Origin of the sequence: Jannaschia halovivens (assembly GCF_046452375.1) — a bacterium.
GTDB lineage: Bacteria > Pseudomonadota > Alphaproteobacteria > Rhodobacterales > Rhodobacteraceae > Jannaschia > Jannaschia halovivens.
On sequence record NZ_JBKFDJ010000001.1, the window covers coordinates 2,323,095 to 2,377,337 of the forward strand.

Sequence of the window (54,243 nt, forward strand, 5' to 3'; positions counted from 1 at the left end):
CGTCGATCCCGGCCTGCACGACCTTGCGTGACTTCTTGCCCTTGATGTCCACGACGAGGCCCACACCACAGGACGCATGTTCGGACTCCTCATGATAGAGACTGGTCTCAGCCGTCTTCGCCCGCCGCGCCAGCTCGTCGCGCTCCCATTCGGTGAACCAATGCGTCATGGGTCGTCTCCTTCGACGAAAAGCGAACGGGCCTCGTATTCGGCGCGCGTCGCGGTTGCATGGTCGCCGGCGAGCCGCGCATAGGCGGGCGCCCGGTCGATATAGATCTCGGAGATCAGCGGGAAATCGGCGGCGGCCGCGAAGACCCCCGGCGCGAACTCGTAATCCGCATCCCCGTCGGTGTCGCGGAACCACAGATGGCTGCCGCAGGTCGGACAGAAGGCCCGCTCGGCAAATTTCGACGAGGCGTAGGTCGCGACGGCTCCGGTCACGGTGACGCCCGCCGGGTCGACGGCGAACCCGCCCTGCACCACGCCGGACCAGCGACGACACATCGCGCAATGGCAGGCACCGACAGCGGCGACATGGGGGCCGTCGACGAGGATCTGCACGCGGCCGCACAGGCACCGACCGTCCAGACGGCCGACCCGGCGATAGGGAGTGACATCGACGCTCATGTCGTCAATTCCCTTGAATAGCGTCTGAAGAACGTCGTCACGCGCTTGGTCCGCCCGAGAACGATCGCCGTGATCACGTTGCTCAAATGGCCCGCAGCCTTGAGGCGTCCGGCCACGTTATGCGCCCGTCCGGGGAGGACGAAGCGGTGCAGCCGTTCGTGCTCCGGCAGCAGGTCGAGATGTGCCATGTCCGCCTCGCAGCCCTTCGCCGCGGCGACGTAGAACTCCGCATCGACCGCGCCCACCAGGTCGGCGGTGGACCGGATCGGCAGCGGCCCGAACGTGGCGGCGACGTCGGGCCAGCGCGTATCCCGCAGGATTCCATGATCCATCGAGACCTGCGGAGAGAACGCGATGGCGCGCCGGACGGGCAGGTCGCGCGTCGCCAGCATGGAACCGAAGCCCCCCATCGAGTTGCCCAGCGTCACCAGCTCGGTCGTCTTCTCGACCGCCGTCACGTCGCTGACCAATCGGACGATCCGGTCCCAAAGGCCCGGCGTGGCGTACCAGCTCTGGCGGCGATCGGTGACGAAGAGGACGTCGTTGGCCCCACCGCCCGACGCGCTGGCCGCGAATTCGTCGAGCTGCGCACCGCCGAACCCCGCGCCGATACCCGTGAACACGACGACGAGACGGCCCGAGATCCCCTTCAGGAACCGGACGCGCAGATCATCGTCGCGCAGGACGTCTTCGATGGGCAGGGTCATGGGCGCGACCTCAGCGCCGACGGCCGGCGATCGGACGACGCCGATTGGGGCTGTCACCGTTCATTCCGCCGCGACCGTGCTCTGGTTCGCCGCCAGCCGGTCGAGGATCGCCTCGGCCGCCTCGCGCCCGTCGCGGATGGCCCAGACCACCAGCGAGGCACCGCGCACGATATCGCCGACGGCATAGACACCGTCGAGCCCGGTCTCGTGGGTGCGGAAATCGGCCTTCACCGTGCCCCAGCGCGTGACCTCGAGCTCCGGGGCACCCCAGAGCGTCGGTAGGTCCTCGGGCTCGAAGCCGAGCGCCTTGATGACGAGATCCGCCTCTTCGAGGTAGTCGGCCCCCTCGATGATCTCGGGACGCTGACGCCCGGTGGCATCGGCCTCGCCCAGCCGCATCTTCTGGACCATGACGCCCTTGATCGGCGCGACCTGGCCCGTCTCGGCGGTGTCGACGACGGGATGCACCTCGAAGCCGCCGGGCGCGGTCAGCCAGACGAATTCGACGCCCTCTTCCTCGGCGTTCTGAACCTCGCGCTGCGAGCCGGGCATGTTGGCCCGATCCCTGCGATAGAGACACTTCACGCTGGTCGCGCCCTGACGGATCGCCGTGCGGACGCAATCCATCGCGGTATCGCCACCACCGATGACGACGACGCGCTTTCCCTTCGCATCCATCTCGCCGCTTTCGAATTCGGGGACGTCGTCGCCGAAATACTTCTTCGACGACACGGTCAGGTAGTCGATGGCGCGCACGACACCCGGCGCATTCGAATTCGCCTCGTCCAGTTCGCGCGATTTGTAGACGCCGGTTGCGACGATGACGGCGTGATGCTCGGCCCGGATTTCCTCGAACCCGATGTCGCGCCCGACCTCGACGCCCAGCTCGAAGGCCACGCCGCCCTCGGCCAACTGATCGTTGCGCCGGGTGACGATCTCCTTCTCCAGCTTGAAGCCGGGAATGCCGTAGCTCAAAAGGCCGCCCGCCCGGTCGTAGCGGTCATAGACCGTGACCTGTACGCCCGCGCGCCGCAGCATGTCCGCCGCCGCCAGCCCGCCGGGCCCGGCGCCGATGATGCCGACGCTCTCGCTCCGTTCGATACGCGGCGCGATGGCGGGCACCCAGCCGTTCTCGAAGGCGGTATCCGTGATGTACTTCTCGACCGCGCCGATGGTGACGGTGCCGTGGCCCGACTGCTCGATGACGCAGTTTCCTTCGCAGAGACGGTCCTGCGGGCAGATGCGGCCGCAGATCTCGGGGAAGGTGTTGGTCGCCTGACTGATCTCGTAGGCCTCTTGGAGCCGCCCTTCGGCGGTCAGGCGGAGCCAGTCGGGGATGTTGTTGTGCAGCGGGCAGTGGGTCTGGCAATAGGGCACGCCGCACTGGCTGCATCGCGCGGCCTGCTCCTCGGCCCGCGCCGTCGCGAACTCGCGGTAGATCTCGCCGAAATCGTCGGTCCGATCCTCGGCGTCGCGCTTTTCGGGCGTCTGCCGGTCGACCGTCACGAAACGGAGCATCTTGTTCGCCATACCACCTCCAGGACCAGACGCCTTCCATACACAAGGCCTCCGTCGATATAAAGTCAGCTTTACTGACCCATTTGTCGGATTTTCTACGCGCATCCGCGGATCTCCGCAAGCATCCGCCGTATATTAGGACCGGGTCGGTCCCATACCTGCGCTTTCCCTGCCTGCACGGGTGATTCACACTGCGCGCAAACAAGGCGAATCGAGCAATGGCCCTCTGGCATCTCTTCCTTCTGGCCGTCCTTCAGGGCGTGACGGAGTTCCTTCCGGTCTCCTCCTCGGGGCATCTCATCCTGCTGCCCGCGCTGACCGGGCTGGCGGATCAGGGACCGGTTCTCGATGTGGCGGTGCATGTCGGCACGCTGGGGGCCGTGATCCTCTACTTCCGGTCCGATGTCGCGCGCGCGCTGGCCGGGATGCTGGGGCTATTGCAGGGGCGGAAGGATGCGGACACGCGGCTCGCCGCCGGACTGGCGATCGCGACGATCCCTGTGATCCTCGCCGGGCTGGCGATCAAGCTGACCGTAGGTGCCGAGGCCATGCGCTCGGTCGCGGTGATCGGGTGGGCCATGCTGGGCTTCGGCCTCCTGCTCTGGTGGTTCGACCGGCGGGGCGCGCAGGTAAAGGGCCTCGTGGACTGGACGCCGCGCGCCGCGCTGACGCTCGGGCTCTGGCAGGCCGTCGCCCTCATCCCCGGCACGTCGCGCTCGGGGATCTGCATCACCGGCGCGCGCGCCATGGGCTACGAGCGGTCCGAGGCGGCGCGGATCGCAATGCTGATGTCGATCCCGACGATCCTCGCCTCCGGTGTCCTGGTGGGGCTCGACGTGGTCGGTGAGGCCGATGGCGCGCTGGGCCGCGATGCCGGCATCGCCGCCGTCCTGTCCTTCGGCGCGGCCCTTGTGGCGCTCCAGCTGATGTTCCGCCTGCTGCGGTCGGTCAGCTTTACGCCCTACGTCATCTATCGCATCGCCCTGGGGCTGTTCCTGTTGGCCTGGGCCTACACCTAACCCGGAACGACGCGGGCGGGTGCCGCGACGCCGACGAACTCCGTCTCCAGAAGGTCCACCGAGCGCGCGGCGACCAGCACGGCCCACCCCCCGAAGAGGTTCGCCACCACCGCCGCTCCGAGGATACCCGGATAGCCGAAGAGCGTGACGCCCAACCACGCGAGCGGCACGTAGATCGCGAGGACCCGCGCCACCGACAGAACCATCGCGTGCCCCGAGCGCGAGATCGCGTTCAGTGCAGCGTTGCCGGTTACCAGCATCCCGAAGCCGAAGATCGACCAGCCGACGACCCGGAGATAGGACGCGGCGGCTTCGGTGCTTTCCTCTCCCGCGCCGAACGCGGTGGCGATGGGTCCGGCGAAGAAGGTCAGGACGAGCGCCACGAGAAGTCCGTAGCCGACAGAGAAGATCAGGCACTGCTTCAGGGCCAGCCGCGCGCGATCATGCGCCTCGGCGCCCCAGTTCTGACCCACCACCGGACCGATCCCCGAAGACAGCGCCAGAAGCGGAACCGACAGGACGCTCTCGACCCGCGTCGCCGCGCCGAAGCCGCCGACCGCGTTGGCACCCACCGTCGCCACCGCCGCCGTCACCAGCGCCATGCCAGCCGGGTTGATCGCGTTCGACGTGGCCGCCGGGCCGCCGACGCCCGCGATGGCCTTGACGTTGGACCAGAGGTTGCGCAGTGGCGCCGTGCAGGGGTTGAGGATGCCGTTGCGCCATGCCAGCCAGAACGCCACGCCCGAACCCGCGACCATCGCCACGAGTGTGCCCAGCGCCGCGCCCGCGATCCCGAGTTCCGGTGCCGGGCCGAGCCCGAGGATGAAGACCGGCGTCGTCGCGACGTTCACGATGGCCGAGGCCACCATCACCATCGCCGAGGTGCCGCCATTGCCATGGGCCCGGAACACCGCGTTGATGAGCATCATCGAGACGAGGAACGGGAAGGCCACGCACCAGAGCGGCGTATAGCGAAGCGCCGCGTCGAGAACCCCGCCATCGGCCCCGAGCATGCCCAGCAGCCAGCGATCCGCCAGCCAGAAGATCAGCGCGGCGAGTGTCGCTAACACGAGGCCGAGGCCCAGCGCGTGGAGCCCGCGCCGGGTGACGTCGTTATCGTCTTCCTTGCGGCCGAGGGCCTGGCTGATGACCGCCCCCGCCCCCGCCGAGAGACCGATGGAAAGCGACGCGATGGCGGTCGTGACGGGATAGATGAACCCCACGGCGGCCAGCGCTTCGGGCGACACCTTGGCCAAGAAATAGGCATCGACCAGCCCGGTCGAGAGGACGGCGGCGATACCCAGCATCATCGGTCCCGACAGGCGGGCAAGGGCGATCCAGACCGGGCCTTCGGTCAGGTCTCTGGTGTTTTGCGCCATCGGGGGTCCTGTCAGCTTGTCTGCGCGGACCTAGTGCGCAACCCGGCGCGGTCAGGTGCGCAGGTTGCGGGCGCTCTCCTTGATCTCGGCATATTGCCCGGACGGCCGGAAGCGCCAAAGGTAATCGGGCAGCACCGCCTCCATCGCGGTGGGCTCGATGCCCAGTTCGGCAAAGCCCGGATGATCGCCGCCCACCACGTTGTCCCGCGCGAGGTTGCGGACCTGGTCGCGGGTCAGCACGCCGTTGCGCAGCGCGCCGAAGGTCACGAACTGCAACCCGTCGAGCAGCGTCGCCATGATGCGGGCCACCCAGAAGGGCACGCCGAGAACCAGCGCGCGCCGTCGGATCGTGCGCAGCATCGTCTGCATCAGCTCGCGGAAGGTATCGACATCCGGCCCGCCCAGTTCGTGGATGCCGGGCGTGGTCTTCCCCGCGAGCGCCAGTTCGGCGGCATGGGCGACGTCATCGACATAGACCGGCTGGAACCGGGTGTTCGGACCGACCACCGGCAGGACCGGACCCAGCCGCGCCATGGACGCGAAGCGGTTGAAGAACTCGTCTTCGGGACCGAACACGATGGACGGGCGCAGGATCACCGCTTCGGGGACATGTCGCAGGACCGCGGCCTCGCCCTCGGCCTTGCTGCGGGCATAGTCGCTGTCGCTCGCGTCGTCGGCGCCGATGGCCGAGATCTGGACGAGCCGCCGGATGCCCGCCGCAGCGGAAAGCCGCGCGACCCGCTCGGCGCCATCGGCCTGCACCGCGTCAAAGGTCTGGCGGCCGCCTTCGGCGAGGATGCCGACGCAGTTCACGGCGGCATCGGCCCCCATCAGCGCGGCGGCGACGCTGGCGTCGTCGCGGATGTTGGCGAAGACCGGCTCGACCTGTCCGACGCGGCCGTACATGCGGACGAAATGCGCCTCGTTCGGGCGGCGAACGGCGACCCGGACCCGCCAGCCCGCCTTGGCCATCCGGCGCGCGATATAGCGTCCGACGAAGCCGGAACCGCCGAAGATGGTGACGAGCTTCTGCATGGGGTCACTCCTGTCCGATGGGCCCGCGATACCCCCGCCCGCCATGCCAGACAAGGGCGGCGAAATATCGCGCGGGGGCGATTGACAGCGCGCAGGCGCAGTTATACCTCGCCTCCACCGTGGATGCCCAGGTGGCGGAATTGGTAGACGCGCTGGCTTCAGGTGCCAGTTCTCGCAAGGGAGTGGAAGTTCGAGTCTTCTCCTGGGCACCACGGTCTACCACACGAAACGCCCAGCCCCCGCGCTGGGCGTTCGCGTTTCCGGGAGGCCGCCATGACCATCGCCCAATCCGACATTACCCTTCACGCGCGCGACCTGCCGGACGGGATGAGCTTCCCCGACGGCGTCGCCATCGATTGCGAGACGATGGGCCTCAACCCCCATCGCGACCGCCTCTGCCTCGTGCAGCTTTCGGGCGGCGACGGGCACGCGCATCTCGTGCAGGTTGAGAAGGGGCAGACCTCGGCGCCGAACCTCGAGGCGCTTCTGAGGGACGAGAGCGTCACCAAGCTCTTCCATTTCGGGCGCTTCGACATCGCCGCGATGTTCCACGCCTTCGGCGCGCTGGCCGAGCCGGTCTGGTGCTCGAAGATCGCGTCGCGGCTGGTGCGGACCTATACCGACCGACACGGACTCAAGGCGCTCCTGTCGGAATGCCTCGGCGTCGATATCTCGAAGTTGCAGCAGACCTCCGACTGGGGCGCCGAGGAGCTGAGCGAGGCGCAGATGGCCTATGCCGCTTCGGACGTGCTGTATCTCCACCGCCTGCGCGAGGTGTTGGACGCCCGCCTCGCGCGCGAAGGCCGGACGGATATCGCGCAGGCCTGCTTCGACTTTCTTCCGACCCGCGCCCGGCTCGACCTGATCGGCTATCTCGAGACGGACATCTTCGCGCATTCCTGACAGAAGGGGCCGCATGGCCACGCCCGATCGCACCCGCGGCACCCATAGCCGCATCGTCCGGATCGCGACGATCGTATTGCCGGTCGGAGCGCTGGCCCTTTTGTCGACGCTGTTCCTCCTGGCGCGCACGGTGGACCCGAACGACGCAATCCCCTTCGCCGAGGTCGACGTCTCGGAGCGCGCGCGCGACCAGCAATTGACCGCGCCGCGCCTGACGGGCCTGGCGGGCGACGGCACCGCCTTCGTGCTGTCGGCGGCGAGCGCGCGGCCCGATCCCGACGATCCCCGCCGCATGACCGCCGAGACGATGCGGCTCGTCCTCGAGGGCGACGCCGGTGGACGCGCCGTCGTCTCGGCCCTGCGCGGGCGCGTCGATTCGGGCGAGCGCGCGGTTGATCTCGCGGGGGCCGTCCGGATCCAGACATCGACCGGGTTCACCCTGCGGACCGAACGCCTTCTGGGGTCGTTGGCCGAACTCGACATCGTCTCGCCGGGCGAGGTGACAGGCGACGGACCGCTCGGCGATCTGCGCGCCGGGGGGATGCGGATCGACGAGGATGAGGCCGGTGCCGCCCGGCTGGTCTTCACCGATGGCGTCGATCTGCTATACGTCCCGCCAACCCGATAGGATCCCTGCCCATGCTGCCGCGTCTGACCGCCCTGTTCTTGATGCTCGCCCTGCCGGTGGCCGCGCAGGACGCCCGCGTGGGCTTCGGCGGCGGCAATCACAACGCCGACGCACCGGTCGAGGTCGCGGCCGACAATCTCGAGGTCGATCAGGCCACGGGGCGCGCGGTCCTGACGGGCAATGTCGTGATCGTGCAGGGCGACTTCCGGCTGGCCGCGAACCGCGTCACCGTCGACTATGCGACCGCGGGCGGGGACCGTCGGATCGAGCGGATGAACGCCACTGGTGACGTGCTGATCGTCGCGGGCGAAGACGCCGCCGAAGGACAGACCGCGACCTACACGCTGGGTTCGTCCGATATCGTGCTGACCGGAGACGTCGTGGTCACGCAGGCCGGCAGCACGCTGGCGGGCGACCGGCTTCTGGTCAATCTCGACAGCGGGGCGGGCACCGTGACCGGTCGCGTGCGCACCACGTTGCAGCCATGACCGCACCCGAGGTGATCGAGGGCGGCGGCGGGTTGAAGATCCGCGCGCTGCGGAAGTCCTACAAGAAGCGACCGGTGATCCGCGACGTGTCGATGGACCTCGCGCGCGGAGAGGTCGTGGCCCTGCTGGGACCGAACGGATCGGGCAAGACGACCAGCTTCTACTGCATCGCGGGCCTCGTGACGCCCGATGGCGGCAAGGTCACGCTGGACGGGCAGGACGTAACATGGCTGCCGATGTATCGCCGCGCCAAGGCCGGGATCGGCTATCTGCCGCAGGAGATGTCGATCTTTCGTGGCCTGACGGTCGAGCAGAACATCATGGCCATCCTCGAAGTGGCCGAACCCAAGCGCCACCGCCGCCGCGAGCGGCTGGAGGAGCTGCTGGGCGAGTTCCATATCGAGCATCTGCGCCGCGCCTCGGCGCTGGCCCTGTCGGGCGGCGAGCGGCGCCGCGTCGAGATCGCGCGCTGTCTCGCCGCGAGCCCTCGCTACCTGCTGCTCGACGAGCCCTTCGCCGGGGTCGATCCGATCGCCGTGGGCGACATTCGCGGCCTCGTGGTCGAGCTGAAATCCCGCGGCATCGGCGTGCTCATCACCGATCACAACGTCCGCGAAACCCTCGAGATCGTGGACCGCGCCTACATCCTGCATGACGGCGGCGTGCTGATGTCCGGCAGCCCCGACGAGGTGGTCGCGAACGACAATGTCCGGCGCGTCTATCTGGGCGAGAGCTTCGCGCGCTAGGCACGATCCCGCCCGGCGTCAAGCATTGACAGACGCTCCGCCAAGGCGCCCAATCGGGGGATGGAGCCCCGCTCTCGACATGGTGCCGCGTGCCGCGCACACCCCGACGAGCCGCCGCGCGCAAGCCCGGCCGGGCGCCCCGTTCCACCACGCGGACGGGTGCGCCCCGTCCTCACCACCCCAGGGAGATTCCATGCGCTACCAGATCACCGGAAAGCAGATCGACATCGGCGACGCCCTCCAGACCCACGTTCAGACCGAGCTGGGCACCGTGATGGAGAAATATGCGGGCCGGCCGACCGATGCGCAGGTGACCTTCTCGAAATCGGCGCATGAATATGTCTGCGAGTCGACCGTTCACCTCTCGACCGGGCTGACCGCGACGGCCAAAGCCAAGGCCACGGAGATCTACGCGGCCTTCGACGGCGCCGCCGAAAAGATGGAAAAACAGCTACGTCGCTACAAGCGCCGCCTGAAGAACCACCACCAGGAGCGATCCCAGCCGGTTGAACTTTCGGGCGCTTCCTCGTATATTCTCGCCTCCGAGGAGGGCGAGGACGAACCTGACTCCCTCGCACCCATGATCGTGGCAGAGATGGAGACGAAGATCCCCTCTCTGTCGGTTGGAGAAGCAGTCATGCAGATGGAGCTGGCCGGGGCCCCCGTGCTTGTCTTCAAGAACGAGAAGGGGGGCGGTGTGAACGTGGTCTACCGGCGCGACGATGGAAACGTCGGCTGGATTGACCCCGCCACCGTCACCTGACAACAGGCGCCCGCGTCCCGCGGGGATCGAAACGAGGACAGTCCGGATGATCCTGACCGAAATCTTGGCCCCTGGGGCTGTTAAGGTGTTGCCGAAAGCCAGCAGCAAGAAGCGCTTGTTCTGCGACCTCGCCGGAATCGCGCGCGACGTGCATGGCATCGACTACGACACCGCCTTTTCCGCCCTGCAGGAGCGCGAGACCCTCGGGACCACCGGCGTCGGACATGGCGTCGCGCTGCCGCATGCCCGCCTGCCCGATCTGGACGAGGTGCACGGCGTGTTCGTCCGCCTGGAGCACCCGCTTGATTTCGACGCGATGGACCGCAAGCCCGTGGATATCGTCTTCGCGCTCTTCGCGCCCGAGGGGGCGGGCGTCGCCCATCTCAAGGCGCTGGCTCTGGTTTCGCGGACGTTGCGCGATCCCGGTCTCTGCGCCAAGCTGAGGGCGAACGCGGATCCGGCCATCCTGTTCACCGTCCTGACGGAGATGCAGGCCTCCGAAGCCGCCTGACGCGGGCGCGGGAACGACCGACCCGCGCGCGTCGTTTCCCCGTCGCACCAGACCGGAGGGCTGTGCCATGAATATCGACGACATTCCGACCGGGGCGCCCGTCTTCGCGCGCGAAGGCGACGTCAATATCGGGGCCGTGCGCGGCCATGATGGCGACGCCCTGCTCATCCATTTCGAGAATCACGGCGAAGTCCGGCTGACGCCCGACCAGATCGCGTCGCATCACGACGGCAAGGTGATGCTGAACCTCGCGATGCTGCCCGCCGACCTCGCCGATGCGATAGGCCATGCCCATGACGGCGAGATGCCGGTGGGCAAGATGCCGCCGCTCTGACGCCCTAGCTGTTCGACCATCGGCGAAAGCCGAATTGCAGGAAATCGCGCCGGTAGGCGTCGATGCAGGCGTCCTCCAGCCGCTCGAGCATGTCGCCACCGGCGATGATCGGACGTGGCAGGTCGATCGCCTGCCGGTCGCAGCCCACCAGATCGGCCAGCCGGTTGAGTTCGGCCTGCGCCTCGTGTTCGCGGATGATGCGCTGGGGGATCACCGCCTGCGCCATTCCCGCCAGAAGTGCGGTCTGCGTAGCCCAGTCCGGCGCCACCGGCAGCGAGGACTGCCCCCCGAGATTCGCCTTCAGGAACCGCAGGAAGCCGAGAAACGCCTCGTCCGGGTCGCCATCCAGATCGACGCCATGCTGGTTGGTCAGGATACGGCGCAGCGTGTTGGCCTTGCCGCCCTTGCCCGCCAGCATGTCGCGAAACGCGTCATGTGCCCTCGCCAGCGGATGCCGCAGCAGCGCAAAGCTCACGAAATCCTTGTGGCGCCGCATCCACGGCTTCAGGTCGCGCTGTTTCATGCCGTCCACCGGCGGCGCCCCGTCGAGTCGGGTCATCCAGTCGCGCAGCGCCGCCTCGGGTCCACCGGGCAGCGGCAGCGCCAGAAGCGGGCTAGTCGCGGCGGCCATCAGGGTCGGGACGGCTGCGCTGCGCGCGGGCTCCAGATGGACGGAACGCCCGAGCGCGAAGGGATCGAGCGTCGCGAGATGGGCGCGCATCACGTCCGGGTTGGTAACCTTGTCCTCGATCTCGCCCGGGTTCTGCTTCTTGAGCTTTCCGGGGATCGCGTCCAGTCGGTCGGCGCAGCCGAGGAACGCGGCCAGCCCGTTCAGGACGTCGAGATCGCCGATCTGGTCGTAGTTCAGCCAAAAGGCACTCTGCCCCGTCACCTGCAAGCGGTGGTGCAGCCTGTCCCGAAAGGCGCGCTGCGCCTCGACCAGCGCATCGAAGGCGGCGGCGTCGAAGGGCACGGCCACCGCCTTGGCCATCTTGGGATTCGTCAGCCGCCATTGCCCGGTCTCGGCCGCAATGGCGAGCGAGACGTAGCTTTCGAGAGGATTGCGCGTCAGCACGACCTTGGCGATGGACGCGTCGTCCAGCACCCGGTCCAGGACGCGCGGATCGTGATCGTGAAAGAAGCGGAACCCCGGCAGGCCCGGCTGCGCCAAGAGCGCGTCGAGAAGCGGCATCGGGTCGGCTTCGCGCGCGGCCATGTCGATCCCAAACAGCTCGGTGCGATTGTGCTGGCCGAGAAAGACCGGGTTGAAGACCTCGCCGAAGCAGGTGACACCGTCGAGCGCCGCCAGCGATTCCTCGACATGGTTCGACCCCGTCCGCATCTCGGCGAAGAGGACGAAGGCCCGCGGCTCAGCCGGCATCGCGCACCTCGCGCGGGCGCGTCGGCAGGGCGCTGAAGTCGCCCATCACCTGAGGCTTCATCCCCTCGTTGCGCAGGCGCTGCAGGAAGGCGGGCAGATCCGAAATGTCGCGCATCTCGGGCAGGCCGGTCAGGCGGCGCGGACCGGGGCCGTTGATCTCGTCGATGACGCCCTGCAGCTTCTCGAGCGGTTGGGCGACGAAATCCGCCAACGTCCAGAGATGGACGCGCGCCGCGACGCCCGGGCCGCGCAGGCCCCGCAGGAACGCCAGTTCGGACCGCTGCAGGCGCGCGGCCTCGGCACGGATGTCGGCGAAGGGCGCGCCCGAGGCCGCGAGCGGCACGATCCACGCACCCGAGACCACCGCGATGGTGGCGTTGGGGTCGCGCGCGATGAAAGGCCCGATCTCGGGCGTGTCGCCGGGCCCGTACATGAAGGTCTGCCGCTCGCCCCGCGTCGACCAGACGAGGTTCGTCAGGAACTGGCTGGGACGGTAGTCGCGCAGCTCGGCATCGTCGGGAAGGCACCCGTTCATGATCGTCTCGCCGCCGGCGAAGCGCGCGCCGTCCGGATGGTAGAGATGGCCGTGGATGCGCCCGCCGATGCGCCGCGACAGCCAGTCGCCGAACCCGTCATACAGATCGTCGAGCCCGCTGAAGACGGTATAGCGCGCCGCCGTCAGCCCCGTCTCGTGGCCGGGACGCGGGAAACGCGCCTGCGAATAGAGCCCCGGCCGCCCCATGCCCCGCCGCTCGTTCGCCTTCGAGAAGACGCGGTCGATCTTGCCGGGATTGGGCTCGGCGCGACGCTCCGAGACGCGGCTCTCGGACAGGAACGTCTCGTAGAGAAGGTCCGCTCGCGGCCAGATCTTGCGCGCCATGAAACAATCCGACCGCTCCAGCAGCGCGAGATGATCGTCGTAGAAGACATGCGGTTTGCCCTGGATGTCGAACTTCGACAGCGTCAGCGACCGGCTCTCGATCCGGGACGAATATCGCCGGGCGAGAGACTGGAAATAGCTTTCGTCCGGAATCCAGACCTTGGCGAAATAGGCATCCATCGCGTCCCGGTCCGGCGCGTCCAAGATCGCGCTCAACGTCTTGCGCGTCAGGCACCACCACTGGCTTCCGAGATGGGGCGACACGGCGTCGGGGACCTTGCGCTTGAGACCCAGCTTGCGCTGAAGTTCCACATAGCCATCGAAGAGCTTGCGGTTCTTCCGCCAGGAGAATGGAAAGCGCATCGTGAACCGCTCGGCCTCGAGCCCGTCGATCGTCCAGGTGACCTCCTCGGTGGTGACGCTTTCGATGAAGTCGGTCTCGGGATGGGCGTCGAGATAGGCCCGCAGTTCGCCCGCGGGCCGCAGCGGCAGACAGGAGCCGGACACCAGATAGACATGCTGGATATCGGGGAAATTCGACAGGAGCCGCGTCGCCGCCAGCTGCGTCGCCTTCACCAGCGACCACGCGCCCCATTCGACGCGCACGCGCTTGGAGAACCGGATCATCGGCTCGTCCTGGAAGCGGTCGCGGAACGCGCGGAAGACCTTGCGGGTGACCTTGCCATCGACATGGATCACCACCGGACAGTCGTGCCCGGCCCAGTAGCGCGCGACCTGTTCGGCCCTGTCGAAGGCCGTGTGGACCAGCATGGCGAAGCCGACGCTCATGCCCAGTTCCCCTTGGAAATCAGCCCGAGGATCTCGAGCTGGCGCCAGTTGACGTAGCGCTCGGACCACTTGCACCAGAGGTTCGCCTTGGGATCGAGCCCGTCGGAATAGGCCTTGTATTCGGCCCCGCCGCGATAGTGCTCGGACCGGTCGGCCTCCTCGCGGGCGCGGGCGACCATCAGGTTGAGGAATTTCGCGTGCAGAAGGACGCCCGTCGTCTTCTCGCCGCCATCGGCATCATAGGTGAGGTTCAGGCCGCGCGGCAGAAGCTGATGGGTAGAGCTGATATAAGCGAAGTCGCGGTGCCACTTGACCAGCGGCGTCTTGTTGAGCGCGGGCGCGGCCTTGGGGCGATCCGCGAAGAACGACCGCGCGCGGACGCCGCCCTGTATCCAGAGATTGCCGAAGCGGCCGTTGCGCTCGAACGTGTAGTTTCCGCTGTCGAACCAGGCCGCGATCTCAAACGGGTCCTGCCCCTCGTCATAGGTCTGCGCCCCGAGCGGGCCCTTGGGATACATGTCCAGCAGCATCGAGCCGAAGCTGCGCACGTTGCTCGCATCCAGCCAGTCGGTCAGCGCGCGCAAGGGCCGCGTGTCGCAGAACGGGTAGACCAGGAACTCGTCGACATCGACGGTCAGGCACCAGTGGCGATGTCCGAACCGTCGCTGCAGCCCGTTGAGCCAATCGACCCCGAATTTCGCGCCCGCATAGCTGGCCTTGGTGGTCCAGACCGAAACGTCTTCCTGGGCCGCGAGATATTCGGCCGTGCCGTCATCGCTGCCGTTATCGACGAAGATGAAATGGTCGATGCCCAGCGCGCGGTAGTATTCGAGGAAGTAGGGCAGCCGGATCCGCTCGTTGCGGATGGTCGTGAAACAGAGGATGTCGCTGCGGGCGATCGTGCTCGTCCGGTCCTGAACGCTCGACAGTTCGCGCCGGTGATACCGGGCACGGGCGTGCCAGTACTTGCGCCTCAGGCGCAGGCGATAGGAGGAGATCACGCCCATCCGGCCAGCTCGTCCCTTCTCTCGCCCCCATGCGGCGTACCGCTCGCGCCCCCTTTTGCGAAGGATGTCGGTGCGTGCGCAATAACGTTCAGACGCAACGCGCTATCATGATTCCATTCCGCAACTGTTTCCAACATCAGCTCCAGCCGCCCGCCGAGATGAGGCCGAGCCCTTCCAGCTGGCGCCAGCCGGCATAGCGGGTCGAGGACTCGCACCACAGAATCGGGTCTTCGATCAATGCGTTATAGTATCCCTCATAGAGGTCCGAATTCTCAAAATGCTCGCGTCGGGCCTTCTCCTCGGCGGATTTGCTCAGGATGTTGGACAGGAACTTGGTGTGCAGAAGCGCCCCGCGCGGCGTGTCGGCGCGGTCGAAGTCAAACCCGAGATTGAGCGCGCGCGGCAACGCGGAATGGGTCGAGGAGACGTAGGCGTATCGGCGATTCCAGCGCACCAGCGGGATTTTCGACAGGGTCGGTGCGCGGCGCGGCTCGGTCGCGAAGAAGGCCCGCGCGCGCGGCCCACCCTGCACCCAGAGGTTCTGGAGCCGGGCCTGCCGGGTCACTACGTAATTACCGGCATCGAAATAGGGCAGCGTCACGAGCGGATCGTCGTCCGGCCCATGCCGCGCCGCCCCCAGCGGTCCCCGTGGATAGAGGTCGAGCATCAGCGCGCCCATCACGCGCCGCCCCCGATCGTCCAGCCAGTCGGTCAGCGCTCGGAGGTCGCGCCGGTCGTGATGGGCGAAGACGAAGAGCTCGTCGGCATCGAGCGTCAGGCACCAATGCCCGTGCCCGTAGCGCGCCAGAAGGACGGTCAGCCAGTCGATCCCGAAGCGCGACGCCTTGTAGCCATGACCCGTCGACCAGAGGGACACGTCGGGCTGCGCCGCGAGCCAGTCGTCCGAACCGTCGTCGCTCCCGTTGTCGACGACGAGGAAATGATCGACGCCCAGCGCGCGGTGATGGGCGATCCAGTGGGGCAGCCGAAGCCGCTCGTTGCGCATGGTCGCGAAGGCAAGGATGGCGCCGGGCGCGATGGCGGCGGTGCGGTCGGCGCGGACGGTCAGCTGGCGACGCTTGGCGAAGGACCGCGCCAGCAGGCGACGTCGGCGCCACCGCAAGGCATAGGCGGTCCAGCCTTCGGCGACGGCGCCCATGCCGGGTCCTACTGCGCCGCGTAGCCGACCGAGGAGAGGTCCGACAGGAAGTCCCGCAGCTCGTCGCGCAGATCGGGCCGGGCCAATCCGAACGCCACCGTGGCCTGCAGGAACCCGCTCTTGGAGCCGCAATCGTAGCGTTGGCCCTGGAAGCGGAATCCGTGGACGCCGTTGCCGTCTTCGATCTCACGGGCGATCGCGTCGGTCAGCTGGATTTCGCCGCCCGCCCCGGACTTTACGGCATTCAGGTGCTTCATGACCTGCGGGCTGAGGATGTAGCGGCCGATCACGGCGAGGTTCGAGGGCGCGCTGCCCGCCTCGGGCTTCTCGACCATGCCCTTGATCGGCACGGACGGGCCCATCGCATCCCCGACCGGGTCGAGGATGCCGTAGGACGAGGTCTTCTCGGCCGGCACTTCCATCGCCGCGACCATGTTGCCCCCGGTCTCGGCATAGGCCTCGACCATCTGCTGCAGGCAGGGCGTGTCGGCGGCGATGACGTCGTCGGGCAGGATGACGGCGAAGGGCTCGTTATGGACCAGCCGCCGCGCGCACCAGACGGCATGGCCGAGGCCGCGCGCCTTGTGCTGGCGGACATAGGCGATCTGGCCGCTATCCATGGTGGTGGCCTTGAGCGTCTCGAGAAGATCTGTCTTGCCCTTGCGCCGCAGCTCCTGTTCCAGAACCGGCGCGTCGTCGAAGTAATCCTCCAGCGCGGACTTGCCCCGCGAGGTGACGAAGATGAATTCCTTGATGCCCGCGGCCCGCGCCTCGTCGATCGCGTATTGGATCAGCGGCCGGTCGACGAGCGTCATGATCTCCTTCGGGACGGATTTCGTTGCCGGAAGGAACCGGGTGCCCAACCCCGCGACCGGGAAGATGGCCTTGGTGACCTTGCGCTTCATGGATGCGTACCTCCGCGACTGCGACCCGGCATATGGGAGAGGTTTATGACCCGAATGGGGCGATCATGCACGGGGAACGAGTGTCACACCCGGCGCATAGGCGAGAAAGTACGGATTCTCGAAGCCGGGCTTGCCGTAGCGCAGGGGCTCGTGGTCGTCGAAACGCACGACCGTTCCACCCGCCCCGGCCAGCACGGCATGCCCGGCCGCGGTGTCCCATTCCATCGTCCGACCGAGCCGCGGGTAGAGATCGGCCTCGCCGGTCGCCACGAGGCAGAACTTCAGCGACGACCCCGCCGAGCGCATGTCGGCCACGGCGTACTTGCCGATATAGTCGTCCGTCGCCTGATCGCGGTGCGATTTCGATGCCACCACAAGAAGCGCGGCATCGTCGGGGGTCGAGACCGCGATTCGTGTCAGCGCCCCCACGGTGTCCGGATCGAACGGCCCCGCCTCCTCGACGGTGCGGCCCTCCGCGTCGGTCCAGAACAGGCGGCCCCGCGCGGGGGCATAGACGATGCCGCGCACCGGCACGCCGTCCTCGACCCAGGCGATGTTCACGGTGAAGTCGCCGCGCCGCTGGACGAACTCCTTGGTGCCGTCCAGCGGATCGACGATGAAGAAGTCGCGCGCGTCGAGGTCGTGGGTCGCCGACTGCTCCTCGGTCACCAGCGCCGCGTCCGGCCAGACCGCCCGCAGCCCCGCAGAGATCAGCGCGTCGGCGGCCTCGTCGGCGGCGGTCACCGGGCTCGCGTCGGCCTTGGCCCGAACGCCCAGATCGCCGCCCTCGTAGATCGCCATGATCGCATCGCCCGCTTCGAGCGCGAGACGCCGTAGCGTCACCATCATCTGGCCGTAATCCATGCCTATCTATCTCCGAATGCGAGACGATCCGCCGCGGGACGCCTCTATGGCTCGATCGAGGCTTATGGTATGCCCCGCCGGCGGGGCAAGCGTTCGAGGAGACGCGCATGTTCAAGGCGGAGAAGAAATTCAGCTATCCCGCCGCCGCCTTCCGGCTGGGCGAGCTGATCTTCCATTCGACCGTGCGCGAGACCCGCAAGGGTCACGGCAACGGCTTCGTCGCGCTCGGCATGAACATCCTGACCACGGTGATCTTCGTCGCGGCCTTCTACATCATGTTCTCGGTGCTGGGCCTGAAGGGCAACGCGATTCGTGGCGATTTCGTGCTGTTCCTGATGTCGGGCATCTTCCTCTTCCTGACCCACACCAAGGCGGTCGGCGCGGTCAGCGGCGCCGAAGGCCCGACCTCGGGCATGATGCTCCATGTGCCGATGAACACCTTCGTCGCGATCACCTCGGCGGCGCTGGCCTGTCTCTATCTCCAGACGCTCTCGATGGTGCTGGTGCTCTTCGTGATCCACGTCGCATGGCACCCGGTCATCATCCACGACCCGAGCCACGCCTTCCTGATGTTCATCCTCGCCTGGTTCACCGGGGTCGCGGTCGGGCTATGCTTTCTGGCGCTCAAGCCGTGGTTCCCGAACTTCACCAATATCGGAAGCTCGATCTACCAGCGGATGAACATGATCGCCTCGGGCAAGATGTTCGTCGCGAACACGCTGCCGGCGACGATGCTGGCCTTCTTCGACTGGAACCCGCTGTTCCACACGATCGACCAGGCGCGGGGCTATACCTTCGTGAACTACAATCCGCATTACACGACCTGGCAATACGCGCTGCTGGTCGGGACGGTCCTTCTGGTGATCGGCTTCATGGGCGAGCACTTCACCCGCCGGAACACCTCCGCCTCGTGGTTCGCGACGCGATGAGATGGGTCGCCGTCATATGGCTCCTGCTTTCGGCGGGCCCAGCCGCGGCGACGCAGGACGCGTGGCCCGCGCTCTTCGACGTGGCGGGCGTGGCGGCGGATGACGTCCTCAATATCCGCGCCGCCCCCCGCGCCGATGCGCCGATCCTCGGGACGCTGGCCCCGGACGCGACGGGCGTGGAGGTCGTGGCCCCCAACGGTCGCGAGACCTGGGGCCAGGTCAATACGGGCGAGGGCACGGGCTGGGTCTCGCTCCGCTTCCTCGCGCGGCAGCCGGGACAGTGGCAGGGCGCGTTCCCGCCGCTCGCGTCCTGCTTCGGGACCGAACCGTTCTGGACCGTGCGCGTCGACGGCGACACCGCGCGCTGGTCGACCCCGGAGGGCGAGATCGAGGGCCTCGTGACCGCGCGGGCCGGATCGCTGTCGCGGCGCGACCGGCACGGCCTGCGGGTCGCGCTCGCCGACGGCTCGCGGATCGACGGCATCATCGGCTGGCGCGCCTGCAACGATGGAATGTCGGACCGCGCCTACGGCCTTTCGTTCGATGCGCTCCATCGCGACGACGTTCTGAGCGGGTGCTGTACGCTTGCCCGTTAGGGCGGCGCATCACGTCACGACCCGCATCGTCAGGTTGATCCGCCCCGGCCCATCCAGAAGCGTCGACGTCCCCGCCGCGATTCGGTCCACCCCGTGATGCCGCAGGCGCGCGTCGCCGCCCATCACCAGCACGTCGCCCGATCGCAGCCAGACGCGTTCCGTCGACCCGCCGCGCTCGACATTGCCAATCCGGAACAGCGCGTCGTCCCCGAGCGAGATCGACACCACCGGCTGATCGAAATCCGCCTCGTCCCGGTCCTGGTGCATCCCCATCCGCGCACCCGGCGCGTACCAGTTCACGAGGCACGATTCCGGCGGCCGCGCGTCCGGAACCACCGCGTCCCAGACGGCACGCACCGATGCGGGAATCTCGGGCCAGGCCGCGCCCGAGGGATGCCGCGGCTCGTAGCGATATCCCTTCCGGTCGGTCACCCAGCCGAAGCGCCCTGCGGCGGTCATCCGTACCGACATCTCGCGTCCGAACCGGGTCACGGGCGTCACGAAGGGCGCGGCCCGCGCGATGGCGCGGATATCGGCGACCATGGCGACCTGCGCGGCCGCATCCAGCAGTCCGTCATGGAGTTTCGCGCCGCGGATCGTCCGGTTGGCGGGGACAGGGTGCAACTCGCTCAATTTGTGCCCCTTCACGTCCTTGCGAGGTCAAAACCCCCTCCTTATATACCCCCCGAACCGCGGGACGGGTCTACCCGATCCGCATTCAACGGGATGAGGACCGGGGTGCCGAAATGGGCCCGGGGCCGAGCAAATCGCCAAGAAGGATACGTCAGACATGGCAAAAGTCATCGGTATCGACCTGGGAACGACCAATTCCTGCGTCGCAATCATGGACGGCTCGCAACCGCGGGTCATCGAGAACGCGGAAGGCGCGCGCACGACGCCTTCCATCGTCGGCTACACCGAAAGCGAGCGGCTGGTCGGCCAGCCCGCCAAGCGGCAGGCCGTCACCAACCCCGAGAACACCGTCTTCGGCGTCAAGCGCCTGATCGGACGCCGGTTCGACGACGAGCATCTCGCCAAGGACAAGAAGAACCTCCCCTTCAACGTGGTCTCCGGCGGCAACGGCGACGCGTGGGTCGAGGTGCGGGGCGAGAAGTTTTCGCCCGCGCAGGTCAGCGCGCTGATCCTCCAGAAGATGAAGGAAACCGCCGAGTCCTACCTGGGCGAGGACGTGACGCAGGCCGTCATCACGGTTCCCGCGTATTTCAACGACGCCCAGCGTCAGGCCACCAAGGACGCGGGCAAGATCGCGGGCCTCGAAGTCCTGCGCATCATCAACGAGCCGACGGCCGCCGCGCTGGCCTACGGGCTCGACAAGAAGGAAACGCGCACGATCGCGGTCTACGACCTCGGCGGCGGCACCTTCGACGTGACCATTCTCGAGATCGACGACGGCCTCTTCGAGGTGAAGTCCACCAACGGCGACACGTTCCTCGGCGGTGAAGATTTCGACATGCGGATCGTCAACTACCTGGCGGACGAGTTCAAGAAAGAGCACGGCACCGACCTGACGCAGGACAAGATGGCGCTCCAGCGCCTCAAGGAGGCGGCGGAGAAGGCCAAGATCGAGCTCAGCTCGGCCAACCAGACCGAGATCAACCAGCCCTTCATCTCAATGGGCGCCAACGGCCAGCCGCTGCATATGGTCATGAAGCTGACCCGCGCCAAGCTGGAAAGCCTCGTAGGCGACCTGATCAAGGCGTCGATCAAGCCCTGCAAGGAGGCCCTGAAGGATGCGGGCCTGACCACGTCGGATATCGACGAGGTCGTGCTGGTCGGCGGCATGACGCGGATGCCGAAGGTCATCGAAGAGGTGACCAAGTTCTTCGGCAAGGAGCCGCACAAGGGCGTGAACCCCGACGAGGTCGTGGCCATGGGCGCCGCGATCCAGGCGGGCGTGCTGCAGGGTGACGTCAAGGACGTGGTCCTGCTCGACGTGACGCCGCTGAGCCTCGGCATCGAGACGCTGGGTGGTGTGTTCACCCGCCTGATCGACCGCAACACGACGATCCCGACCAAGAAGTCCCAGGTCTTCTCGACCGCCGAGGACAACCAGAACGCCGTGACCCTGCGCGTCTTCCAGGGCGAGCGCGAGATGGCGGCCGACAACAAGATGCTCGGCCAGTTCAACCTCGAGGACATCCCGCCGGCCCCCCGCGGCCTGCCGCAGATCGAAGTGACGTTCGACATCGACGCCAACGGCATCGTGTCGGTCGGCGCCAAGGACAAGGGCACCGGCAAGGAGCAGTCGATCACGATCCAGGCGTCGGGTGGTCTCTCGGACGAGGATATCGACCAGATGGTCAAGGACGCCGAGGCGAATGCCGAAGCCGACAAGGGCCGCCGCGAGCTGGTCGAGGCCCGGAACCAGGCGGAAAGCCTGATCCACTCGACCAAGAAGTCGCTAGAGGAGCATGGCGACAAGGTCGACCCGTCCACCGTCGAGGCGATCGAGTTCGCGGTCACCGCGCTCGAGGAATCGATGGACAGTGAGGACGCGGGCAAGATCAAGTCCGGCATCCAGAACGTCACCGAGGCGGCGATGCGGCTGGGCGAGGCGATCTACAAGGCGCAGGCCGAGTCCGAAGAGGGCGAGGCCGCGCCGGAGGCCGCCGATGCCGAGCCCGGTGCGGATGACGAGATCCTCGATGCCGATTTCGAGGACCTCGACGACGACCAGAAGCGGGCCTGATCTTCGGGTCGGATCACAACCGAAGGCCGGCCCTCACCGGGCCGGCCTTTTCGTTGGAGAATGAATGATGGCGAAACGTGACTACTACGAGACGCTGGGCGTCTCGAAGGGCGCCAGCGCCGACGAGATCAAGAAGGCCTATCGCACCAAGGCCAAGGAGCTGCATCCCGACCGCAATTCGGACAATCCGAACGCCGAGGCGCAGTTCAAGGAGGCCAACGAGGCCTACGACATCCTCAAGGATGCCGAGCGGAAGGCAGCCTATGACCGCTTCGGCCACGCGGCCTTCGAGGGCGGCATGGGCGGAGGTGGTCGCCGTCCCGGCGCCGGGCCACAGGGGCAGGGCGATTTCGCCTCGGCCTTCTCAGATGTGTTCGAGGATCTCTTCGGCGATTTCATGGGCGGCCAGCCCGGCGGCGGCCGCGCCGGCGGCAGTCGGCGCGCGGCGCGCGGCTCGGACCTGCGCTATAACATGCGGATCTCGCTGGAAGACGCCTTCGGCGGCCAGCAGAAGACGATCACGGTCCCGACCGCGGTCCAATGCTCCAAATGCGAGGGCAAGGGCACCGAGGGCGCGTCCGAACCCGCGACCTGCCCGACCTGCACCGGCATGGGCAAGGTGCGCGCGCAGCAGGGCTTCTTCACCGTCGAGCGGACCTGTCCGACCTGTTCGGGTGCGGGCCAGATCATCAAGAACCCCTGCGAAGCCTGCGGCGGCGGTGGCCGGGTCGAGAAGGAGCGCCAGCTTTCGGTCAACATCCCCGCGGGGGTCGAGACCGGCACGCGCATCCGCCTTTCGGGTGAAGGCGAGGCAGGTCTGCGCGGCGGGCCGACCGGCGACCTCTACATCTTCATCGAGGTCGAGGATCACCCGATCTTCGAGCGCGACAGCGTGAATCTCTATTGCCGCGTGCCAGTGTCGATGACGACGGCGGCGCTGGGCGGCGAGGTCGAGGTGCCGACGATCGACGGCGGACGCAGCCGGGTGAAGGTGCCCGGCGGCTCGCAGACCGGTCGGCAGATGCGCCTGCGGGGCAAGGGCATGCCCGCACTGCGCGGCGGCGGCGCGGGCGACATGTTCATCGAGCTGGCCATCGAGACGCCGGTGAACCTGACCACCCGCCAGAAAGAGCTGCTGCGCGAGTTCGACAAGATCGACGCCGACAACAACCCGCAGGGCGACAGCTTCTTTCGCAAGGTCAAGGGCTTCTGGGACGGCATGACGCAGTGACGACCAATGGCTCGGCTCAGAAGTCGAACCGAAGCTGATCGTGACGCGGCCCGAGGCTGCGCTGGTGCCCGAGCCTGGCCTCGGCCGCCAGCGCGACCTGGGCCGCGGCGCGCGCATCCTCGCCCGCGTCGTGATGCCGGAAGTCGAGGCCGAGCACACCCTTCAGGTTCGCGAGCCCATGTCCGCCGTTCCCCCGCAGCTCGGGAAAGGCCCGGCGGGCAAGGGTGACGCTGTTGATCCAGGGACAGCGCAGGGGCTGCGCCCCGATGGCCCGGCAGGCGGCATCAAACGCGCGCTCGTCGTAGCGGCTGTGCTGGACGACCGGATAGGCCTCCATCACGGGGCGAAGCGCCGGGAAAAGCGCGCCGAAGACCGGCGCGCCCGCGACATCCGCATCGGTCAGACCGTGGACGCGAGTCGTCCAGCGGGTGATCGGCGCGCGCGGATCGACAAGGCTCGACCACGTCGCGATGTCTCCGTCAAAGCCCACGAAGGCGAGGCCGATCTGGCAGATGCTGCCGATGCCGCGCCCCGCCGTCTCGACATCGAGCGCGAGGAAGCGGAACCGCCCCTTAGGCAGTTCGTCCAAATGGCGGAGGCCCGTCCGGTCGGGCGCGGGGCTGGTGGGGCGATCGGTCATCGGATGCCATGTAGGGTGCCGCAACCGATCCCGCCAAGGACACCGGGACCCAGACGTCGCGGCCACGTGGTGCATGGGGGAGCAGGGATGCGACGGCGCGTGACCAACCGCTGCGCACGTGCTGGCTGCGGTTCGCGCGGTCGACCTGCCGCGTCTTGCATATTTGGGGAGCAAAGACGGGGGGTCAGCCACCCACCCGGCAGGCGGCTAGGAGTGCCATGTTGAGGATATCGCTGGCGGTCGAGCCGGTGGAGGCGATCTGCACCGGGCGGTCGATGCCGGTGAGGATCGGGCCGATCACCGTCGCGCCCGCCATCTCCTGCATCAGCTTGACGGAAATGCTGGCCGAGTGCCGCGCGGGCACGACGAGGACGTTTGCCGGCCCCGTCAGCCGTGAGAAGGGATAGGCCGCCATCGCGTCGGGGTTCAGCGCGACATCGACGGTCATCTCGCCCTCGTACTCGAAATCCGCGCCGCGCGCTTCGAGGACTTGGGGCGCCTCGTGCATCTTGGTCGCCCGCTCCGAGACCGGGTAGCCGAAGGTCGAGAAGCTGACGAAGGCGACGCGCGGCTCCATCCCGAAATTGCGTGCGACCCGTGCGCCGGCCTCGGCGATGGTGGCGAGGTCCTCGGCGTCCGGCCATTCATGCACCAGCGTGTCGCCGATCAGCACGATCCGGCCGCGATGCAGAAGCGCCGTGATCCCGACCGCATCGGCGTTCTTCTGGATGTCGAACACATGATCGAGCAAACGCATCGCGTGTGCTGACTTGCGCGTGGCCCCGGTCACGAGCCCGTCGCCGTGATCATGCGCCAGCATCAGTGCCGCGAAGACGTGGCGGTCGCGGGTGGCCAGGCGATGCACGTCCTGCGCGTCGTAGCCCTGACGTTGGAGGCGCTGGTATAGATGATCCTTGTAGGTCTCGAGATGGCGCGTGTTGGCGGCGTTCACCACCTCCAGTTCGCGCACGGCATCGGCGAGGCCCGCGGCTTCCAGCTTGGCCTTCACGTCCTCCGCCCGTCCGACCACCAGCGCCTTGCCATAGCCGTTGCGCTGATAGGCGACGGCGGCGCGCAGTACACGCGGGTCGTCTCCTTCGGCGAAGATCATCCGCGCCTGGGCCTGTCGCGACCGCGAGGACAGACCCTGCAGGATGCTGGCCGTGGGGTCCATCCGCGCCGCCAGTTGGTGGGTGTAACCCTCCATGTCGACGATGGGCCGCCGGGCGACGCCAGTATCCATGCCGGCCCGCGCCACGGCGGGCGGAATGACGTGGATCAGCCGGGGGTCGAAGGGCGTCGGGATAATGTAGTCGCGCCCGAAGGTCAGCTTGCGCCCGTAGGCCATCGCGACCTCATCGGGCACATCCTCGCGGGCCAGCGCGGCGAGCGCCTCGGCGCAGGCGATCTTCATCTCGTCGTTGATGGCGCGCGCGTGGATGTCGAGCGCGCCGCGGAAGAGATAGGGAAAGCCCAGGACGTTGTTCACCTGGTTGGGATAGTCCGAACGCCCCGTCGCGACGATGGCATCGGGCCGGACGGCCTGCGCCTCCTCGGGCGTGATCTCGGGATCGGGATTAGCCATGGCGAAGATGACGGGGTTCTCGGCCATGTCGGAGACCATCTCGGGCGTCACCGCCCCCTTGGCCGACACCCCGAGAAACACGTCCGCACCCTTCATCGCGTCTTCGAGGGTCCGCAGGTCCGTGGCGACGGCATGGGCCGACTTCCACTGATTCATGCCCTCGGTCCGGCCCTGGTAGATGACGCCCTTGGTGTCGCAGGTGATGCAGTTCTCGTGCCGCGCGCCCATCGACTTCAGAAGCTCGATGCAGGCGATCCCGGCTGCACCCGCGCCGTTCAGCACGATCTTAACGTCCTCGATCTTCTTGCCCGAGATGTGCAGCGCGTTGATGAGGCCCGCAGCGCAGATCACGGCTGTCCCGTGCTGGTCGTCGTGGAAGACGGGGATGTCCATCTCCTCCTTCAGACGGCTCTCGATCATGAAGCATTCGGGCGCCTTGATGTCCTCGAGATTGATACCCCCGAAGCTCGGACCCATCAGCTTGACGGCGGCGACGAAGGCGTCGACCTCCTCGGTGTCGAGCTCGATATCGATGGAATTCACGTCGGCGAAGCGTTTGAAGAGGACGGCCTTCCCCTCCATCACCGGCTTCGAGGCCAGCGCCCCGAGATTGCCCAGCCCCAGCACCGCCGTGCCGTTCGAGATGACCGCCACGAGGTTGCCCTTCGTCGTGTAATCGTAGGCCAGCGCGGGATCCTCGGCGATCCGCTCGCATGGCACGGCGACGCCGGGCGAATAGGCCAGCGAGAGGTCGCGCTGGGTCGCCATGGCGGTTGAGGCGTTGATCTCGATCTTCCCCGGCCGCGGCTCGAGATGGTAGCTGAGCGCCTCTTCGGGCGTGATCTTGGTGCGGCCTGCCATGCGTCTCTCCTGTCCCTCGGACCGGTCTAGCCGACCCCCGTCGCGGGGGACAGGCGCAACGATCCGGGCCGCTCGTGCATTGAAGCGGGACATGCCCGGAGGCCGCCGATGTTCCACGATGCCCTGAAATCCGTCCCGTCCCGCACCGAAGCCGGCGACATCAACGTCTTCATCGAGACCCCGATGGGAAGCGAGCACAAATACGAGCTGGACCCGTCGGGCCTCTTCAAGATCGCGCTCTCGCTGCCGGACGGGATGCGCTTTCCCTTCGGCTTCGGCTTCGTGCCCGGCACCGAGGCCGGGGACGGCGATCCGCTGGACATCCTGCTGCTTACCGACGGGCCGGTACCCGCGGGCTTCCTGATCGACGCGCGCCTGATCGGCGTGCTGAAGATGGAGAACGAGGAGGATGGCCAGATGGTGCGAAACGACCGCATCGTCGCCGTGGCCAAGCTTAGCCGCATCTTCTCCGACTATGACGATCTCGAACAGATGCGGTCGGGCTTCGCGTGGGACATGGAGCGGTTCTTCAAGACCTATAACGCCATGATCGAGCGTCGGTTCGAGGTGATCGGTCGCGGCGACCGGTCGGATGCGCGCAAGATGCTTGAAGACGCGGGGGGCTGACTTCCGCCTCCGGGCGGCCCTTGGTATCACCCCGGAGCGCGTCATCCCGGAGAGGCCATGTCCAGCACCGTCACACCGATGATGGCCCAGTATCTCGGCATCAAGGACGAAGCGCCCGACGCGCTCCTGTTCTACCGGATGGGGGATTTCTACGAGCTGTTCTTCGACGATGCCGTCGCCGCCGCGGCCGCGCTCGACATCGCGCTGACCAAGCGGGGCAAGCATTTGGGCGAGGATATCGCGATGTGCGGCGTGCCCGTGCATTCCGCCGAGGGCTACCTGATGACGCTGATCCGCAAGGGCTTCCGCGTCGCGGTCTGCGAACAGCTGGAAACGCCCGAGGCCGCGAAGGCGCGGGGTTCGAAATCCGTCGTCAATCGCGGGATCGTTCGGCTCGTCACGCCGGGTACGCTGACCGAGGACACGTTGCTGGAGGCGCGTGCGCACAACCATCTCGCCGCGTGGGTCGAGGTGCGGGGCGAGGGGGCGCTGGCCTGGGCCGATATCTCGACCGGTGCGTTTCACGTCACGCCCTGTCCGCGCGTCCGGTTGGGGCCGGATCTGGCGCGGCTCGGCGTGCGGGAGCTGATCGTGACCGAAAGCGCGGGCGTCGAGGCGGTCGCGGACGATCAGGGCACGGCATTGACCCCGCTCGGGGCCAGCGCATTCGACAGCGCTTCGGCCGAGGCACGGCTGATCGGGCTCTTCGACGTGGCCGCGCTCGACGCGTTCGGCAACTTCGGACGGGCCGAACTGGGCGCGATGGGCGCGCTGGTCGAGTATGTCGAGATCACCCAGCGCGGCCGCCTGCCCGCGCTTCGTCCGCCTCGCCGCGAGGCGGCGAACGCGTTGATGGCCATCGATGCGGCGACACGGCGCAACCTCGAACTGACGCGCGGGATGTCGGGCGGGCGCGACGGCTCGCTTCTCTGGGCCATCGACCGGACGGTGACGGCCGGGGGCGGACGGCTCATGGAACGGCGCGTCTCGGCGCCTTCGGCGGATGTCGCGGTCATTCACGCGCGGCTGGATGCGCTCGACTGGGCCGTGGGCCGGGACGCGCTGGCCGCGGATATCCGCGCCCGCCTGCGGCAGGCCCCGGACATGGACCGGGCGCTGTCGCGACTTTCGCTCGACCGGGCGGGTCCGCGCGATCTCGGCGCGATTCGCGACGGGCTGCGGGTGGCGGACGACATTCATGACGCCGTGTCGGACACGGATCTTCCCCTCGACCGTTCCGATCTCGTGGGTCAGGACGCGCTGCGGGACATGCTCGACGCGGCGCTGGTCGCGGAGCCGCCCGTGCAGATGCGAGACGGCGGGCTGGTGGCGTCCGGCTTCGATCCCGACCTCGATGATGCACGACGTCTGCGCGACGAGGGGCGCGGGGTGATCGCGGGACTTCAGTCGCATTATGTCGAGGCCACGGGCATCGCGTCGCTCAAGATCAAACACAACAACGTCTTGGGGTATTTCATCGAGACGACGGCCACCCATGGCGAGACGATGCGCGCGGATGCCACCTTCATGCATCGCCAGACGACGGCGAACCAGGTGCGCTTCACGACCGTCGAACTCTCCGAGTTAGAGACGAAGATCCTCAATGCCGGCGCCCGTGCACAGGAGATCGAGGCGGCCATATTCGCCCGGCTTCGGTCGGCGATCCTGGATCAGTCCGACGCCATCTTCGCCGCCGCCGGCGTGCTCTCCGAACTCGATGTGATCACAGCGCTTGCCGACCTCTCCCGCGCCGAGAACTGGTGCCGCCCCAAGGTCGATGAGAGCCGCGCCTTCGAGATCGCCGGCGGCCGCCACCCGGTGGTCGAGCGCGCGCTCAAGCGCGAGGGTCAGCCTTTCGTCGCCAACGATACCCTACTGACCGCCACCGATGGTGCGGCGATCCGGCTCCTCACCGGGCCGAACATGGCGGGCAAATCGACCTGGCTGCGCCAGAACGCACTGATCGCGGTATTGGCGCAGATGGGCAGCCATGTCCCCGCCGACACCGCGCATATCGGGATTGTCGGACAGCTCTTCAGCCGGGTCGGCGCCTCCGACGACCTCGCGCGCGGGCGCTCCACCTTCATGGTCGAAATGGTCGAGACGGCCGCGATCCTGAACCAAGCCGACGATCGCGCCTTCGTCATCCTCGACGAAATTGGGCGCGGAACCGCGACCTATGACGGGCTCAGCATCGCCTGGGCCACGCTCGAACACCTGCACGACGTGAACCGCTGCCGCGCGCTCTTCGCGACGCATTACCACGAGATGACCGCGCTGGCCGCCAAGCTGGACGGGCTCGAGAACGCCACGGTCGCCGTCCGCGAATGGGAGGGCGACGTGATCTTCCTCCACGAGGTGCATGACGGCGCCGCCGACCGATCCTACGGCGTGCAGGTGGCCAAGCTCGCGGGCCTGCCAGACGCGGTGGTCGGTCGCGCGCGCGAGGTGTTGGACGCCTTGGAAGCGGGCGAGCGGGAAGGGGGGTCGAAGGCGGTGATCGACGACCTGCCACTCTTCAGCGTGACCCCGTCGCCGCCCCGCGCCGCCAAGGCCGAGAACGCCGCCGAGATCCGCCTGCGGGACGTCATGCCCGACACGCTGACGCCGCGCGAGGCGCTGGACCTGATCTACGAGTTGAAGGGCCTGACCTGACGCGGCTGGTCAGGCGGGGGTGGACGACACGCCGACCTGCGCCGGACGCAGCAACCGGTCGTGCAGCTTGAAGCCCACGGCGGCGACCTGGATGATGTCGCCGGCCTTGGTGTCGGGCAGGGGCGCCTCGAACATCGCCTGATGCTCCTGCGGGTCGAAGCGGTCGCCGATCTGGGGCGCGACGAGGGTGATGCCGTGCTTGGCGAAGACGCCCACCAGCTCCTTCATCGTCAGCTCGATCCCCTCGACGATACCGTCCTTGGCATCGCCCGCCGCCTCGAGCGCACGGGCGAGGTTGTCGTAAACCGGCAGCAGATCGCGTGCGAGCTTGGAGCCGCCGTATTGCTCGGCCTCGACCCGGTCGCGGGCGGCGCGCTTGCGGACGTTCTCGGCCTCGGCCAGCGCGCGCATCAGGCGGTCCCGCATCTCGTCGCGCTCGGCCACGATGGCATCGACATTGGCGCGCGCGTGATCGGTCGGGCCATCGCCTTCCTCCATCGCGGCGTCGAGGTCGAACTCCTCCTCCTCGGCTTCGGGATCGTCGAGGAAGGGATTCTCCTGTGGGTCGGCCATGCGCTCTACCTTGTTCCGGGGCCGGACAGCATCCGTCCGACCAGTTGGGCCGTGTAGTCCACGATGGGGACGATTCGCCCGTAATTGAGACGTGTGGGACCGATCACGCCGACGGCGCCCACGATCTTGCGATCCGCGTTCATATAGGGGGAAACCACCAGAGATGAACCGGAAAGTGAGAAGAGTTTGTTCTCCGATCCGATGAAGATGCGAACGCCCTCGCCGTCTTCCGTCAGGGACAGGAATTCCGCGATGTCGCGCTTGCGCTCCAGGTCGTCGAACAGGCTGCGGATCCGTTCCAGCTGGGCGGGTTCGGCCCCCTCGTCGAGGAGATGCGAACGCCCGCGTACGATCAGCCGTTCGCTGCGCTCGCCTTCGTTCTCCCACGCCGCGAGACCCTTCTCGATCAGATCGTGGGCCAGCCCGTCGATCTCCTGGCGGCGGGCGGCGACCTCGCGGCGCATCAGGTCGCTCAGATCTGAGATCGTGCGCCCCTCGATCAGCGCGTTGAGGAGGTTCGCCGCCTCGCGCATCGCCGAAGGCGTCTGGCCAGCAGGCGGCACGAAGACGCGGTTCTCCACATGGCCGTCGGCGAAGACCAGCACCACCAGCGCGCGGTCCGGCGCGAGTTGGACGAACTCGATATGCTTGATCGGCGCCTCGCGCTTGGGGGCCAGCACCAGCGAGGCGCCCTGCGTGATCCCCGAAAGCGCGCTGCCGACCCGGTCCATCATCGCGGTGACATCGTCCTCGGACGCCCCGACACTGGCCTCGATCCGCTCGCGATCGTCCTCGCCCAGTTGCGCCTCCAGAAGGCCGTCGACGAACATCCGCAGGCCCGATTGCGTCGGGATTCGCCCCGCGCTGACATGCGGCGCTTCCAAAAGCCCGAGGAACTCGAGATCCTGCATGACGTTGCGGATCGTCGCGGCCGAGACCTTCTCGGACATGCTGCGCGTCAGCGTCCGGCTTCCCACGGGATCGCCGGACCCCAGATAGCCTTCGACCACGCGTCGAAAGACTTCGCGCGAGCGATCGTTCATTTCGGACAGGATCTGGGCGTTGTCGGGCATGGGCGACAGGCATGTATGCAACCGGTCGGGCCGGGTCAATCGGGGTTGCGCCATCGCGGTCGTGCGGGCATCCAACGCGCAACCACTGACAGGAGTATCACATGCGACCTTCCGGCCGGGCTCTGGACCAGATGCGCAACATCTCGATCGAAGTGGATGTCACGCGCCATGCCGAAGGATCCTGCATGATCCGCTGCGGCGACACGCATGTGCTCTGCACCGCGTCCCTCGAGGAGCGGGTGCCGCCCTTCCTGCGCAATTCGGGCCTCGGCTGGGTGACGGCGGAATACGGGATGCTGCCGCGCGCGACCACGACGCGCATGCGCCGCGAGGCCAGCGCCGGCAAGCAGTCGGGCCGCACGCAGGAGATCCAGCGCCTGATCGGCCGGTCCTTGCGCGCCGGCATCGATCGCAACGCGCTGGGCGAGCGCCAGATTACGGTCGATTGCGATGTCATCCAGGCCGATGGCGGAACGCGCTGCGCGTCGATCACCGGCGGTTGGGTCGCGCTGCGACTGGCGGTCAACGCATTGATGAAGGCGGGCGATATCGTCACCGATCCCATGGTCGATCCGGTCGCGGCCGTGTCCTGCGGCATCTACGCGGGTCAACCGGTGCTCGACCTCGACTATCCCGAGGACAGCGAGGCGGGGACGGACGCGAATTTCGTCATGACAGGCGGCGGCGCGATGATCGAAGTGCAGGCCTCGGCCGAGGGCTCCACCTTCAGCCAGGACGAGTTCAGCGCGATGCTGGCCCTGGCGCAGAAAGGCGTGGGCGAGCTGGTCGACGCGCAGAAGGCCGCCACCGCGTGAGACGGTTCGACGGCGATACCCTCCTGATCGCCACGCACAATGCGGGCAAGCTGGAGGAGTTTCGCGCGCTGCTCGGACCCCGCGGGATCACCTGCGTCTCGAACGCCGATTACGACCTGCCCGAACCGGAGGAGACCGAGACGACCTTCCTCGGCAATGCCCGGATCAAGGCGCGCGCGGCCGTCGCCGCAACGGGCCTGCCCGCGCTGGCGGACGATTCGGGCATCGTGATCGACGGGCTCGACGGGGCGCCGGGCGTGCACACCGCCGATTGGGCCGAGACCGGCGCGGGCCGCGACTTCCGCATCGCCATGAACCGCGCCTGGACCGAACTCGAGGCCCGCGACACGCCCGAGCCGCGCACGGCACGGTTCTGCGCGACGCTGGTCCTGCTTTGGCCCGACGGTCACGAAGAGGCGTTCGAGGGGGTCGCCGAGGGCCGCATCGTCTGGCCCATGCGCGGCGAGACGGGCCATGGCTACGACCCGATCTTCATGCCCGAGGGCCACGACCGCACCTTCGGCGAGATGCCCCCCGAGGAGAAGAACCGCCTGAGCCACCGGGCCCGCGCGCTGGCCAAGATGGCGGAGGTATTCGCATGACCCGACGCCTCATCTCCACCGGATCCAGCTTCGAGCGCGAGGTCGGCTATTCGCGCGCCGTCTGCCAGGGCGACTGGTGCTTCATGGCGGGCGTCACGGGCTACGACTACGCCACGATGCAGCTTCCCATCGACCTCGCCACACAGGTGCGGAACTGCTACGCCACCGTGCGCGCCGTACTGGCCGAGGCGGGGTTCTCCGACGCCCATATCGTCCGCGTGACCCACTACGTCGCCGATCGGTTTCTCGTCGACGACCTGGTGCCGCTTCTCGGAGCCGAGCTGGGCGAGGTTCGACCCGCGGCCACCATGGTCATCGCCGGTCTGATGCAGGAGCAGATGCTCTACGAGGTCGAGGTGACGGCCTATCGCGGCGAATGACCCTCGCGAATTGGCAGGAGGCGGGCTTCGGCCTCTATCTCCACTGGCCGTTCTGCGCCGCCAAGTGCCCTTACTGCGACTTCAACAGCCATGTCGCAGCCTCCATCGACCACGCGGCGTGGCAACGCGCCTATGTCGCCGATCTCGATCACTGGGCCGCGCGCACGCCGGACCGCGTCCTGACATCCGTGTTCTTCGGCGGCGGCACGCCCTCGCTGATGCAGCCCGAGGTGGTCGCGGCGATCCTCGAACGCATCCATCGGAACTGGACCGTCTCCAACGATCTCGAGGTCACGCTCGAAGCCAATCCCGGTTCGGTCGACGCGGATCGCTTCGTGGCCTTCCACGCGGCCGGCGTGAACCGCTTCTCGGTCGGGTTGCAGGCTCTGAACGATGACGATCTGCGCCGTCTCGGGCGGCTGCACAGCGTCGCCGAGGGCCGCGCCGCCTTCGAAGTCGCCGCATCGCTCACCGACCGCGTGTCCTTCGACCTCATCTACGCGCGGCAGGACCAGTCGCTCGCCGACTGGGAGGCGGAGTTGCGATCCGCCCTCGGTCAGGCGGGCGAACACGTCTCGCTCTACCAGCTCACCATCGAGGACGGCACCGCATTCGGGGCGCGCCACGCGGCGGGCGGGCTGCGTGGCCTTCCGACCGAAGCGCTTTCCGTCGCACAATACGAAGTCACGCAGGCCCTGACCGCCGAGGCCGGGTTGCGCCGCTACGAGGTCTCGAACCACGCGCGTCCCGGGGCGGAGTCGCGGCACAACCTGATCTACTGGCGGGGCGGCGACTGGTTGGGGGTTGGACCCGGTGCCCATGGCCGCGTTGCGCTCGACGACGCGCGCCACGCGACCGTGGCCCATCGCGCGCCCGGTGCGTGGTTGCAGGCCGTGGCGCGTCGGGGTCACGGGATCGAGACGACCGAGCCCCTGCCCGCCGCGGAAGTCGCCGACGAATACGCCCTGATGTCGCTGCGCCTGACGGAAGGTATGGATCTCGACCGCCATGCCCGGCTCGGGGGCGCCATCGACGCTACCGAAGTCACCGCGCTGGTGCAAAGCGGTCATCTGATCGAGGAGGATCGCCGCCTCCGCGCGACAGATACCGGCATCCTCGTGCTGAATGCCCTACTCGGACGGATTCTTACCGAGCCCCCGCGACAGTAGCCGACAAACCGCGTCCAACTCGTCCAGCGACCCATAGGCGACCGAGACCGAACCGGCTTGCGTCGCCGCGTCGTGATTTATCGTCACCTTCTGGCCCAGGGCAGCGGTCAGATCGCCTTCCAGGGCACGTGTGTCGGCGTCTTTTGCCGGCTTTGGCACGGCGCGGGGCGGCGCCGTCCCGTCGCCCGCCTTGGCCAGCCGCTCGGTGTCCCGCACCGAAAGACCCTTGGCGATGACCCGTTCGGCCAAACCGGCTGGATCGGGCGCATTGATCAACGCGCGGGCATGCCCGGCCGACAGCCGACCCTCGCGAACATGATCCTGCACCCGCGCGGGAAGCTTCAGCAGCCGCATCAGGTTGGCGAGGTGGCTTCGCGACTTCCCAAGGACACGGCCCAACTGCTCCTGCGTATGTCCGAACCGTTCTACAAGTAGTTGATATCCTTGTGCTTCTTCGATGGCATTCAAATCGGCACGCTGCACGTTCTCGATGATCGCGACCTCGAGCACCGTCTGGTCGTCCATCTCGCGGACGATGATCGGCACCTCGTGCAGCGCGGCCCGCTGCGCCGCGCGCCACCGCCGCTCGCCCGCGACGATCTCGTACCGCGTGGCACCTCGGGGGTTCGGCCGCACGACGATCGGCTGAATGATCCCCCGTTCCCGGATCGATGCGGCGAGGTCGGAGAGATCGTCCTCCTCGAAGCGCTTCCGGGGCTGATCGGCATTCGGTTGCAGCGATTCGATGGGCGCCATCCCGTCCGTCCGCGCCGGCGACGCCGTTGACGCGCCCTCTGCATCCACCCCGATATCGGCCATCAGGGCGGAGAGACCGCGACCCATCGGGCGGTTCTGGCGCGCATCAGACATGGCTCATGTCCTCCTGTTCGTGACGCTGCATCAATTCGCTGGCGAGACTGCGATAGGCGACGGCTCCCCGTGACGAGGGATCGTAATTCAGCACCGGCATCGCGTGACTGGGCGCCTCGCTCAGCCGGACGTTGCGCGGGATCTTCGTGTCGAACACCAGATCGCCCAGCGTCTCGCGCGCCTCGTCCTCGACCTGCAGGCAGAGGTTGTTGCGGCGGTCGAACATCGTCAGGACAACCCCTTCCAGCCGCAGATCGGGATTGGCCGTTCCCCGCACCTCCCGAACCGTCAGGAGCAGCTGGCTCAGGCCCTCCAACGCGAAGAACTCCGCCTGCAGCGGAACGAGGATGCGCTGCGCTGCGACGAATGCGTTTATCGTCAAGAGGTTAAGGGACGGAGGACAGTCGATCAGGACGTAATCGAAACTCGTGTCCCGCAGGCGGATGGCATTTCGAAGATGCATCACGCGACGCGCGCTCGACATCAGTTCCGCATCCGCCGAAGCCAGGTCCATGGTCGCCGGAACGATCATGAAGTCGTCGACCCCGGTCGCCTGCGCAAGATCATCGACCGACGCATCCCCGAGCAGAAGATCATAGGTGCTGCGCATGCGGGCGTCTCGTGCGATGCCAAGACCCGTGGACGCGTTCCCCTGGGGATCGAGATCCAGCAGGCAGACCCGCTTGCCGCGCATCGCAAGCGCTGCTCCCAGATTGATCGCGGTCGTCGTCTTCCCGACACCGCCCTTCTGGTTTGCAACCGCAATGGTTCGTGCCGTCATGCTATCTCGGGCTCCATTCGCGGATTCTCAGGACGACCGATCCGGCACGCGTCGCGCTCTCGATCGGCTCAACGTCAAAATCCCACTCCCGCCGCGCCTCGTCCACCTCTGATCGCCAGCTTACGCCTTTCGGAAAGACGAGTGTCGCGTCCGTGCCAGCATGGCGGGTCGCATATCCCAGAAGGGTCGTCAGCGGTGCCAAAGCCCGTGCCGTGATCGTCGTAGCGGCTTGTGGGGGAGCCGTCTCGACACGATCCGCGATGATATCGCAGGACAACCCAAGCGATCGCCGCACGGTCCGCAAGAACTCGGCCTTGCGCCGATCCGATTCGATCAGGACGAGTGAGTCGAGGCGTTCAGTGCAGGCCAAGACCAGGCCGGGCAAGCCGCCACCGCTTCCCAGATCGACCCATGTTCCGTCCACCTTCCCGATCGAGAGTAACTCCAGCGAGTCGGCGATGTGACGGTCCCAGACGTCGTTCAATGTGGATGCGGAGACCAGATTAATCCGACTGTTCCACTTCGTAAGAAGCGCGACATAGTCCTCCAGCCGTGCCCGTGTTTCACGTGAAACATCGATTGAGGAGGTCATGCTGCGCGCTGATGTCGTCGAACGGTCGAAAGGATCAGGACGAGCGCGGCAGGAGTCATTCCTTCGAGACGCTCCGCGGATGCGATGTCGGCAGGCCGGATGCGGTTCAGCTTTTCCCGAAGTTCGCTTGTCAGACCCGAGACGGCGCTCCAATCGATGTCGGCGGGGATCGCCTGGCTTCGACCCTTCTCGACTGCTCGCATGTCGCTATCCACTCGGGAGAGATAGTTCGCGTAGACCGCCTCGCGCGCAACCTGACGCATCGCCTCCCGATCATCGCCTTCCGCCCAGACATTCTGAAGCAGCATATCGGCATCGATACCAGGCATGGCGAGACCGTCGAACACGCTGCGCATCTTCCGCCGAGATCCGACCGTTGCACCGCATTCGGCGAGGAGCTCGTCCGAAACACTCCGCTCGGAAAGCGCTTCGCGCGTCTTGTCGAGTGCGACCATTTTGAGATCGAACGTACTTCCGCGATCTTCGCTGACCACGCCAAGCGATATCGCATCGGGCGTGAGTCGTTGATCTGCATTGTCCGCACGCAGGTGAAGACGATGCTCCGCACGGGATGTGAACATACGATATGGCTCTGTCACACCGCGCGAGACGAGATCGTCGATCATAACACCGATATAGGATTGGTCCCGTCGGAACACGTACGGCTCGCGCCCCGATGCCGCCAATCCGGCGTTGAGACCCGCGACGAGACCCTGCGCCGCGGCTTCCTCGTATCCTGTCGTGCCGTTGATCTGCCCGGCCAGGTACAAGCCGGACAATCTGTCCAGCTCCAATGTCGGCCGCAATTCGCGGGGATCGACGTAGTCGTATTCGATGGCGTATCCGGGCTGCGCAATATCCGCACGCTCCAGGCCGCGGATGGTCCGGACATACGCCTCCTGTGCATCCAACGGGAGAGACGTCGAGATCCCATTCGGATAGATCACGTCGCCCGCAGCCGTCTCCGGTTCCAGGAAGATTTGATGCGACGGCTTATCGGTGAACCGGACGACCTTGTCTTCGATCGACGGGCAATAGCGCGGACCGACCCCGTCGATTGTTCCGCCATACATGGCCGACTCGCCCAATCGGTCACGGATGATCGCATGGGTGGCTTCGTTCGTATGGGTGATCGCACACGCGACCTGCGGGGCAGTCGGTCCATTCGAAAGGAAAGAGAACATCGTCGGCATCTGATCGCCCGGCTGCTCCTCCAACCCGTCCCAGTGAATCGAACTCGAGCGAAGGCGCGGCGGCGTGCCCGTCTTCAAGCGCCCGATGCGAAGGTCTAGGTCGCGCAGCCTGCTCCCCAACGCATTCGCGCCATCGGCCCCCATACGTCCGCCCGGCGTCTGCGCGCGCCCGATATGGATCACCCCACCCAGGAAGGTGCCGGTCGTCAGGATTACCGTTCTTCCCTGTACGATCCGGCCGTCGACCAACCGCACACCGTCGGCCGAGCCGGCATCGGCTCCGATGAGATCACCCACCTCGCCCAGCACCAACTCGATATTCTCGGCCGCTGCGATCTCCCTCGCCATCACGGCGCGGTAGATGTCGCGATCAATCTGTGCACGCGGACCTTGAACCGCTGGGCCCTTGCGCCGGTTCAGTAGGCGAAACTGAATCCCGGCCAGATCGGCCAGACGCCCCATGATGCCGTCGAACGCGTCGATCTCGCGGACAAGATGGCCCTTGCCCAGCCCCCCGATCGCCGGATTGCAGGACATTGTTCCGAGGTCGGATTCGCGCATCGTGACAAGCGCAACGCGACAGCCGAGCCGATGCGCGACATGCGCGGCCTCACAACCGGCGTGACCTCCACCGACCACCACGACATCGAACGCATCATGTTTCACGTGAAACACCTATTTTCCGATACAGAAGGACGAAAAGATTTCGCCAAGAACGTCCTCGACACCAATCGCGCCCGTAACCTGGCCCAACGTATCCGACGCCTCGCGCAGTCTTATCGCCAACAGTTCGGATTCGCCATCCGGGTTCGTGGCGATATCGTCGAGCTGCGAAAGGGAGCTTTCGAGGAGTTGGACGTCACGCAATCGTGTCGTCAGCCCGGCCGAGGCCACGCGTTGTGACAGACGGTCCGCAACATCCGCCAGGAAGGCATCAATACCTTCACGCGTAACCGCCGAAATGTCGCCGGTCTCCGAGATATCAGCCTTGCTGCGCAGGACAATGTCTGCTGTCGCGACCAGATCAGCGGCGACCTCGACCGTGTCGTCCAGCAACAAGACCCGCAGGTCGGCATCTGCGGCGCGACGGCGCGCGCGCTCGATGCCCGCCTGCTCGACACGATCCTCCGTCTCACGCAGCCCGGCCGTGTCGAGGAACGTCACGGGGACGCCGCGAAGGTCCATACGGACTTCGATGACGTCCCGCGTGGTTCCCGGAATCTCGGTCACGATCGATGCATCGGATCGAGATAACGCATTGATAAGAGACGATTTTCCGACGTTCGGCGCACCGATGATCGCCACTTCGAAGGACGATCGCAAGCGCCGAGCGGCTGTTGCACCCGCAATTTCGGCTGCGATCTCTTGTCGTACGGATCGAAGGAGTTCCTCGATCTCGGGCATCACGTCCACCGGCACGTCCTCGTCGGCGAAGTCGATGGTCGCCTCGATCAGTGCATGGGCCCGGATCATGCTGGCCCGCCAGCCCGTGATCCGATCGGAGAGCTCGCCGGTAAAGACCCGAAGAGCCTCGCGGCGCTGGGCCTCTGTCTCGGCTTCGATCAGGTCGGCCAACCCCTTCACTTGCGCAAGATCAAGACGGTCGTTCTCGAGCGCGCGCCGTGTGAACTCTCCTGGCTCCGCCAACCTGGCCGCGCCAGTCGCTGCAATGGCGTCGAGGACGGCGCGTACGATCGCGCGGCTGCCATGGAGCTGAAATTCGACGGTGTCTTCCCCGGTATAGCTCGCCCCGGCTTCGAAGCGGAGTACCAGCGCCTCGTCCAGAAGCCCGCCCGCACCATCCCTGAGGGGGACGAGCGTTGCCATCCGCGCCACGACGTCGCGGCCCGACAGCGCGCGCAGAATCGCAATACTGGCCGGTCCGGACACCCGGATTACGGCCAGCCCCGCCTTCCCCTCGGCAGTGGCGAGGGCGAAGATCGTATCTTCCGCCCCCACCATCGGGGGTCAGGAGTTCATGGAGTCGAAGAAATCCGAGTTGGTCTTCGTCTGCTTGAGCTTGCCAATCAGGAACTCGATCGCGTCGGTCGTGCCCATCGGGTTCAGAATGCGGCGCAGCACGAAGGTCTTCTGCAGGTCCTTCGGATCGACCAGCAGATCCTCTTTCCGGGTGCCGGATTTGAGGATGTCCATCGCCGGGAAGACGCGCTTGTCGGCCACCTTGCGGTCCAGGACGATCTCGGAGTTGCCGGTGCCCTTGAACTCCTCGAAGATCACCTCGTCCATGCGGCTGCCGGTATCGATCAGCGCGGTCGCGATGATCGTGAGCGAGCCGCCTTCCTCGATGTTCCGGGCCGCGCCGAAGAACCGCTTGGGCCGTTGCAGGGCGTTGGCGTCGACACCGCCCGTCAGGACCTTGCCCGAGGACGGAACGACCGTGTTGAAGGCCCGGCCCAGGCGCGTGATCGAATCGAGCAGGATGACGACGTCCCGCTTGTGCTCGATCAGGCGCTTGGCCTTCTCGATCACCATCTCCGAGACGGCAACGTGCCGAGTCGCGGGTTCGTCGAAGGTCGAGGAGATGACCTCGCCCTTCACCGACCGCTGCATGTCGGTGACCTCCTCGGGGCGCTCGTCGATCAGAAGCACCATGAGGTAGCATTCAGGGTGGTTCGTCTCGATGGACTTGGCGATGTTCTGCAGGAGCACCGTCTTACCTGTCCGCGGCGGTGCGACGATCAGCGCGCGCTGGCCCTTACCGATGGGCGAGACGAGGTCGATGATCCGGGCCGAGCGATCCTTGATCGTCGGATCCTCGATCTCCATCTTCAGCCGCTCGTCGGGATAGAGCGGGGTCAGGTTGTCGAAGCTGACCTTGTGCTTGGCCATCTCGGGATCGGCGAAGTTGATGCTCGTCACCTTGGTGATCGCGAAATAGCGCTCGTTGTCGTCGGGCGCCTGGATGATGCCGTCCACTGTGTCGCCCGTGCGCAGCGAGTGGCCGCGGATGACATCGGTGCTGACATAGATGTCGTCGGGGCCCGGCAGGTAGTTGGCCTCGGGGTTGCGCAGGAAGCCGAAGCCGTCCTGCAGCACCTCGAGCACGCCCTCGCCGGAAATCTCCCACCCTTCGTCCGCCCGCTCGCGCAGGATCGAGAACATCATCTCGCCCTTGCGCATGGTCGAGGCGTTCTCGATCTCGAGCTCCTCGGCCATCTCCACGAGATCCTTGGCAGCCATGGCCTTCAGGTCGCGCAGGTTCAGTTGGCCGGTCGGGCCATCGGTCTCGTCATGGGTGTCGTCGGTCTGGTGGTCGTCGCGCATCGGGCGGCCTCGCATGTGGCGACGCAGGCCGGGACTGGGCCTGCGGATCGGTCTGGAAACTGGAAAGCGGCGCATGGGCCAGGACGGCCCGCCGTTGCGACGTCAGCTAAGGCCCGCGCGCGCCCAAGTCAACGCGCTCAGAGCGGCTTGACGATCACCGCGACGACGATGACGAGGAGGAGCACCGTCGGAACCTCGTTCATCAGACGGTAGTGGCGGCCCGTGGCGCCGCCTCCATCGAGGAGGATCTTGCGCTGTCCGGCGCACCACATGTGGAACCATGTCATCGTCAAGACGCAGACCGCCTTGACCCAGGGCCAGACCTGCCCCCAGTCGATCCCGCCCATCGCGATCATCCAGAGGCCGAACACCCAGCTTGCGATCATGGCGGGGTTCATGATGCCCCGGAGCAGGCGACGCTCCATGATCTCGAGGACCGGCATCATGGCGGGGACGTCCCCGCGGCGTTCGACATGGTAGACGAATAGTCGCGGCAGATAGAAGAGCCCGGCCATCCACGCGATCACCGAGATCACGTGCCCCGCCTTCACCCAGAGATACACGTCCATGTCACGCCCCCGTCCGAACCCGTCCCCTCTTAAAGAAAGAAAGAAGAAAGAGAAGTTGTTGTGGTTGGGCGCCGTGGATAATGGGGATTAAACGATGATCCACATCGCGGGTGTTTCTGCACTGCGGCATGGCCCGGTCGCGTGCGTCCTGTGGACGACTCGGGGGCTTGACGCACGGGCCTTGGCGGATTCGCTGTGGAACGTCCTGGGGAGTGCGGTTGAGGCACGAGGTACAGGTCAGACCGCTCCACAGCTGGCGGTCCAACCGGTACCATCTGGAAAAGTTCCGTGGGTTCGGCGATAACCCGCCCGGTTGTCCCCCGCGTGCCACGACACCGGGTTTCCCACTGGCCCATCGACAGGGTTCTCCCGCGGGTTTCTCACAGATCGGTCCCCATGCTCGTCCTCGCCTCGACCTCCACGATCCGGCAGACCCTCCTGCGGAATGCCGGCGTTCCGTTCGACGCCGTGCCCGCCCGCGTCGACGAGGAGATGGTGCGCGACGCGCTTCGGGCCGAGGACGCGCCGCCCCGCGACGTCGCAGACACCCTGGCCGAGATGAAGGCGCTGCGGGTCCGGCGGCCCGGCCTGATTCTCGGCTGCGACCAGGTGCTGTCCTTCGAGGGGGAGGTGATCGGCAAGCCCGAGACGCCCGAGGCGGCCATCGCCCAGTTGGCCGCGATGGGCGGCAAGCGCCACAAGCTGCACAGTGCGGCGGTGATCGTCGAGGACGGCAAGCCGATCTGGCGTCACGTGGCGGATGTCACGATGACGATGCGCACCCCGAGTGCGGATTACCTCGCCGATTACGTCGCGCGGAACTGGGACGAGATTCGCCATTGTGCAGGCGGCTACATGCTGGAGGGTGAGGGCACGCGCCTGTTCCACCGTGTCGATGGCGACTACTTCGCCGTGCTCGGCCTGCCGCTGCTGCCGCTTCTGGGCTATCTCGTGACGCGGGGGGAGATTGCGGCATGACCATTCTGGCCGGCGTGATCGGCGATCCGATCGCCCAAAGCCGATCGCCCCGGCTGCACGGGCATTGGCTCGCGCGGTACGGGATCGACGGACAGTACATGCCGCTTCATGTGCGCAAGGACGATCTTGCGGAGACGCTTCGGCTCTTGCCGAGGCTGGGCTTTGCGGGGGTCAACGTCACCATTCCGCACAAGGAGGCCGCCTTCGCGCTGTCCGACGAACGGACCGCACGGGCCGAGGCGGCGGGTGCCGCGAACACGCTGGTCTTTCGGGACGGGCGGATCATTGCGGACAATACCGACGGGCTGGGCTTCGTCGCCTCTGTCCAGCAGGGCGCGCCGAACTGGCAGATGGATCGACCGGCGCTTCTCCTCGGGGCGGGCGGGGCCGCGCGCGGGATCTTGGCCGGGCTGTTGGCGGCGGGTCTCCCCGAAGTGCTCGTCGCGAACCGGACGGCGGACAAGGCCGTTGCACTGGCGGACCTGTTCCCCGGCAATGTCCGCGCCGTGCCGTGGGATCGCGCACCGGACGAGCTTGGCGGGATCGGTCTTCTGGCCAACACAACGAGCCTCGGGATGACCGGCCAGCCGCCCCTCGAGTTCGCGCTCGATCATCTGCCGCCCGAAGCCGTCGTGACCGACGTCGTCTACGCGCCGCTTCGGACCCAGCTTCTGGACCGGGCGGTGGCGCGCGGCCACGCGACGGTCGATGGGCTGGGGATGCTGCTCCACCAGGCCGTTCCGGGGTTCGAAGCGTGGTTCGGCGTGTGGCCCGAGGTCGACGACGCGCTCCGGGCGGCGGTCCTCGCATGACGATCCTCGGGCTGACCGGCTCGATCGGGATGGGCAAGTCGACCACCGCCGCGATGTTCGCCGAGGCGGGCATCCCCGTCTGGGATGCCGATGCGACGGTCCACAATCTCTATGCCGAAGGGGGCGCCGCGGTGCCCGCCATCGGCGCGGCCTTTCCCGGCACGACCCGCGCAGGCGCCGTGGACCGCGACGCCCTGCGTGCCATCGTGACGGCCGATGCCGCCGCGCTCGATCGATTGAACGCCATCGTCCATCCGCTCGTGGCCGAGGACCGGGCGGCGTTCCTGCGCGCGAGTTCGGGCCTCGTGGTGCTCGACGTGCCGCTTCTCTTCGAGACCGGGCTCGACGCAGCCTGTAACCGGATCGCCGTCGTCTCGGTCGATGCCGCGATCCAGCGCGCGCGAGTGCTGGAGCGTGGCGGCATGGACGCGGCCCAGCTCGATGCGATCCTCGCCCGCCAGATGCCCGATGCCGAGAAACGCGCGCGCGCCGACTACGTCATCGACACTTCCACCCTCGCGTCGGCGCGGGATATGGTGGCTACGATCATCGCGGAGCTGACATGAGAGAGATCGTCCTCGACACCGAAACCACCGGGTTCGAGCCGGAATCCGGCGACCGCATCGTCGAGATCGGCTGTGTCGAACTGGTCAACCACGTCGCCACAGGCGAGGTCTATCATCAGTACATCAACCCCGAGCGCAGCATGCCGCAGGGCGCGTTCGAGGTGCACGGCCTCGGCGACGATTTCCTCAAGGACCACCCGGTCTTCGCGCAGGTCGGGCAGGCCTTCCTGGATTTCATCGGCGACGCCAAACTGGTGATTCACAACGCCGCCTTCGACATGAAATTCCTCAACGCCGAGCTTGACTGGATGGGGCTGGCGCGGCTGCCCATGGATCGGGCGGTCGATACGCTGGCTATCGCGCGGTCGAAATTCCCCGGCTCGCCTGCGTCGCTCGATGCGCTCTGCCGCCGTTTCGGGATCGACAATGGCTCGCGGACCAAGCACGGCGCGCTTCTCGACAGCGAGCTTCTGGCCGAAGTCTATCTCGAACTGATCGGGGGCCGGCAACCAACCATGTCGCTGACGGCCGAGGCCGGACGCGACGATGCGCGCTCCGGGCCGTGGACGCCGATGCCGCGACCGACCCCGCTGGCGCCACGACTGACCGAGGCCGAGGCGGCGCGCCACGCGGCGTTCGTCGACGGGCTGGGCGACGACGCACTCTGGCGGCGCTAGCTCATCCGATCAGCTCGTCGGACTTGTCGTCGGTCTCGCCGAAGCGCTTGAGCGTGGCGGGGCGCGTGCCCTCGTAGACCCGGTCCAGGTTCTGCGAAATGCGCTCGTTCTCGCGCTCGAAGAGGCAGCGCCCCTCCATGTCCGAGGCGACGATGAACGGGCCCATCCTGTTGCACCGGATCACCCACATCGCCTGCGCCAGGCCCAGCTCCTCGTTCCAGTGCACGGCTTCGACGTTCTCGACACCGCGCCCCAAAAGCGCGCCGGTTCCGTAGCCCACGGTCGACAGGTAGATCGCGCCATTGGGCACGAAGTAGTTCCTATAGTCCTTCGACGACATGCCGCCCTTGCCGATCACGAGCTTTGCACCTGACTTCGCCAGCCATTCCGGCAGCCATTTGGCGAAGCGGAACGAGGCCGTGGCGGTGACGGCCCCCATTTCGAACGTCCCGTCGGGATTGATCCGGGCGGCCGGGGAGCAGTGGAAATTGGCCGCGCTTTCGGACGGCAACTCCATCGGAATGTTGGCCTTGTCCTCGAGCGCGCGCTTATAGACGCCCTCGCGCGCCGTATACATCAGCCCGTCGAGATAGACGATGTCGCCGAGGCGCAGCTCGGCCAGCGCCTCGGGCGTCGGCGTCGTGGACAGACGGATCTCGCGCGGGCTCATGCGGCGTACTCCTGAAGGATGCGGTCGGTATCCCGGCCGAAGGTCGGCGCGGGGTCGAGGCGGTCTGACGTCCAGTCCGCGCGGATCGGCAGCGTGGGCACGCGAACGGTTTCGTCCAGCTCCGGAACGGGCAGGTCGGCCCAGCCGGTGCTGGAGGCCATCAGCGGATGTTCGAGGCAGTCCGCCAGCGTCAGGACCGGACCGGCGGGCACGTCGGCCCCCGCCAGGATCGCGTCCCAGTCTGCGGCCGCGCGGGTCGCGAAGATCGCCGGCAGGTTGGCGGGGTCGCCTGTGCCCAGGGCGGCCTGCATCCGCGCGACCTGCGCCGGGGTGTTCGCCGTCACGACGAGCTGTCCTTCGGCACAGTCGAACCGCCCCGACCACGGCGTGTCGGAAAAGGCGCGGTTGCCGTCCAGCCCTCGCAGCGCACCGGTCGTCTGGTGGTTCACGGCGAAGGCCCCCATCAACCCGGTGATCGCGTCGAGCATCGAGACGTGGATGCGCTGGGCCTCCGGGCGCTTCGCCCGGCGCAGGAGCGCGGCGAGAATGGCGGAGACGAGCGCCTGTCCCGCGACGTAGTCGACGATCGGAAGGCCGACGCGCAACGGGCCGGAGTTCGCGTCGCCCGTCATCGCCATCAGGCCGCTCACCCCTTGCAGGATGTGGTCATAGGCAGGCCGGTTGGCGAGCGGTCCCTCCTCGCCGAAGCCCGAAAGCCCCGCATGGACGATCCCGGGGTTTACGGCACGCACGGCCTCGAATCCGAGGCCGAGGCGGTCGATCACACCGGGCCGGAAGTTCTGGACCAGCACGTCGGCCCGCGTGGCGATACGGAGCGCGGCGGCGCGTCCCTCCTCGGATTTCAGGTCAAGCGTGACGGATTCCTTGCCCGCGTTCTGGCTGAGGAAGCTCGCGCCCAGCCCGGCTGCCCGCATCGCGTCGGAGCCGCCATGCCGCCGGACGAAATCGTCGCCATCGGGCCGCTCGACCCGGATGACTCGCGCGCCCATCATCCGCAGCTGCCCGGTCGCAAAGGGCCCGGCGAGGACGTGGGTGAAATCGAGGATCGTGACGCCGTCCAGCGGCGCCGTCATTCCGCTGCCTCCAGTGCGGGCATCTCCCACTCGACGGTCTCGCGCCGCTGGTAGTCGGTGAACCAGTCGGGATCCGTGCGATGCTCGACGCGGCCATCGGCGTGGATGCGCGCCACGGCGCGGCGCGACGACAGGCAGAAGGCGTGGACCGACATCTGCATGCCCCCCGTGTGGCAATAGCCGACCTCAATATGGGCATCGATCACCATCGACTTGCCCACAAAGCCCATCGCACCCATGCCGATCGAATTGCCCAGCTCCTTCAGCTCCAGCTCCAGCGCGGCGATCTTCGGGTCGCTGTTGCGGTCGCCGACGGTGCGAAGGCAGGCCGCGCGCTTGCCCAGCACCATGCAGGTGTCCTTGCAGCCGCCCAGCCCGATCCCGATGATCGCCGGCTGACAGGCGAGGCCGCGCTTGCCGAACGCCACGAGGCTGTCGAGATAGAACCGCTTGATCCCCTGGATGCCGTCCGACGGGAAGAGCATCCGGTAATCCGTCCCGAAGAGTCCGCCCTTGTGAACCGTGATGAGGTCGATCCAGCCACCCTCGCCTGCGCGATGCGGCTCGTACCCGTATTCGATCTCGGGCGCGCCGATGCCGACGTTGTTGTCGTGATCCGTCCGCCAGAGCGGATGCACCCGGTTGGGCCGCAGCGGCACGCCGTTGGTCGCGTTCGCGGTGGCCCGGCGGAGCGCCGCCTCCAGCGCGATCGGCCCGCCCTCGACCGTCGTATCGTTGGCCATCTTTACGTACCAGCGCGGCGTGCCGGTATCGCCGCACATGGCGCGGCGGTCTTCCTTCGCGGCCTCGTAATTTTCCAGCATCGCCTTCAGCACGAAGGAGGAAAGGTCCCCCTCCTCGTCGGCCGCCGCGGCCTGAAGGCCCGTCAGGTAGTCGTCCGGGATCTCGATCGCCGCCTTGTCCATCAGCGTCTCGGCGGTGCGCTGGATCAGGTCGATGGGGATCATGGCTCAGGCTCCTTGCAGGGCGCGGTCGGGGCGCAGGTGGGCGATGTCACGGGGCATGTCGCGCCCGGTCAGCGGCGCGGCAATGCAGGCGGCGATGATGGGTGCGAGGGTCAGGCCGGAATGGGTGACCGCGACCGACAGGTCGTCGCGGTCCGGCCACCGCCCTAGAAGCGGCAAGCCGTCCGAGGGGATCGGGCGGGTGCGGGCGATCCGGTCTGCAACGCGCAGGTCGGGCAGGTCGAAGAGGGTCGCGACATGGGCGGTCGCCTCGGCCGCGATCAGGTCGTCGGCATCGCCGGTCCCGGTGGCCAAGCTCGACGCGATCAGGAACGCGCCGTCGTCGCGCTGCCAGAAATCGTAGGACGGCGTCGCGAAGACCGCGTCCGAGACCGGGCGACCGGGGGTCGTGCGGATCAGGAGGCCGGGCTTGCCCGCGACCTGAAGATCGAGCCCCGCCGTCGCAAGAAGGGCCGACGCGCCCTCGCCCGCGGCCACGACGGTATGGTCGGCGTCGAGCGTCGTTCCGTCGTCAAGACGAAGGGTGCCTTGTCCGAGGGCGACGGCCTGGCCGGGCAGATGCGTGGCGCCCGCGGCCTCGGCCCGCGCGCGCAGCCAGAGCAATATGAGGGTCGGGTCGGCGCAGCCCTCGTCCGCGACGAAGAGGCCCGTTTCGGGCGGATGGCGCAGGCCCGGCGCGACGGCGGCGATACCCGCCTCGTCCATCCGCGCGACGGGACAGCCGAGCGCGCGCAGACGGGCCGCCGTCGCGGCATTCGCGTCCGGGCCCCAGAACAGCGATCCGCCGAAGCGCACCGGCGCCCCCGCCCCGGCCCAGTCGCGCCACCCGGCCAGGGCTGCGCGGCGCAATCGCACATAGCCCGGATCGGTGGCGGTCGAGGCGTTGAGCCAGGCCAGCGATCCGACCGATGCGGTTCGCGCGTCCCCTTCGGGTGCCACGACCCGGACCGTCCGTCCCGCACGCGCCAGGTCGCCCGCGATGGCCCAGCCGAGGACGCCGCCGCCCACGACGAGGATCGTGCCGCCGGTCATTCCGCCGCCGCGACCAGCGTGGCCGGTTCTCCTTCGGGAAGGATCGTCTCGCCCGGTCGCACGATGGTGAACTGCACCGGCTCGCGCGTGACCTCCACCGCATCGCCCGCGCGCCGCGCGACGGTGAAGTAGCTTTCGTCCAGATCCCCCGCCTCGGGGAAATCCTCTCGGAAATGGGCACCGCGCGAGTTCTCGCGGGCCAACCCCGCGCGCGCGATCACGTCCGACACGTCGGTCAGGGACGCCATGTTCAGCCAGTCGTGCCATGTCAGGTTGAAGGCGAGGTTCGCGCCGTCCACGCCCGTCTCGGCCAGTTCCGCGCGCAGTTCGGCCACGCGGTCGACGCCGCGCCGCATCCCCCCGGCGGTGCGCATGACGCCGACCTCCTCCCACATCGCCTCCTGCAATGCGTGGCGCAGGCTCTGGATATGACCGGGTGGCCTCGCCAGCGGTGCCATCGCGCGCGCGATCTCGGCGTCAAGCACGACGGGGTCCGGATCGCGCAGGGACATCGCCGCCACGTCGCGCCCCATCACATCGCCCGCGACCCCGCCATAGACCGTGGAGTTGGCGACGCCGTTGCCGCCCAGCCGGTTCGAGCCATGCGCACCGCCCGCGTCCTCGCCCGCGACATAGAGGCCGTGGAGCGCCGTGCGCGTGTCGGCATCCACAACGACGCCGCCCATGAAGTAATGCGCGGTCGGCACCACCTCCACGAGGCCGCCGGCAAGGTCGAACCCGCTATCGGCGCAGCGCTTGACCATGCCCGCGAACTTGGCTCGCACCTTGTCCGGCCCCAGATGCGCCATCGAGATGAAGACGCCGACCTGTTCGGGGTCGTTGGCCTTGCGCATCTCGGCATAGATGCCCCGGCTGACGACGTCGCGCGTCGCGCGTTCGCCCTTGGGGTCGTAGTCATACATGAAGCGCTGGCCCGAATGACTGATGAGCTGGCCGCCCGCGCCGCGCAGCCCTTCCTCCAGAACGGTGCCCGTCATCTTGGTGTGGTCGCCCGCCAGGAGACCCGTCGGGTGGAACTGCACCATCTCCATGTCGCGCAGGGGCAGCCCCGCGCGCAGCGCCATCGCCAGGCCGTCCATCGTCTTGTCGCCCGAGGGCGTGTGGTACTTGTACATGGTCGGGCCGCCGCCCGTGCCCATCATCACGCATTTCGCGCGCACCAGCCGAAAGCGCCCGGTGCGCATGTCGATCATCAGCACCCCGGCAAGTGACGCGCCGTCCGCCGTCGGGATCAGGCCGATGGCACGATGCTCCTGCAGCTTCTCGATGGGGCGCGACAGCACCTGCTCCATCAGCCGGTTGATGATCTCGATGCCCGTCAGATCGCCCTTGTGAACGGTGCGGTCGGCGGTCTGGCCCGCGAAGGCCTTGTGATGCAGCGAGCCGTCGCCGTTCCGGTCGAAGAAGCACCCGACCTCGTTCTCCAACTCGCGCACGCGGACGACCGCCTCTTTGCAAAGCTTCCACGCCATGTCCTGATCGGGCAGCCATTTGCCGCCCTCGATTGTGTCCATGAAATGCCGCTCGACGCTGTCGCCGGGGCCGAGCGCGACATTGTAGCCGCCCTGCACCATCCGGGTGCAGCCGCATTTCCCGATCAGGCCCTTCACGGCCATGGTGATCTTGGTGCCCGGCGGCGCACTCTGTTGCGCATGGAGCGCGGCGAACATTCCCGCGCCGCCCGAGCCGAGGATGAGGATATCGGTGTCGTGTCGATCGATCTCGGGCATGGGTCAGATCGCCTGCATCAGGAAGGTGGTCGAGACGAGGAACGAGAGCGCGGTCGCCCCCGCCGCCAGCGTCTTCTGTCGCGGGGTCCAGGGCAGCCATTCGAGCGCCAGCAGGCGCAGTCCGCCGAACATGTGGACCGCAAGCCCGAAGACCAGCGCGAACTCGGCCAGCTTGACCGCCGGATTTTCGGTCAGGGCGAGGAACCGATCCAGCCGTTCGGGCGCGGTCAGGGCCTGCGCCAGCACAAGGAAATGGACGGGCAGGAACAGCGCCAGCGCCAGCCCCGAGACGCGATGCACGAGATAGGCCCACCACAGCGGATGATTGCGATACCTCACGGCCAGGTCACCGCGATCACTGACCAACCGCCGAGGGCCAGAAGGATCGCGCCCGCGCCCCACATCAGTGCCTCGAGCCGGGCGCCGGACCACCCCGCCAGCTCATGTGTGATCACACGAAGGCCGATGGCCGCGTGGATCGAAACAGCAAGGACGAACCCACCGTAGAACAGGAACCAGCCAGCGGAGCCCTGGGTCCGCCCGAGGATCTCGGCCGAGGTCACGCCGCCGCGGATCGCGTAGATCATCACCCCGAGATGGACGAGCACGAAGGGCGCCATCACAAGCGCCGTCACCCGCTGCGCGATATAGAGCCTAACGTTGAGCATTTCGCCCTTTCAACGCCCGTTTCATCGTCTCGCGCTTGAGACCCGCGATGGCTTGCATGGGGTTCAGATCGTTCGGGCAATGCACGGCGCAGGACCCCTGGCTGTGGCAGTTGTGGCAGCCGCCCGTGCCCGACACCGCATCCAGGATCGCGTCCCCACCCGCGTCCTTGGCGTCGTTCCAGAGTGTCCAGGCCCTCTGCAGCGCCGCAGGCCCGAGGTAGTCCGCATTGCCCGCCACCGTGTCGCAGGCCGCGTAGCAGATCGAGCAGTTGATGCATTCGATCCCGGTATTCGCCTCGACCCGTGCCGCGCTGGCCGGGTCGATTGGGACGACATCGTCGTCGCGGCTTCGGCTGGGGTGATGAACGGCTTCGGCGGCGACCCACTTGTCGAAGAACGGATCCATGTCGGTCGCGAGGTCTTTCAGGACGGGCAGGTTCCGCAAGGGGCCGATCTCGACCACGCCATTGCCCGAGACCTTGTCGATATGGGTCCGGCAGGTCCATCGCGGTACGCCGTTCACCATCATCGCGCAGGATCCGCACATCCCCACCCGGCAGGCATAGCGATAGGTCAGCGTCGAATCGGCGTTCTGCTGAACCCAGGCCACGACATCGAGCACGGTCTGGTTGGCGCGTGCGGGCACGGCATGGGCCTCGTATCCGCCGCCCGTAGGGCCACCCCGCCAGATGCGCACGTCGAGCGTCGCATCGCCCTCGTCGATGGTGTCGCGCACGCTGCCCTCCCACGCCGTGCCCGACAATCTAGAGACGCGTTCACCTAACCGGAAGCCACAAATCCTGACGTGACCCGTAAGGCTGTCTTACAAAACCGGCAGGCGCTGTTCCGTCAGCTCGACCCAGTAGGAGCAGCCGATCGGGATGATCTCGTCGTTGAAATCGTATTCCGGATGGTGAAGCCCCGCCGAGGGACCGTTGCCGATCTGGATGTAGGCGCCGGGGCAGGCGCGCAGCATGTAGGCGAAGTCCTCGCCGCCTGTGGTGCGCGGCGCCTCCATGTTCACGGCGCCCGCGACCGCGCGCGCAGCGTCCCCCGCGTGTCCCGTCTCGGTCGCGTGGTTCTCCATCACGGGATAGGGTTCCTCTTCGAAATGGAAGGCGGCGGTGGCGCCATAGGCCGCGGCGGTCGAATCGATCACGCGGCGCAGGTCGGCGAGGGCCTTCTCGCGGGTCGTCTCGTCGAAGCTGCGGATCGTGCCACGCAGCGTGGCGGCGTCCGGGATGACGTTGAACGCCTCGCTGTCGGTGCGGAAGGCCGTGACCGAGATCACCAGCGGCTGCTGCGGGTCGGTGTTGCGGCTCACGACGGATTGCACCGCCAGCACGATGGCCGAGGCGGCCAGCGTCGTGTCGATCGTACCGTTGGGTCGCGCCGCATGCCCGCCCTTGCCGCGCACGTCGATGCGGAAGCTGTCGACGGCGGCATAGAAGGGACCGGGCCGGATCGCGAACTGCCCCATGGGCACCAGCGGCGAGTTGTGCATGCCGTAGATCTCGGTGATGCCGAACCGCTCGATCAGGCCGTCCCGCACCATCGCCTCGGCCCCGGCGCCCCCCTCCTCGGCGGGCTGGAAGACCAGTGCCACGGTGCCGTCGAAGGCGCGCGTTTCCGCCAAGTGCTTCGCCGCGCCCAGCAGCATGGTCGTGTGCCCGTCATGGCCGCAGGCATGCATCTTGCCGGGTATGGTGCTGGCATGGGCGGCCCCCGTCGCCTCGGCGATGGGAAGGGCGTCCATATCGGCGCGCAGCCCGATGACGCGCCCCGGATCCTCGGCCGATCGTCCGCGCCCGTGGATCAGCGCGACGACGCCCGTGCGCCCGATGCCTTCGTGGATCGCATCGACGCCGGCGGCCCGCAGACCCTCGACCACGCGCCCGGCGGTGCGCTCGACGTCGTATTGCAGCTCGGGATGCATGTGCAGGTCGTGCCGGAACGCGGTGAGTTCGGGCAGGAGATTGGCGAATCGGTTGCGGACGGGCATGGGACACCTCTGGTCGGGACGGCTCCGAGCGTGCCGTGACGCCGCGCGGAAGGGAAGGGTCGGGAACGGGCTTGCCCCCGCGCGGCCCGGCAGCGCAACTGCGGCATGGACGATCTGACCGCCGGATTGCTCCGGGCCGTGCAGTTGGTGCTGACGCTGGATCCGGAACTGATCGAGATCACGCTGCGCTCGCTGCAGGTGACGCTGACCGCGCTCGCCATCGGATGCGTGATCGCGATGCCGCTGGGCGCGTGGCTGGCGGTGCGGCGGTTCCGCGCGCGGCGCCTGGTGATCGCGGTGATGAACGCGCTGATCGGGTTGCCCCCCGTGGTCGTCGGCCTCGTCGTGTACCTGATGCTGTCGCGGTCTGGGCCGTTCGGGGTGCTCGACCTGCTGTTTACGCCGACGGCCATGATCATCGCGCAGGTCGTCATCATCACGCCGCTGGTCGCCAGCATCGCACACCAGGCGATGCGCGATCTCTGGGTGGATTACCACGATCTCCTGATTTCGCTGAATGCGACGCGGGCGCAGCGGGTCGGGGCGATCCTGCGTGACGGGCGCCGCGCCCTGCTGACGGCGGCGCTGGCCGGGTTCGGCCGGGCCATCGGCGAGGTCGGGGCGATCATGATCGTCGGTGGCAATATCGACGGCATGACCCGCGTGCTGACCACCGCGATCGCGCTCGAGACCGGGCGCGGGGACTTCGCCTTGGCGCTGGCGCTGGGGATCGTCCTGATCGTGCTGTCGCTGGCGGTCTCGGGGCTGAGCCATTGGGCGCTCCGGACCGAAGCGCGGGGACGGTGGTGAGCGTCCTGCCCCTGACCTTGCGCGCGGCGTCAGGCCGGCGGCGTGGCCAGACCGTCGTGGGGCCTGTCGACCTGACGATCGGGGCCGGCGGGATCACCTGCGTCATCGGGCCGAACGGGTCGGGCAAGACGGCGCTCCTGCGGCTGATGCACGGGCTCGACCGGGCGCGGGGCGATGTCGGCTGGGCCGTCCCGACGGAGCAGGCGCGGGGCGCGCAGGCCTACGTCTTCCAGCAGCCGACGGTCCTGCGCCGCAGCGTCGGGGCGAACCTTGCCTACCCGCTGCGCCTGCGCGGTGTCGGTCGTGCCGAGGCGACGGATCGCGCCCGTGCCCAAGCCACCCGCTTCGACCTTGACGCGCTGCTCGATCAATCCGCGCCGTCGCTGTCGGGCGGCGAGGCGCAGCGCCTGGCGCTGGCCCGGGCCCTGATCGCCGCCCCCGAGATCGTCTTCGCGGACGAGCCCTGCGCCGCGCTCGACGGCCGCGCCACCCGCGCCATCGAGACCCGCCTGACCGAGGCGGCGGCATCGGGCACCACGCTGGTCGTCGCCACCCACGACATGGGGCAGGCGCGGCGCATCGCGGACCGGGTGATCTTCCTTCTGCACGGGCGCATCCACGAGGATGCGGCCGCCGATGCCTTCTTCGCCGCCCCCGCCACGCCCGAGGCGCGGGCCTTTTTGCGCGGGGATATCGTCGAATGATCCGTATTCTTCTCGCGCTCCTGTCGCTCACCCAACCTCTCCAAGCCGAGCCGCTGCGGCTGGCCGTGACGACCTCCTTCAACAATTCCGGCCTGGCCGACCACCTCCTGCCCG

General features: G+C 67.5%; 58 protein-coding genes and 1 tRNA gene (2 of these 59 running past the window's edge). 26 read left to right on the forward strand and 33 right to left on the reverse strand.

From position 1 onward, the window contains the following. The 4 genes in view from gltB to ACK8OR_RS11795 are tightly spaced (at most 60 nt apart) and all read right to left on the reverse strand, a layout consistent with a single transcriptional unit that may run on beyond the window. Window positions 1-169: the 5' portion of a glutamate synthase large subunit gene (gltB, locus tag ACK8OR_RS11780; protein WP_410189578.1), read on the reverse strand. 4,367 nt of this gene lie to the left of the window's left edge; only the first 169 of its 4,536 coding nucleotides appear in the window; it begins with the start codon at window positions 167-169; its stop codon lies beyond the left edge, outside the window. Then, entirely contained in the window at window positions 166-627 is a 462-nt protein-coding gene (locus tag ACK8OR_RS11785) for a GFA family protein (protein WP_410189579.1), read from the reverse strand. The genes gltB and ACK8OR_RS11785 overlap by 4 nt, the downstream gene beginning before the upstream one ends. Further along, on the reverse strand, window positions 624-1,334 hold the full coding sequence (locus ACK8OR_RS11790; RefSeq protein ID WP_410189580.1) for a hypothetical protein: 711 nt from the start codon (window positions 1,332-1,334) through the stop codon (window positions 624-626). Before ACK8OR_RS11790 ends, ACK8OR_RS11785 begins: the two co-directional genes overlap by 4 nt. A 60-nt stretch (window positions 1,335-1,394) precedes the next feature. After that, window positions 1,395-2,864, reverse strand: a complete 1,470-nt coding sequence (locus ACK8OR_RS11795; protein WP_410189581.1) for an NAD(P)-dependent oxidoreductase — start codon at window positions 2,862-2,864, stop codon at window positions 1,395-1,397. Between the two features lie 206 nt (window positions 2,865-3,070). Between ACK8OR_RS11795 and ACK8OR_RS11800 the strand changes: the two genes are divergently transcribed. Continuing rightward, window positions 3,071-3,871 carry an undecaprenyl-diphosphate phosphatase gene (locus tag ACK8OR_RS11800; protein WP_410189582.1) on the forward strand — a complete coding sequence of 267 codons (801 nt, stop codon included), beginning with the start codon at window positions 3,071-3,073 and terminating at the stop codon, window positions 3,869-3,871. Here ACK8OR_RS11800 and ACK8OR_RS11805 read toward each other — a convergent pair. Beyond that, window positions 3,868-5,250, reverse strand: a complete 1,383-nt coding sequence (locus tag ACK8OR_RS11805; protein ID WP_410189583.1) for an MATE family efflux transporter — start codon at window positions 5,248-5,250, stop codon at window positions 3,868-3,870. The two genes, ACK8OR_RS11800 and ACK8OR_RS11805, sit on opposite strands and share 4 nt — an antisense overlap. A gap of 51 nt (window positions 5,251-5,301) precedes the next feature. After that, window positions 5,302-6,285 carry a complex I NDUFA9 subunit family protein gene (locus tag ACK8OR_RS11810; protein WP_410189584.1) on the reverse strand — a complete coding sequence of 328 codons (984 nt, stop codon included), beginning with the start codon at window positions 6,283-6,285 and terminating at the stop codon, window positions 5,302-5,304. 125 nt (window positions 6,286-6,410) lie between these two features. On the opposite strand from ACK8OR_RS11810, the gene ACK8OR_RS11815 reads away from it, so the two are divergent. The 8 genes from ACK8OR_RS11815 to ACK8OR_RS11850 all read left to right on the forward strand — a co-directional run bounded on the left by ACK8OR_RS11815 (window position 6,411) and on the right by ACK8OR_RS11850 (window position 10,658). Continuing rightward, a tRNA-Leu gene (locus ACK8OR_RS11815) sits at window positions 6,411-6,497 on the forward strand. A 61-nt stretch (window positions 6,498-6,558) separates the two neighbouring features. Further along, the gene (locus tag ACK8OR_RS11820; protein WP_410189585.1) at window positions 6,559-7,188 is read left to right on the forward strand and encodes a ribonuclease D; all 630 of its coding nucleotides are present in this window, start codon (window positions 6,559-6,561) and stop codon (window positions 7,186-7,188) included. 13 nt (window positions 7,189-7,201) lie between these two features. Then, complete coding sequence (gene lptC / locus ACK8OR_RS11825) at window positions 7,202-7,816, forward strand: LPS export ABC transporter periplasmic protein LptC (protein WP_410189586.1); 615 nt, start codon at window positions 7,202-7,204, stop codon at window positions 7,814-7,816. An 11-nt stretch (window positions 7,817-7,827) separates the two neighbouring features. After that, window positions 7,828-8,304 carry a lipopolysaccharide transport periplasmic protein LptA gene (lptA, locus tag ACK8OR_RS11830; protein WP_410189587.1) on the forward strand — a complete coding sequence of 159 codons (477 nt, stop codon included), beginning with the start codon at window positions 7,828-7,830 and terminating at the stop codon, window positions 8,302-8,304. Beyond that, window positions 8,301-9,050 carry an LPS export ABC transporter ATP-binding protein gene (lptB, locus tag ACK8OR_RS11835; RefSeq protein WP_410189588.1) on the forward strand — a complete coding sequence of 250 codons (750 nt, stop codon included), beginning with the start codon at window positions 8,301-8,303 and terminating at the stop codon, window positions 9,048-9,050. The genes lptA and lptB overlap by 4 nt, the downstream gene beginning before the upstream one ends. 193 nt (window positions 9,051-9,243) lie before the next feature. Next, the gene (gene hpf, locus ACK8OR_RS11840) at window positions 9,244-9,813 is read left to right on the forward strand and encodes a ribosome hibernation-promoting factor, HPF/YfiA family (RefSeq protein WP_410189589.1); all 570 of its coding nucleotides are present in this window, start codon (window positions 9,244-9,246) and stop codon (window positions 9,811-9,813) included. A 46-nt stretch (window positions 9,814-9,859) separates the two neighbouring features. Next, complete coding sequence (locus tag ACK8OR_RS11845) at window positions 9,860-10,324, forward strand: PTS sugar transporter subunit IIA (protein WP_410189590.1); 465 nt, start codon at window positions 9,860-9,862, stop codon at window positions 10,322-10,324. 67 nt (window positions 10,325-10,391) lie between these two features. Beyond that, window positions 10,392-10,658, forward strand: coding sequence for a hypothetical protein (locus ACK8OR_RS11850; RefSeq protein WP_410189591.1), 267 nt, complete (start codon window positions 10,392-10,394; stop codon window positions 10,656-10,658). A 4-nt stretch (window positions 10,659-10,662) separates the two neighbouring features. On the opposite strand, the gene ACK8OR_RS11855 is transcribed toward ACK8OR_RS11850, so the two are convergent. From ACK8OR_RS11855 to cysQ, 6 genes are all read right to left on the reverse strand, one after another. Then, a complete protein-coding gene (locus ACK8OR_RS11855; RefSeq protein ID WP_410189592.1) occupies window positions 10,663-12,039 on the reverse strand; it encodes a nodulation protein NodH in 1,377 nt (458 codons plus the stop codon). Further along, window positions 12,029-13,708, reverse strand: coding sequence for a DUF5927 domain-containing protein (locus ACK8OR_RS11860; RefSeq protein WP_410189593.1), 1,680 nt, complete (start codon window positions 13,706-13,708; stop codon window positions 12,029-12,031). Before ACK8OR_RS11860 ends, ACK8OR_RS11855 begins: the two co-directional genes overlap by 11 nt. Continuing rightward, entirely contained in the window at window positions 13,705-14,715 is a 1,011-nt protein-coding gene (locus ACK8OR_RS11865) for a glycosyltransferase family 2 protein (protein ID WP_410189594.1), read from the reverse strand. Before ACK8OR_RS11865 ends, ACK8OR_RS11860 begins: the two co-directional genes overlap by 4 nt. A gap of 136 nt (window positions 14,716-14,851) precedes the next feature. Next, window positions 14,852-15,874, reverse strand: coding sequence for a glycosyltransferase family 2 protein (locus tag ACK8OR_RS11870; RefSeq protein WP_410189595.1), 1,023 nt, complete (start codon window positions 15,872-15,874; stop codon window positions 14,852-14,854). 8 nt (window positions 15,875-15,882) lie between these two features. Then, window positions 15,883-16,779, reverse strand: a complete 897-nt coding sequence (gene galU / locus ACK8OR_RS11875; protein WP_410189596.1) for a UTP--glucose-1-phosphate uridylyltransferase GalU — start codon at window positions 16,777-16,779, stop codon at window positions 15,883-15,885. Window positions 16,780-16,842: 63 nt separating this feature from the next. Next, window positions 16,843-17,643, reverse strand: a complete 801-nt coding sequence (gene cysQ, locus ACK8OR_RS11880; RefSeq protein WP_410189597.1) for a 3'(2'),5'-bisphosphate nucleotidase CysQ — start codon at window positions 17,641-17,643, stop codon at window positions 16,843-16,845. Between the two features lie 107 nt (window positions 17,644-17,750). Here cysQ and ACK8OR_RS11885 point away from each other — a divergent pair, with 107 nt between their 5' ends. Together ACK8OR_RS11885 and ACK8OR_RS11890 are read left to right on the forward strand one after the other, a co-directional pair. Continuing rightward, on the forward strand, window positions 17,751-18,572 hold the full coding sequence (locus ACK8OR_RS11885; protein ID WP_298437578.1) for an ABC transporter permease: 822 nt from the start codon (window positions 17,751-17,753) through the stop codon (window positions 18,570-18,572). Beyond that, window positions 18,569-19,168, forward strand: a complete 600-nt coding sequence (locus ACK8OR_RS11890) for a COG3650 family protein (protein ID WP_410189598.1) — start codon at window positions 18,569-18,571, stop codon at window positions 19,166-19,168. Before ACK8OR_RS11885 ends, ACK8OR_RS11890 begins: the two co-directional genes overlap by 4 nt. A gap of 9 nt (window positions 19,169-19,177) precedes the next feature. On the opposite strand, the gene ACK8OR_RS11895 is transcribed toward ACK8OR_RS11890, so the two are convergent. Further along, entirely contained in the window at window positions 19,178-19,792 is a 615-nt protein-coding gene (locus ACK8OR_RS11895) for an alpha-ketoglutarate-dependent dioxygenase AlkB family protein (protein WP_410189898.1), read from the reverse strand. A gap of 166 nt (window positions 19,793-19,958) precedes the next feature. Between ACK8OR_RS11895 and dnaK the strand changes: the two genes are divergently transcribed. Both dnaK and dnaJ read left to right on the forward strand, forming a co-directional pair. Continuing rightward, complete coding sequence (dnaK, locus tag ACK8OR_RS11900; RefSeq protein ID WP_410189599.1) at window positions 19,959-21,878, forward strand: molecular chaperone DnaK; 1,920 nt, start codon at window positions 19,959-19,961, stop codon at window positions 21,876-21,878. Window positions 21,879-21,945: 67 nt separating this feature from the next. Beyond that, window positions 21,946-23,109 carry a molecular chaperone DnaJ gene (gene dnaJ, locus ACK8OR_RS11905; protein ID WP_410189899.1) on the forward strand — a complete coding sequence of 388 codons (1,164 nt, stop codon included), beginning with the start codon at window positions 21,946-21,948 and terminating at the stop codon, window positions 23,107-23,109. Window positions 23,110-23,125: 16 nt separating this feature from the next. On the opposite strand, the gene ACK8OR_RS11910 is transcribed toward dnaJ, so the two are convergent. Together ACK8OR_RS11910 and ACK8OR_RS11915 are read right to left on the reverse strand one after the other, a co-directional pair. Next, window positions 23,126-23,749: an exonuclease domain-containing protein gene (locus ACK8OR_RS11910; RefSeq protein ID WP_410189600.1), complete on the reverse strand. Its 624-nt coding sequence runs from the start codon at window positions 23,747-23,749 to the stop codon at window positions 23,126-23,128. A 184-nt stretch (window positions 23,750-23,933) separates the two neighbouring features. Further along, window positions 23,934-26,195, reverse strand: a complete 2,262-nt coding sequence (locus ACK8OR_RS11915) for an NADP-dependent malic enzyme (protein WP_410189601.1) — start codon at window positions 26,193-26,195, stop codon at window positions 23,934-23,936. 108 nt (window positions 26,196-26,303) lie between these two features. Here ACK8OR_RS11915 and ACK8OR_RS11920 point away from each other — a divergent pair, with 108 nt between their 5' ends. Both ACK8OR_RS11920 and mutS read left to right on the forward strand, forming a co-directional pair. Next, window positions 26,304-26,822 (forward strand): inorganic diphosphatase, encoded by a 519-nt coding sequence (locus ACK8OR_RS11920; RefSeq protein ID WP_410189602.1) that lies wholly within the window; start codon window positions 26,304-26,306, stop codon window positions 26,820-26,822. A gap of 57 nt (window positions 26,823-26,879) precedes the next feature. Continuing rightward, window positions 26,880-29,477 (forward strand): DNA mismatch repair protein MutS, encoded by a 2,598-nt coding sequence (gene mutS, locus ACK8OR_RS11925; protein WP_410189603.1) that lies wholly within the window; start codon window positions 26,880-26,882, stop codon window positions 29,475-29,477. A gap of 9 nt (window positions 29,478-29,486) precedes the next feature. Here mutS and ACK8OR_RS11930 read toward each other — a convergent pair whose 3' ends face one another. Next, a complete protein-coding gene (locus ACK8OR_RS11930; RefSeq protein ID WP_410189604.1) occupies window positions 29,487-30,050 on the reverse strand; it encodes a nucleotide exchange factor GrpE in 564 nt (187 codons plus the stop codon). Between the two features lie 5 nt (window positions 30,051-30,055). Then, on the reverse strand, window positions 30,056-31,123 hold the full coding sequence (gene hrcA, locus ACK8OR_RS11935; protein ID WP_410189605.1) for a heat-inducible transcriptional repressor HrcA: 1,068 nt from the start codon (window positions 31,121-31,123) through the stop codon (window positions 30,056-30,058). A 101-nt stretch (window positions 31,124-31,224) separates the two neighbouring features. Between hrcA and rph the strand changes: the two genes are divergently transcribed. From rph to hemW, 4 genes are read left to right on the forward strand one after another with little or no spacing between them, the layout of a single operon-like run. Further along, the gene (gene rph / locus ACK8OR_RS11940; RefSeq protein WP_410189606.1) at window positions 31,225-31,938 is read left to right on the forward strand and encodes a ribonuclease PH; all 714 of its coding nucleotides are present in this window, start codon (window positions 31,225-31,227) and stop codon (window positions 31,936-31,938) included. Continuing rightward, a complete protein-coding gene (rdgB, locus tag ACK8OR_RS11945) occupies window positions 31,935-32,540 on the forward strand; it encodes an RdgB/HAM1 family non-canonical purine NTP pyrophosphatase (protein ID WP_410189607.1) in 606 nt (201 codons plus the stop codon). Before rph ends, rdgB begins: the two co-directional genes overlap by 4 nt. Beyond that, entirely contained in the window at window positions 32,537-32,920 is a 384-nt protein-coding gene (locus tag ACK8OR_RS11950; protein WP_410189608.1) for a Rid family hydrolase, read from the forward strand. Before rdgB ends, ACK8OR_RS11950 begins: the two co-directional genes overlap by 4 nt. Continuing rightward, window positions 32,917-34,089 (forward strand): radical SAM family heme chaperone HemW, encoded by a 1,173-nt coding sequence (hemW, locus tag ACK8OR_RS11955; protein ID WP_410189609.1) that lies wholly within the window; start codon window positions 32,917-32,919, stop codon window positions 34,087-34,089. Before ACK8OR_RS11950 ends, hemW begins: the two co-directional genes overlap by 4 nt. Here the strand turns inward: hemW and ACK8OR_RS11960 are convergent. The 7 genes from ACK8OR_RS11960 to ACK8OR_RS11990 form a co-directional block, all read right to left on the reverse strand. Continuing rightward, window positions 34,051-34,959 carry a ParB/RepB/Spo0J family partition protein gene (locus tag ACK8OR_RS11960; RefSeq protein ID WP_410189610.1) on the reverse strand — a complete coding sequence of 303 codons (909 nt, stop codon included), beginning with the start codon at window positions 34,957-34,959 and terminating at the stop codon, window positions 34,051-34,053. The two genes, hemW and ACK8OR_RS11960, sit on opposite strands and share 39 nt — an antisense overlap. Continuing rightward, window positions 34,952-35,740 (reverse strand): ParA family protein, encoded by a 789-nt coding sequence (locus ACK8OR_RS11965; protein WP_410189611.1) that lies wholly within the window; start codon window positions 35,738-35,740, stop codon window positions 34,952-34,954. Before ACK8OR_RS11965 ends, ACK8OR_RS11960 begins: the two co-directional genes overlap by 8 nt. 1 nt (window position 35,741) lies before the next feature. Then, entirely contained in the window at window positions 35,742-36,332 is a 591-nt protein-coding gene (rsmG, locus tag ACK8OR_RS11970; RefSeq protein WP_410189612.1) for a 16S rRNA (guanine(527)-N(7))-methyltransferase RsmG, read from the reverse strand. Next, window positions 36,329-38,200: a tRNA uridine-5-carboxymethylaminomethyl(34) synthesis enzyme MnmG gene (gene mnmG / locus ACK8OR_RS11975; protein WP_410189613.1), complete on the reverse strand. Its 1,872-nt coding sequence runs from the start codon at window positions 38,198-38,200 to the stop codon at window positions 36,329-36,331. Before mnmG ends, rsmG begins: the two co-directional genes overlap by 4 nt. Continuing rightward, complete coding sequence (gene mnmE, locus ACK8OR_RS11980; RefSeq protein WP_410189614.1) at window positions 38,201-39,487, reverse strand: tRNA uridine-5-carboxymethylaminomethyl(34) synthesis GTPase MnmE; 1,287 nt, start codon at window positions 39,485-39,487, stop codon at window positions 38,201-38,203. Between the two features lie 6 nt (window positions 39,488-39,493). Next, entirely contained in the window at window positions 39,494-40,810 is a 1,317-nt protein-coding gene (gene rho / locus ACK8OR_RS11985; protein WP_410189615.1) for a transcription termination factor Rho, read from the reverse strand. A gap of 137 nt (window positions 40,811-40,947) precedes the next feature. Next, the gene (locus ACK8OR_RS11990) at window positions 40,948-41,379 is read right to left on the reverse strand and encodes a CopD family protein (RefSeq protein WP_410189616.1); all 432 of its coding nucleotides are present in this window, start codon (window positions 41,377-41,379) and stop codon (window positions 40,948-40,950) included. Between the two features lie 396 nt (window positions 41,380-41,775). On the opposite strand from ACK8OR_RS11990, the gene ACK8OR_RS11995 reads away from it, so the two are divergent. The 4 genes from ACK8OR_RS11995 to dnaQ are packed head-to-tail and all read left to right on the forward strand — an operon-like array spanning window position 41,776 to window position 44,412. Then, entirely contained in the window at window positions 41,776-42,357 is a 582-nt protein-coding gene (locus ACK8OR_RS11995; protein ID WP_410189617.1) for a Maf family protein, read from the forward strand. Next, the gene (locus ACK8OR_RS12000) at window positions 42,354-43,169 is read left to right on the forward strand and encodes a shikimate dehydrogenase (protein WP_410189618.1); all 816 of its coding nucleotides are present in this window, start codon (window positions 42,354-42,356) and stop codon (window positions 43,167-43,169) included. Before ACK8OR_RS11995 ends, ACK8OR_RS12000 begins: the two co-directional genes overlap by 4 nt. Beyond that, window positions 43,166-43,735 (forward strand): dephospho-CoA kinase, encoded by a 570-nt coding sequence (gene coaE / locus ACK8OR_RS12005; RefSeq protein WP_410189619.1) that lies wholly within the window; start codon window positions 43,166-43,168, stop codon window positions 43,733-43,735. Before ACK8OR_RS12000 ends, coaE begins: the two co-directional genes overlap by 4 nt. Continuing rightward, window positions 43,732-44,412, forward strand: a complete 681-nt coding sequence (dnaQ, locus tag ACK8OR_RS12010) for a DNA polymerase III subunit epsilon (protein ID WP_410189620.1) — start codon at window positions 43,732-43,734, stop codon at window positions 44,410-44,412. The genes coaE and dnaQ overlap by 4 nt, the downstream gene beginning before the upstream one ends. Before the next feature lies 1 nt (window position 44,413). On the opposite strand, the gene ACK8OR_RS12015 is transcribed toward dnaQ, so the two are convergent. From ACK8OR_RS12015 to ACK8OR_RS12055, 9 genes are all read right to left on the reverse strand, one after another. Beyond that, the gene (locus ACK8OR_RS12015; RefSeq protein WP_410189621.1) at window positions 44,414-45,082 is read right to left on the reverse strand and encodes a fumarate hydratase C-terminal domain-containing protein; all 669 of its coding nucleotides are present in this window, start codon (window positions 45,080-45,082) and stop codon (window positions 44,414-44,416) included. Then, window positions 45,079-46,176, reverse strand: coding sequence for a CaiB/BaiF CoA transferase family protein (locus tag ACK8OR_RS12020; RefSeq protein ID WP_410189622.1), 1,098 nt, complete (start codon window positions 46,174-46,176; stop codon window positions 45,079-45,081). The genes ACK8OR_RS12015 and ACK8OR_RS12020 overlap by 4 nt, the downstream gene beginning before the upstream one ends. Next, window positions 46,173-47,144: a fumarate hydratase gene (locus tag ACK8OR_RS12025; protein ID WP_410189623.1), complete on the reverse strand. Its 972-nt coding sequence runs from the start codon at window positions 47,142-47,144 to the stop codon at window positions 46,173-46,175. The genes ACK8OR_RS12020 and ACK8OR_RS12025 overlap by 4 nt, the downstream gene beginning before the upstream one ends. Before the next feature lie 3 nt (window positions 47,145-47,147). Continuing rightward, a complete protein-coding gene (locus ACK8OR_RS12030; protein WP_410189624.1) occupies window positions 47,148-48,194 on the reverse strand; it encodes an NAD(P)/FAD-dependent oxidoreductase in 1,047 nt (348 codons plus the stop codon). Continuing rightward, window positions 48,191-49,945: an L-aspartate oxidase gene (locus tag ACK8OR_RS12035; protein WP_410189625.1), complete on the reverse strand. Its 1,755-nt coding sequence runs from the start codon at window positions 49,943-49,945 to the stop codon at window positions 48,191-48,193. Before ACK8OR_RS12035 ends, ACK8OR_RS12030 begins: the two co-directional genes overlap by 4 nt. A gap of 3 nt (window positions 49,946-49,948) precedes the next feature. Next, complete coding sequence (sdhC, locus tag ACK8OR_RS12040; protein WP_410189626.1) at window positions 49,949-50,284, reverse strand: succinate dehydrogenase, cytochrome b556 subunit; 336 nt, start codon at window positions 50,282-50,284, stop codon at window positions 49,949-49,951. Further along, on the reverse strand, window positions 50,281-50,613 hold the full coding sequence (locus ACK8OR_RS12045) for a succinate dehydrogenase (protein ID WP_410189627.1): 333 nt from the start codon (window positions 50,611-50,613) through the stop codon (window positions 50,281-50,283). Before ACK8OR_RS12045 ends, sdhC begins: the two co-directional genes overlap by 4 nt. Then, window positions 50,600-51,349: a succinate dehydrogenase/fumarate reductase iron-sulfur subunit gene (locus ACK8OR_RS12050; RefSeq protein ID WP_410189628.1), complete on the reverse strand. Its 750-nt coding sequence runs from the start codon at window positions 51,347-51,349 to the stop codon at window positions 50,600-50,602. Before ACK8OR_RS12050 ends, ACK8OR_RS12045 begins: the two co-directional genes overlap by 14 nt. An 87-nt stretch (window positions 51,350-51,436) precedes the next feature. Beyond that, window positions 51,437-52,615, reverse strand: coding sequence for an amidohydrolase (locus ACK8OR_RS12055; protein WP_410189629.1), 1,179 nt, complete (start codon window positions 52,613-52,615; stop codon window positions 51,437-51,439). A 105-nt stretch (window positions 52,616-52,720) separates the two neighbouring features. Between ACK8OR_RS12055 and ACK8OR_RS12060 the strand changes: the two genes are divergently transcribed. The 3 genes in view from ACK8OR_RS12060 to ACK8OR_RS12070 are tightly spaced (each overlapping or abutting the next) and all read left to right on the forward strand, a layout consistent with a single transcriptional unit that may run on beyond the window. Beyond that, complete coding sequence (locus tag ACK8OR_RS12060; protein WP_410189630.1) at window positions 52,721-53,425, forward strand: ABC transporter permease; 705 nt, start codon at window positions 52,721-52,723, stop codon at window positions 53,423-53,425. After that, window positions 53,419-54,129, forward strand: coding sequence for an ATP-binding cassette domain-containing protein (locus ACK8OR_RS12065; protein WP_410189631.1), 711 nt, complete (start codon window positions 53,419-53,421; stop codon window positions 54,127-54,129). The genes ACK8OR_RS12060 and ACK8OR_RS12065 overlap by 7 nt, the downstream gene beginning before the upstream one ends. Then, window positions 54,126-54,243, forward strand: partial view of an ABC transporter substrate-binding protein gene (locus ACK8OR_RS12070; RefSeq protein ID WP_410189632.1) — the beginning only. Its footprint extends 671 nt past the window's final position; only the first 118 of its 789 coding nucleotides appear in the window; it begins with the start codon at window positions 54,126-54,128; the stop codon falls past the right edge of the window. Before ACK8OR_RS12065 ends, ACK8OR_RS12070 begins: the two co-directional genes overlap by 4 nt.

Excerpts from the sequence above, each read along its gene's own strand:
- ACK8OR_RS11795 (WP_410189581.1), bottom strand. The coding sequence starts at position 2,864 with ATGGCGAACAAGATGCTCCGTTTCGTGACGGTCGACCGGCAGACGCCC.
- ACK8OR_RS11950 (WP_410189608.1), top strand. The coding sequence starts at position 32,537 with ATGACCCGACGCCTCATCTCCACCGGATCCAGCTTCGAGCGCGAGGTC.
- ACK8OR_RS11785 (WP_410189579.1), bottom strand. The coding sequence starts at position 627 with ATGAGCGTCGATGTCACTCCCTATCGCCGGGTCGGCCGTCTGGACGGT.
- rho (WP_410189615.1), bottom strand. The coding sequence starts at position 40,810 with ATGCGCGACGACCACCAGACCGACGACACCCATGACGAGACCGATGGC.
- coaE (WP_410189619.1), top strand. The coding sequence starts at position 43,166 with ATGACGATCCTCGGGCTGACCGGCTCGATCGGGATGGGCAAGTCGACC.
- lptC (WP_410189586.1), top strand. The coding sequence starts at position 7,202 with ATGGCCACGCCCGATCGCACCCGCGGCACCCATAGCCGCATCGTCCGG.
- hrcA (WP_410189605.1), bottom strand. The coding sequence starts at position 31,123 with ATGCCCGACAACGCCCAGATCCTGTCCGAAATGAACGATCGCTCGCGC.
- ACK8OR_RS12045 (WP_410189627.1), bottom strand. The coding sequence starts at position 50,613 with ATGCTCAACGTTAGGCTCTATATCGCGCAGCGGGTGACGGCGCTTGTG.
- ACK8OR_RS11820 (WP_410189585.1), top strand. The coding sequence starts at position 6,559 with ATGACCATCGCCCAATCCGACATTACCCTTCACGCGCGCGACCTGCCG.
- ACK8OR_RS12030 (WP_410189624.1), bottom strand. The coding sequence starts at position 48,194 with ATGACCGGCGGCACGATCCTCGTCGTGGGCGGCGGCGTCCTCGGCTGG.
- mutS (WP_410189603.1), top strand. The coding sequence starts at position 26,880 with ATGTCCAGCACCGTCACACCGATGATGGCCCAGTATCTCGGCATCAAG.
- galU (WP_410189596.1), bottom strand. The coding sequence starts at position 16,779 with ATGAAGCGCAAGGTCACCAAGGCCATCTTCCCGGTCGCGGGGTTGGGC.
- dnaK (WP_410189599.1), top strand. The coding sequence starts at position 19,959 with ATGGCAAAAGTCATCGGTATCGACCTGGGAACGACCAATTCCTGCGTC.
- ACK8OR_RS11845 (WP_410189590.1), top strand. The coding sequence starts at position 9,860 with ATGATCCTGACCGAAATCTTGGCCCCTGGGGCTGTTAAGGTGTTGCCG.
- ACK8OR_RS11860 (WP_410189593.1), bottom strand. The coding sequence starts at position 13,708 with ATGAGCGTCGGCTTCGCCATGCTGGTCCACACGGCCTTCGACAGGGCC.
- ACK8OR_RS11855 (WP_410189592.1), bottom strand. The coding sequence starts at position 12,039 with ATGCCGGCTGAGCCGCGGGCCTTCGTCCTCTTCGCCGAGATGCGGACG.
- hpf (WP_410189589.1), top strand. The coding sequence starts at position 9,244 with ATGCGCTACCAGATCACCGGAAAGCAGATCGACATCGGCGACGCCCTC.
- ACK8OR_RS11885 (WP_298437578.1), top strand. The coding sequence starts at position 17,751 with ATGTTCAAGGCGGAGAAGAAATTCAGCTATCCCGCCGCCGCCTTCCGG.
- ACK8OR_RS11890 (WP_410189598.1), top strand. The coding sequence starts at position 18,569 with ATGAGATGGGTCGCCGTCATATGGCTCCTGCTTTCGGCGGGCCCAGCC.
- ACK8OR_RS11805 (WP_410189583.1), bottom strand. The coding sequence starts at position 5,250 with ATGGCGCAAAACACCAGAGACCTGACCGAAGGCCCGGTCTGGATCGCC.
- ACK8OR_RS11965 (WP_410189611.1), bottom strand. The coding sequence starts at position 35,740 with ATGACGGCACGAACCATTGCGGTTGCAAACCAGAAGGGCGGTGTCGGG.
- ACK8OR_RS11910 (WP_410189600.1), bottom strand. The coding sequence starts at position 23,749 with ATGACCGATCGCCCCACCAGCCCCGCGCCCGACCGGACGGGCCTCCGC.
- ACK8OR_RS11865 (WP_410189594.1), bottom strand. The coding sequence starts at position 14,715 with ATGGGCGTGATCTCCTCCTATCGCCTGCGCCTGAGGCGCAAGTACTGG.
- lptA (WP_410189587.1), top strand. The coding sequence starts at position 7,828 with ATGCTGCCGCGTCTGACCGCCCTGTTCTTGATGCTCGCCCTGCCGGTG.
- ACK8OR_RS11800 (WP_410189582.1), top strand. The coding sequence starts at position 3,071 with ATGGCCCTCTGGCATCTCTTCCTTCTGGCCGTCCTTCAGGGCGTGACG.
- ACK8OR_RS12020 (WP_410189622.1), bottom strand. The coding sequence starts at position 46,176 with ATGACGGCGCCGCTGGACGGCGTCACGATCCTCGATTTCACCCACGTC.
- ACK8OR_RS11790 (WP_410189580.1), bottom strand. The coding sequence starts at position 1,334 with ATGACCCTGCCCATCGAAGACGTCCTGCGCGACGATGATCTGCGCGTC.
- ACK8OR_RS11995 (WP_410189617.1), top strand. The coding sequence starts at position 41,776 with ATGCTCGTCCTCGCCTCGACCTCCACGATCCGGCAGACCCTCCTGCGG.
- rph (WP_410189606.1), top strand. The coding sequence starts at position 31,225 with ATGCGACCTTCCGGCCGGGCTCTGGACCAGATGCGCAACATCTCGATC.
- ACK8OR_RS12060 (WP_410189630.1), top strand. The coding sequence starts at position 52,721 with ATGGACGATCTGACCGCCGGATTGCTCCGGGCCGTGCAGTTGGTGCTG.
- ACK8OR_RS11915 (WP_410189601.1), bottom strand. The coding sequence starts at position 26,195 with ATGGCAGGCCGCACCAAGATCACGCCCGAAGAGGCGCTCAGCTACCAT.
- cysQ (WP_410189597.1), bottom strand. The coding sequence starts at position 17,643 with ATGGATTACGGCCAGATGATGGTGACGCTACGGCGTCTCGCGCTCGAA.
- dnaJ (WP_410189899.1), top strand. The coding sequence starts at position 21,946 with ATGGCGAAACGTGACTACTACGAGACGCTGGGCGTCTCGAAGGGCGCC.
- lptB (WP_410189588.1), top strand. The coding sequence starts at position 8,301 with ATGACCGCACCCGAGGTGATCGAGGGCGGCGGCGGGTTGAAGATCCGC.
- ACK8OR_RS12000 (WP_410189618.1), top strand. The coding sequence starts at position 42,354 with ATGACCATTCTGGCCGGCGTGATCGGCGATCCGATCGCCCAAAGCCGA.
- mnmE (WP_410189614.1), bottom strand. The coding sequence starts at position 39,487 with ATGGTGGGGGCGGAAGATACGATCTTCGCCCTCGCCACTGCCGAGGGG.
- ACK8OR_RS11850 (WP_410189591.1), top strand. The coding sequence starts at position 10,392 with ATGAATATCGACGACATTCCGACCGGGGCGCCCGTCTTCGCGCGCGAA.
- ACK8OR_RS12055 (WP_410189629.1), bottom strand. The coding sequence starts at position 52,615 with ATGCCCGTCCGCAACCGATTCGCCAATCTCCTGCCCGAACTCACCGCG.
- ACK8OR_RS12025 (WP_410189623.1), bottom strand. The coding sequence starts at position 47,144 with ATGATCCCCATCGACCTGATCCAGCGCACCGCCGAGACGCTGATGGAC.
- dnaQ (WP_410189620.1), top strand. The coding sequence starts at position 43,732 with ATGAGAGAGATCGTCCTCGACACCGAAACCACCGGGTTCGAGCCGGAA.
- ACK8OR_RS12015 (WP_410189621.1), bottom strand. The coding sequence starts at position 45,082 with ATGAGCCCGCGCGAGATCCGTCTGTCCACGACGCCGACGCCCGAGGCG.
- hemW (WP_410189609.1), top strand. The coding sequence starts at position 32,917 with ATGACCCTCGCGAATTGGCAGGAGGCGGGCTTCGGCCTCTATCTCCAC.
- ACK8OR_RS11920 (WP_410189602.1), top strand. The coding sequence starts at position 26,304 with ATGTTCCACGATGCCCTGAAATCCGTCCCGTCCCGCACCGAAGCCGGC.
- ACK8OR_RS11870 (WP_410189595.1), bottom strand. The coding sequence starts at position 15,874 with ATGGGCGCCGTCGCCGAAGGCTGGACCGCCTATGCCTTGCGGTGGCGC.
- ACK8OR_RS11990 (WP_410189616.1), bottom strand. The coding sequence starts at position 41,379 with ATGGACGTGTATCTCTGGGTGAAGGCGGGGCACGTGATCTCGGTGATC.
- rsmG (WP_410189612.1), bottom strand. The coding sequence starts at position 36,332 with ATGACCTCCTCAATCGATGTTTCACGTGAAACACGGGCACGGCTGGAG.
- ACK8OR_RS12035 (WP_410189625.1), bottom strand. The coding sequence starts at position 49,945 with ATGCCCGAGATCGATCGACACGACACCGATATCCTCATCCTCGGCTCG.
- ACK8OR_RS11960 (WP_410189610.1), bottom strand. The coding sequence starts at position 34,959 with ATGTCTGATGCGCGCCAGAACCGCCCGATGGGTCGCGGTCTCTCCGCC.
- ACK8OR_RS11930 (WP_410189604.1), bottom strand. The coding sequence starts at position 30,050 with ATGGCCGACCCACAGGAGAATCCCTTCCTCGACGATCCCGAAGCCGAG.
- ACK8OR_RS11810 (WP_410189584.1), bottom strand. The coding sequence starts at position 6,285 with ATGCAGAAGCTCGTCACCATCTTCGGCGGTTCCGGCTTCGTCGGACGC.